At 61.6% G+C, this 56,268-nt stretch carries 50 protein-coding genes and 1 tRNA gene (2 of these 51 running past the window's edge); 29 read left to right on the forward strand and 22 right to left on the reverse strand.

What is annotated here, in order from left to right; translation table 11 throughout:
- Positions 1–101: the 5' end (the start) of a 5'-methylthioadenosine/S-adenosylhomocysteine nucleosidase gene (locus tag E4P32_RS04570; RefSeq protein WP_116433059.1), read on the reverse strand. 943 nt of this gene lie to the left of the window's left edge; 101 of the gene's 1,044 nt are visible here — the first part of the coding sequence; its start codon is at positions 99–101; the stop codon falls past the left edge of the window.
- Between the two features lie 207 nt (positions 102–308).
- On the opposite strand from E4P32_RS04570, the gene E4P32_RS04575 reads away from it, so the two are divergent.
- Complete coding sequence (locus E4P32_RS04575; protein ID WP_116433058.1) at positions 309–512, forward strand: hypothetical protein; 204 nt, start codon at positions 309–311, stop codon at positions 510–512.
- Positions 513–567: 55 nt separating this feature from the next.
- Here the strand turns inward: E4P32_RS04575 and E4P32_RS04580 are convergent, their stop codons facing one another.
- Genes E4P32_RS04580 through E4P32_RS04600 form a run of 5 tightly spaced genes read right to left on the reverse strand, consistent with a single transcriptional unit; the run spans position 568 to position 8,947 of the window.
- On the reverse strand, positions 568–3,309 hold the full coding sequence (locus E4P32_RS04580; protein ID WP_116433057.1) for a nitrate reductase: 2,742 nt from the start codon (positions 3,307–3,309) through the stop codon (positions 568–570).
- Between the two features lie 13 nt (positions 3,310–3,322).
- Positions 3,323–4,609: an FAD-dependent oxidoreductase gene (locus E4P32_RS04585; RefSeq protein ID WP_116433056.1), complete on the reverse strand. Its 1,287-nt coding sequence runs from the start codon at positions 4,607–4,609 to the stop codon at positions 3,323–3,325.
- On the reverse strand, positions 4,606–4,983 hold the full coding sequence (gene nirD / locus E4P32_RS04590; protein ID WP_116433898.1) for a nitrite reductase small subunit NirD: 378 nt from the start codon (positions 4,981–4,983) through the stop codon (positions 4,606–4,608). Before nirD ends, E4P32_RS04585 begins: the two co-directional genes overlap by 4 nt.
- A gap of 21 nt (positions 4,984–5,004) precedes the next feature.
- The gene (gene nirB, locus E4P32_RS04595; protein WP_116433055.1) at positions 5,005–7,578 is read right to left on the reverse strand and encodes a nitrite reductase large subunit NirB; all 2,574 of its coding nucleotides are present in this window, start codon (positions 7,576–7,578) and stop codon (positions 5,005–5,007) included.
- A 13-nt stretch (positions 7,579–7,591) separates the two neighbouring features.
- Positions 7,592–8,947 carry an MFS transporter gene (locus E4P32_RS04600; RefSeq protein ID WP_116433054.1) on the reverse strand — a complete coding sequence of 452 codons (1,356 nt, stop codon included), beginning with the start codon at positions 8,945–8,947 and terminating at the stop codon, positions 7,592–7,594.
- Between the two features lie 498 nt (positions 8,948–9,445).
- On the opposite strand from E4P32_RS04600, the gene E4P32_RS04605 reads away from it, so the two are divergent.
- Positions 9,446–10,894, forward strand: coding sequence for an aldehyde dehydrogenase family protein (locus tag E4P32_RS04605; RefSeq protein ID WP_116433053.1), 1,449 nt, complete (start codon positions 9,446–9,448; stop codon positions 10,892–10,894).
- The gene (locus E4P32_RS04610; protein ID WP_116433052.1) at positions 10,875–11,819 is read left to right on the forward strand and encodes an AraC family transcriptional regulator; all 945 of its coding nucleotides are present in this window, start codon (positions 10,875–10,877) and stop codon (positions 11,817–11,819) included. Before E4P32_RS04605 ends, E4P32_RS04610 begins: the two co-directional genes overlap by 20 nt.
- On the opposite strand, the gene E4P32_RS04615 is transcribed toward E4P32_RS04610, so the two are convergent.
- Positions 11,816–13,006, reverse strand: coding sequence for a crosslink repair DNA glycosylase YcaQ family protein (locus E4P32_RS04615; RefSeq protein WP_116433051.1), 1,191 nt, complete (start codon positions 13,004–13,006; stop codon positions 11,816–11,818). The genes E4P32_RS04610 and E4P32_RS04615 overlap by 4 nt on opposite strands.
- A 177-nt stretch (positions 13,007–13,183) precedes the next feature.
- Here E4P32_RS04615 and E4P32_RS04620 point away from each other — a divergent pair, with 177 nt between their 5' ends.
- Both E4P32_RS04620 and E4P32_RS04625 read left to right on the forward strand, forming a co-directional pair.
- Positions 13,184–13,690, forward strand: coding sequence for a DoxX family protein (locus E4P32_RS04620; protein WP_116433050.1), 507 nt, complete (start codon positions 13,184–13,186; stop codon positions 13,688–13,690).
- A 35-nt stretch (positions 13,691–13,725) separates the two neighbouring features.
- Complete coding sequence (locus tag E4P32_RS04625) at positions 13,726–14,016, forward strand: YciI family protein (protein ID WP_116433049.1); 291 nt, start codon at positions 13,726–13,728, stop codon at positions 14,014–14,016.
- Between the two features lie 84 nt (positions 14,017–14,100).
- Here the strand turns inward: E4P32_RS04625 and E4P32_RS04630 are convergent, their stop codons facing one another.
- On the reverse strand, positions 14,101–14,670 hold the full coding sequence (locus E4P32_RS04630; protein WP_116433048.1) for a TetR/AcrR family transcriptional regulator: 570 nt from the start codon (positions 14,668–14,670) through the stop codon (positions 14,101–14,103).
- Positions 14,671–14,844: 174 nt separating this feature from the next.
- On the opposite strand from E4P32_RS04630, the gene E4P32_RS04635 reads away from it, so the two are divergent.
- Positions 14,845–15,531, forward strand: a complete 687-nt coding sequence (locus E4P32_RS04635; RefSeq protein ID WP_116433047.1) for a glutathione S-transferase — start codon at positions 14,845–14,847, stop codon at positions 15,529–15,531.
- A gap of 137 nt (positions 15,532–15,668) precedes the next feature.
- On the opposite strand, the gene E4P32_RS04640 is transcribed toward E4P32_RS04635, so the two are convergent.
- Entirely contained in the window at positions 15,669–16,412 is a 744-nt protein-coding gene (locus tag E4P32_RS04640) for an SDR family oxidoreductase (RefSeq protein WP_116433046.1), read from the reverse strand.
- Positions 16,413–16,904: 492 nt separating this feature from the next.
- Here E4P32_RS04640 and E4P32_RS04645 point away from each other — a divergent pair, with 492 nt between their 5' ends.
- Together E4P32_RS04645 and E4P32_RS04650 are read left to right on the forward strand one after the other, a co-directional pair.
- A complete protein-coding gene (locus tag E4P32_RS04645; RefSeq protein ID WP_116433045.1) occupies positions 16,905–17,660 on the forward strand; it encodes an SDR family NAD(P)-dependent oxidoreductase in 756 nt (251 codons plus the stop codon).
- A 43-nt stretch (positions 17,661–17,703) separates the two neighbouring features.
- A complete protein-coding gene (locus tag E4P32_RS04650; RefSeq protein WP_116433044.1) occupies positions 17,704–18,096 on the forward strand; it encodes a VOC family protein in 393 nt (130 codons plus the stop codon).
- A gap of 65 nt (positions 18,097–18,161) precedes the next feature.
- On the opposite strand, the gene E4P32_RS04655 is transcribed toward E4P32_RS04650, so the two are convergent.
- Positions 18,162–18,251 (reverse strand) — tRNA-Ser (locus E4P32_RS04655).
- A gap of 54 nt (positions 18,252–18,305) precedes the next feature.
- The gene (locus E4P32_RS04660) at positions 18,306–19,109 is read right to left on the reverse strand and encodes an SDR family oxidoreductase (RefSeq protein WP_116433043.1); all 804 of its coding nucleotides are present in this window, start codon (positions 19,107–19,109) and stop codon (positions 18,306–18,308) included.
- Between the two features lie 369 nt (positions 19,110–19,478).
- Here E4P32_RS04660 and E4P32_RS04665 point away from each other — a divergent pair, with 369 nt between their 5' ends.
- Positions 19,479–20,243: a sulfite exporter TauE/SafE family protein gene (locus E4P32_RS04665; RefSeq protein WP_116433042.1), complete on the forward strand. Its 765-nt coding sequence runs from the start codon at positions 19,479–19,481 to the stop codon at positions 20,241–20,243.
- Between the two features lie 17 nt (positions 20,244–20,260).
- Here E4P32_RS04665 and E4P32_RS04670 read toward each other — a convergent pair whose 3' ends face one another.
- The 4 genes from E4P32_RS04670 to E4P32_RS04685 form a co-directional block, all read right to left on the reverse strand.
- Positions 20,261–21,187, reverse strand: coding sequence for a LysR family transcriptional regulator (locus E4P32_RS04670; RefSeq protein ID WP_116433041.1), 927 nt, complete (start codon positions 21,185–21,187; stop codon positions 20,261–20,263).
- A gap of 99 nt (positions 21,188–21,286) precedes the next feature.
- Complete coding sequence (locus E4P32_RS04675; RefSeq protein ID WP_116433040.1) at positions 21,287–22,762, reverse strand: diguanylate cyclase; 1,476 nt, start codon at positions 22,760–22,762, stop codon at positions 21,287–21,289.
- 140 nt (positions 22,763–22,902) lie between these two features.
- Positions 22,903–23,259, reverse strand: coding sequence for a VOC family protein (locus E4P32_RS04680; RefSeq protein ID WP_116433039.1), 357 nt, complete (start codon positions 23,257–23,259; stop codon positions 22,903–22,905).
- A gap of 90 nt (positions 23,260–23,349) precedes the next feature.
- Positions 23,350–24,588, reverse strand: a complete 1,239-nt coding sequence (locus E4P32_RS04685) for a glutamate carboxypeptidase (protein ID WP_116433038.1) — start codon at positions 24,586–24,588, stop codon at positions 23,350–23,352.
- Between the two features lie 312 nt (positions 24,589–24,900).
- On the opposite strand from E4P32_RS04685, the gene E4P32_RS04690 reads away from it, so the two are divergent.
- From E4P32_RS04690 to E4P32_RS04755, 14 genes are all read left to right on the forward strand, one after another.
- Positions 24,901–25,761 carry a MaoC family dehydratase N-terminal domain-containing protein gene (locus tag E4P32_RS04690; RefSeq protein WP_116433037.1) on the forward strand — a complete coding sequence of 287 codons (861 nt, stop codon included), beginning with the start codon at positions 24,901–24,903 and terminating at the stop codon, positions 25,759–25,761.
- 45 nt (positions 25,762–25,806) lie between these two features.
- On the forward strand, positions 25,807–26,976 hold the full coding sequence (locus tag E4P32_RS04695) for an acyl-CoA dehydrogenase family protein (protein WP_116433036.1): 1,170 nt from the start codon (positions 25,807–25,809) through the stop codon (positions 26,974–26,976).
- Between the two features lie 10 nt (positions 26,977–26,986).
- A complete protein-coding gene (locus tag E4P32_RS04700; protein ID WP_116433035.1) occupies positions 26,987–28,369 on the forward strand; it encodes an MmgE/PrpD family protein in 1,383 nt (460 codons plus the stop codon).
- A 3-nt stretch (positions 28,370–28,372) separates the two neighbouring features.
- A complete protein-coding gene (locus E4P32_RS04705; RefSeq protein ID WP_116433034.1) occupies positions 28,373–29,563 on the forward strand; it encodes a CaiB/BaiF CoA-transferase family protein in 1,191 nt (396 codons plus the stop codon).
- Entirely contained in the window at positions 29,563–30,426 is an 864-nt protein-coding gene (locus E4P32_RS04710) for a CoA ester lyase (RefSeq protein WP_116433033.1), read from the forward strand. The genes E4P32_RS04705 and E4P32_RS04710 overlap by 1 nt, the downstream gene beginning before the upstream one ends.
- A 289-nt stretch (positions 30,427–30,715) precedes the next feature.
- Positions 30,716–31,990, forward strand: a complete 1,275-nt coding sequence (locus E4P32_RS04715; RefSeq protein WP_233526613.1) for an ABC transporter substrate-binding protein — start codon at positions 30,716–30,718, stop codon at positions 31,988–31,990.
- 28 nt (positions 31,991–32,018) lie between these two features.
- Complete coding sequence (locus E4P32_RS04720) at positions 32,019–32,924, forward strand: branched-chain amino acid ABC transporter permease (protein ID WP_116433031.1); 906 nt, start codon at positions 32,019–32,021, stop codon at positions 32,922–32,924.
- A complete protein-coding gene (locus E4P32_RS04725) occupies positions 32,924–33,883 on the forward strand; it encodes a branched-chain amino acid ABC transporter permease (protein ID WP_348533502.1) in 960 nt (319 codons plus the stop codon). Before E4P32_RS04720 ends, E4P32_RS04725 begins: the two co-directional genes overlap by 1 nt.
- A gap of 11 nt (positions 33,884–33,894) precedes the next feature.
- The gene (locus tag E4P32_RS04730; RefSeq protein WP_116433030.1) at positions 33,895–34,638 is read left to right on the forward strand and encodes an ABC transporter ATP-binding protein; all 744 of its coding nucleotides are present in this window, start codon (positions 33,895–33,897) and stop codon (positions 34,636–34,638) included.
- Position 34,639: 1 nt separating this feature from the next.
- On the forward strand, positions 34,640–35,308 hold the full coding sequence (locus E4P32_RS04735) for an ATP-binding cassette domain-containing protein (RefSeq protein ID WP_116433029.1): 669 nt from the start codon (positions 34,640–34,642) through the stop codon (positions 35,306–35,308).
- Between the two features lie 55 nt (positions 35,309–35,363).
- Entirely contained in the window at positions 35,364–36,797 is a 1,434-nt protein-coding gene (locus E4P32_RS04740; RefSeq protein ID WP_116433028.1) for an aldehyde dehydrogenase family protein, read from the forward strand.
- 8 nt (positions 36,798–36,805) lie between these two features.
- A complete protein-coding gene (locus tag E4P32_RS04745; RefSeq protein WP_116433027.1) occupies positions 36,806–37,576 on the forward strand; it encodes a glucose 1-dehydrogenase in 771 nt (256 codons plus the stop codon).
- A 27-nt stretch (positions 37,577–37,603) separates the two neighbouring features.
- The gene (locus E4P32_RS04750) at positions 37,604–38,728 is read left to right on the forward strand and encodes a zinc-dependent alcohol dehydrogenase family protein (protein ID WP_116433026.1); all 1,125 of its coding nucleotides are present in this window, start codon (positions 37,604–37,606) and stop codon (positions 38,726–38,728) included.
- Between the two features lie 43 nt (positions 38,729–38,771).
- Positions 38,772–39,788 (forward strand): TRAP transporter substrate-binding protein, encoded by a 1,017-nt coding sequence (locus tag E4P32_RS04755; protein WP_116433025.1) that lies wholly within the window; start codon positions 38,772–38,774, stop codon positions 39,786–39,788.
- A 71-nt stretch (positions 39,789–39,859) separates the two neighbouring features.
- On the opposite strand, the gene E4P32_RS04760 is transcribed toward E4P32_RS04755, so the two are convergent.
- A complete protein-coding gene (locus tag E4P32_RS04760; protein WP_116433024.1) occupies positions 39,860–40,909 on the reverse strand; it encodes an NADP(H)-dependent aldo-keto reductase in 1,050 nt (349 codons plus the stop codon).
- Between the two features lie 148 nt (positions 40,910–41,057).
- On the opposite strand from E4P32_RS04760, the gene E4P32_RS04765 reads away from it, so the two are divergent.
- On the forward strand, positions 41,058–42,293 hold the full coding sequence (locus E4P32_RS04765; RefSeq protein WP_116433023.1) for an MFS transporter: 1,236 nt from the start codon (positions 41,058–41,060) through the stop codon (positions 42,291–42,293).
- A gap of 82 nt (positions 42,294–42,375) precedes the next feature.
- Here the strand turns inward: E4P32_RS04765 and E4P32_RS04770 are convergent, their stop codons facing one another.
- On the reverse strand, positions 42,376–42,921 hold the full coding sequence (locus E4P32_RS04770; protein WP_199525574.1) for a hypothetical protein: 546 nt from the start codon (positions 42,919–42,921) through the stop codon (positions 42,376–42,378).
- Between E4P32_RS04770 and E4P32_RS04775 the strand changes: the two genes are divergently transcribed.
- Positions 42,910–43,116, forward strand: a complete 207-nt coding sequence (locus E4P32_RS04775) for a hypothetical protein (protein WP_135008705.1) — start codon at positions 42,910–42,912, stop codon at positions 43,114–43,116. The genes E4P32_RS04770 and E4P32_RS04775 overlap by 12 nt on opposite strands.
- Here the strand turns inward: E4P32_RS04775 and E4P32_RS04780 are convergent.
- Together E4P32_RS04780 and E4P32_RS04785 are read right to left on the reverse strand one after the other, a co-directional pair.
- Positions 43,085–44,674, reverse strand: coding sequence for an ABC transporter substrate-binding protein (locus E4P32_RS04780; protein ID WP_116433022.1), 1,590 nt, complete (start codon positions 44,672–44,674; stop codon positions 43,085–43,087). The genes E4P32_RS04775 and E4P32_RS04780 overlap by 32 nt on opposite strands.
- 170 nt (positions 44,675–44,844) lie before the next feature.
- Positions 44,845–48,000, reverse strand: a complete 3,156-nt coding sequence (locus tag E4P32_RS04785; RefSeq protein WP_116433021.1) for an EAL domain-containing protein — start codon at positions 47,998–48,000, stop codon at positions 44,845–44,847.
- Between the two features lie 451 nt (positions 48,001–48,451).
- Between E4P32_RS04785 and E4P32_RS04790 the strand changes: the two genes are divergently transcribed.
- Together E4P32_RS04790 and fghA are read left to right on the forward strand one after the other, a co-directional pair.
- Positions 48,452–49,558, forward strand: a complete 1,107-nt coding sequence (locus E4P32_RS04790) for an S-(hydroxymethyl)glutathione dehydrogenase/class III alcohol dehydrogenase (protein WP_116433896.1) — start codon at positions 48,452–48,454, stop codon at positions 49,556–49,558.
- On the forward strand, positions 49,527–50,408 hold the full coding sequence (gene fghA / locus E4P32_RS04795; protein WP_280649365.1) for an S-formylglutathione hydrolase: 882 nt from the start codon (positions 49,527–49,529) through the stop codon (positions 50,406–50,408). The genes E4P32_RS04790 and fghA overlap by 32 nt, the downstream gene beginning before the upstream one ends.
- A gap of 81 nt (positions 50,409–50,489) precedes the next feature.
- Here fghA and E4P32_RS04800 read toward each other — a convergent pair whose 3' ends face one another.
- The 3 genes from E4P32_RS04800 to E4P32_RS04810 all read right to left on the reverse strand — a co-directional run bounded on the left by E4P32_RS04800 (position 50,490) and on the right by E4P32_RS04810 (position 54,909).
- A complete protein-coding gene (locus tag E4P32_RS04800) occupies positions 50,490–52,055 on the reverse strand; it encodes a DHA2 family efflux MFS transporter permease subunit (protein WP_116433019.1) in 1,566 nt (521 codons plus the stop codon).
- 15 nt (positions 52,056–52,070) lie between these two features.
- Complete coding sequence (locus E4P32_RS04805) at positions 52,071–53,315, reverse strand: HlyD family efflux transporter periplasmic adaptor subunit (RefSeq protein WP_116433018.1); 1,245 nt, start codon at positions 53,313–53,315, stop codon at positions 52,071–52,073.
- Between the two features lie 85 nt (positions 53,316–53,400).
- Complete coding sequence (locus tag E4P32_RS04810; RefSeq protein ID WP_116433017.1) at positions 53,401–54,909, reverse strand: efflux transporter outer membrane subunit; 1,509 nt, start codon at positions 54,907–54,909, stop codon at positions 53,401–53,403.
- A 246-nt stretch (positions 54,910–55,155) separates the two neighbouring features.
- On the opposite strand from E4P32_RS04810, the gene E4P32_RS04815 reads away from it, so the two are divergent.
- Both E4P32_RS04815 and E4P32_RS04820 read left to right on the forward strand, forming a co-directional pair.
- Positions 55,156–55,773, forward strand: a complete 618-nt coding sequence (locus tag E4P32_RS04815; protein ID WP_116433016.1) for a TetR/AcrR family transcriptional regulator — start codon at positions 55,156–55,158, stop codon at positions 55,771–55,773.
- Between the two features lie 154 nt (positions 55,774–55,927).
- Positions 55,928–56,268 carry the 5' portion of a methylamine utilization protein gene (locus E4P32_RS04820; RefSeq protein WP_116433015.1) on the forward strand. Its footprint extends 268 nt past the window's final position, so the window shows 341 of its 609 coding nt (coding positions 1–341); its start codon is at positions 55,928–55,930; the stop codon falls past the right edge of the window.

Below are 56,268 nucleotides of genomic sequence, written 5' to 3' on the forward strand. Positions count from 1 at the left end.
CAGCGTTTCTGTTCTGCGTGGGCGGCGCTTGCTGTGGACAAGGCTGCAAGTGCCAGCAAGGCGCAGGAAAATTTGTTGAACAGGGAGGAGATGACGGGCAAGGAGATTCCTTTTGTGGAGGGCGAAGTCTGCAAGAACTGCAGGCAGCCCAGAGCATGCCGAAGAATCCGGAAATTAGCCATAGTTGTCGGAACGTCAATGCCAAAGCGGCTTGCAGAGGCAATTTCTCATTGGAAAAATTGCCCAAAGGATATATTGCGTATATGATTGCCAAAAAGAAATAAGACAATTCCCCCTCGGAGACATTCATGCGGCAGTTCCTGCTTTTGATCCTGTGCACTCTTGCCATTACCGGCTGCAGCCGTTCGCCCGCTGAGCAACTGGCTTACCTCCATGCCGAGGAGCAGTACCAGATCAACATGGAGCGCTCCGCACGCTACCGCCAATCGCTGGAGCAGGCTGACGGCGAAAGCCCGGCGCCGATCATCATCACTTCGCGGCCGGCGAACTGAGCAACCGGCTTTCTTCGATTCGGATCGACGCCTCAGCACGTCATTTCCATAAAATTCAGGCCGTCTCCGCCGCCCGCGTCTCCACCAGCAATTTCTTGATCTCCGGCACACACGAGCCGCAGTTGCCGCCGGCCTTGAGGCAAGCCGTGACTTCCGCCACCGTCTTCAATCCCTGTTCTCTGACTGCATTGCAAATCGTGTTGCGGCCCACGCCGAAGCACGAACATACCGTCGGTCCGGTGTCGGCGCCTTTTTCGATCGGCTGGCCGATCAGCAGGCCGACGCGGTCGGCTTCTTCCAGTTGCTCCTTGTCGAACAGGCTCGCCAGCCACGCGCGCGAGGGCAGGTCGGGGCGCTTGGACAGGAAGATGCACATGTCGATGCGGTCGTTGTCGACGTGCACTGCGCGATAGACGCCGGCGGTGCGGTCTTCGTATTCAAGCCAGTCGGCGTCGATGTCATGCACGCCGAGCAGCGTGCGCGCCCACGCGCTGTGGTCGCCGATGGTGTTGCGCCCGGCCAGTTCGTAGCGCGCGAAATCGCGGCCCTGGATGCGTGTCCAATGCGTGATTTCATCCAGCGCCAAAGCTTTGCGGCTGAGGATGAAGCCATGCCACGACACGCCGAATTCTTCGATGTTGACAGGCGTGTGCTTGAACTCCGGTTCGCCCGATACCGGATCGACCACCGGATTGACCAGCGCACCGACGCGGGCGTCGGAGGCAGTCTGGTTGCTCCAGTGAATCGGCACGAACACGCTGCCGCGCGCGATGCCGCCGCTGTGCTGCACGCGCGCCACCATTGCGCCCCAGCGCGAGCTGATGCGCGCCAGTCCGCCTTCGCGTACGCCGTAGCGCAGCGCGTCCTGCGGATGCATGTCGACGAAGGATTCCGGCACGTGATCCGCCAGGCGCGCTGATTTCCCGGTGCGCGTCATGGTGTGCCATTGATCGCGCACGCGGCCGGTGTTGAGCGTCAGCGGGAATTCCTCATCGGGCAGATGCGCCGGGCCACGCGGTGGCGTCGCCACGAAGCGCGCCTTGCCGTCGGCATGTGAATAGCGCTGGTTGCCGAACAGGCGCGCAGTACCGACCACGTCGCCGTTATGTTTGTCGCGCGTCACCGGCCACTGGATCGGCTGCAACTGGTCGAACTGTTGTTTGCTCATGCCGATCAGGCCGTCCAGGTTGAACACGCGCATGCTGTTGCCGGCGATTTGCGGCGGGCCGTTGCGATAGCTGCTCAGGCGCGCGTGTTCGTCGAAGATCGCATGCGCGCCGGCGAAGTCGAAGCCGCGATACCCCATGCGGATGGCGACGTCGCAAATAATCTTCCAGTCCGGACGCGCTTCCCCTGGGGGCGTCAGGAAGGCGCGCTGGCGCGAGATGCGGCGCTCGGAATTGGTGACGGTGCCGTCCTTCTCGCCCCAGCCGAGCGCGGGCAGCAGCACGTGCGCGAAGGCATTGGTGTCGGTGCCTTCGATGATGTCGGAGGCCACCACCAGTTCGCACTTCGACAGGGCGCGTTGGACCACGTTGGCGTCGGGCATGCTGACCATGGGATTGGTCGCCATGATCCAGACCGCCTTGATGCGGCCGGCTTCAATCGCGTTGAACAGGTCGACTGCTTTCAGGCCCGGCTTGTCGGCCATCTGCGGCGAACCCCAGAAGGTCTGCACCGTGTCGCGATGCAGCGCATTGTCGAGATCCATATGCGCCGCCAGCATGTTGGCCAGGCCGCCGACTTCGCGGCCGCCCATGGCGTTGGGCTGGCCGGTGATCGAGAACGGTCCCATGCCGGGCTTGCCGATGCGGCCGCTGATCAGATGGGCGTTGATGATGCTGTTGACCTTGTCGGTGCCGGCGCTCGATTGATTCACGCCCATCGAGAAGGCTGTGATGACCTTCTCGGTATCGGCAAACATCTGGTAGAACGCCAGCAGGTCGTTGACGTCGACCTTGCAGATGCGCGCCACTTCGTTCGGATCGGCGCAGTCGGCGTCGGCGATCGCCAGCGCTTCGCCGAGGCCGCTGGTATGGGCGTCGACGAAGGCATTGTCGCGCGCGCCACGATGCGCGAGGAAGCTCATCAGTCCGTTGAACAGCCAGACATCGGTGCCGACCTTGACCGGCAAATGCATGTCGGCCAGTTCGCAGGTGGCGGTGCGGCGCGGATCGATGACGATCAGCTTCATCTCCGGCCGGTTCTCCTTGGCCTTGGCGATGCGCTGGAACAGGATGGGATGGCACCACGCGGTGTTGGAACCGACCAGCACCACCATGTCGGCCAACTCCAGATCTTCGTAGCAGATCGGCACCAGGTCTTCGCCGAACGCACGCTTGTGGCCGGCCACGGCCGACGACATGCACAGGCGCGAATTGGTGTCGATGTTGGCGCTGCCGACGTAACCCTTCATGAGTTTGTTGGCGATGTAATAGTCTTCGGTCAGCAACTGGCCGGAGACGTACAGCGCCACCGAGTCCGCACCGTGGCGGTCGATGATGCCGCGCAGGCCGCCGGCGACCTTGTCGAGTGCGGCGTCCCAGCTCACGCGTTGCAACGCGCCGTCGGCGTCGCGCACCTTCGGATACAGCAGGCGGCCGTCGAGGTCGACCGTCTCGCCCAGCGCCGAACCCTTGACGCACAGGCGGCCCTTGTTGGCCGGATGCAGTTCGTCGCCGGCGATCGCGATCGTGCCGTCGGTTTGCATCGACGCGCGCACGCCGCAGCCGACGCCGCAATACGGGCAGGTGGTCTTGGTGCCGACAGTCGAGAGCGGAGCTTGGGAGAGATTCACGATAGTTTCCTGGTCAGGCTGCCTGGGTGCTTTGGGTTTCGCTTTGCGCTTGGCTGGATACGGCTTGACCGAACAACAGTTGATGACGGATGGCGGAAATGTCGCCGCCTTTCTGGATCAGGTCGAAGTACCACGGACCGTCCTTGACGTCGCCGTACAGAACCGCACCGATCAAGCGGCTGCCTTGCAGCACCAGCCGTTTGTAAATGCCGCGACGCGGATCACGCAGCACCAGGTCTTCGGTGTCTTCTGCGCCGATGAAGTCGCCGGCCGAATACAGGTCGACGCCGGTGACCTTGAGCTTGGTGGCGGTGGCTTGCTGCACATAGCGGCGATGACCGGCGCCGGCCAGATGGGCGCCGCAGACGCGCGCCTGATCCCAGATCGGCGCGACCAGGCCGAAGGTGGCCTTGCGGTGCTGCACGCATTCGCCGACGGCGTAGATGCGCGGATCGTAAGTCTGCAGCGTGTCGTCGACCACGATGGCGCGGTCGCAATGCAGGCCGGCGTTTTTCGCCAGTTCAATGTTGGGGCGTACGCCTGCGGTCATGACGACGAGGTCGGCCGGGATTTCAGCGCCGTCCTTGAAGCGCACCGCCGTGACGCGATCAGGACCGACGATTGCATCAGTCTGTGCATTGAGCAGGAAGCGCAGGCCCTTCATCTCCAGCGCCTTCTTCAGCAGCGCGGCGGCAGGCTTGTCGAGTTGCTGATTCATCAGGCTGTCGGTGACATGCACTACGGTCACGTCCATGCCTTGACGCAGCAGGCCGTTGGCCGCTTCCAGGCCGAGCAGGCCGCCGCCGATCACCACCGCATGGCGATGGTTGCGCGCAGCGTCGAGCATGGTGTGGACGTCCTGGATGTCGCGGAAGGCGATCACGCCCGGCAGTTCATGGCCCGGCACCGGGATGATGAACGGCTTGGAGCCGGTCGCCAGCAGCAGGCGGTCGTATTCGATCTCGACACCGGCTTGCGAGCGCACGGTGCGGCGACGGCGGTCGATTTTCTCCACCGGATCGCCGGCGTGCAGCGTGATGTTGTTCTGCACATACCAGTCGCGCGTGTTGAGCATGATGTCGTCCATGCTCTTGTCGCCCGCCAGCACCGGCGACAGCAGGATGCGGTTGTAATTGCCGTGCGGCTCGGCGCCGAATACGGTGATGTCGTACAAATCCGGCGCCAGCTTCAGCAATTCTTCAACCGTACGCATGCCGGCCATGCCGTTGCCGATCACGACCAGCGACGGTTTCTTTGCGGAAGCGATTGAAGACTCAGCAGGTGCCGGAACGATAGTCATGCGCCCACCCACACCTTGCCGTGTTCGATGCGCGCAGGGTAGGCGCTGACCGAATGTTCGGGCGCTTCAATGCATTCGCCGGTCTGCAGGTCAAAGTGTTGCTTGTAGATCGGCGAGGCCACCACGATGCGTTCGCCGATGCTGCCGACCAGGCCGCGCGACAGCACCGAGGCGTCCGCATTCGGGTCGTAGTTGCCGATGGCGAATACCCGTGCTTCTTTTTGTGCATCGCTATCGCCGCCTTCGATGACGTGGAACACCGCCACCTGTTCGCCGCCGATCAGCGCGCAGACGCCGGTGTTGGGCACGATGTCGGCGATGTCGCAGACTTCAGTCCAGTGTTCGCAATTGTTGAGTTGTCGGTCGCTGTGCATGTTCATTTCCTCTCTCAGGAATCAGATCGCTTCTGCGACCACAGGAATATCGATCAGCTTGCGCTCGGCAACCGTAGCCGGGCGGATCTGGCCGCGCTCGTCGACGAACTTGACGTTGTTGTCGGCTTCCTTGCTGTTGACGAAATGGCGGAAGCGCTTGCGTGTCTCCGGATCGGTGACGGCCTTCTTCCATTCGCATTCATAGGTGTCGACCACGTGCTGCATGTCGGCTTCCAGTTCGGCGGAGATGCCGAGCTTGTCGTCGATCACCACGCTCTTCAGATAGTCGAGGCCGCCTTCGAGGTTGTCGCGCCAGGTGCTGGTGCGTTGCAGACGATCGGCGGTGCGTACGTAGAACATCAGGAAGCGGTCGATGTAGCGGATCATGGTCGCCTTATCGAGATCCGAAGCGATCAGTTCGGCATGGCGCGGCTTCATGCCGCCGTTGCCGCAGACGTACAGGTTCCAGCCTTTTTCGGTGGCGATGATGCCGACGTCCTTGCCTTGCGCTTCCGCACATTCGCGGGTGCAGCCGGACACGCCGAACTTGATCTTGTGCGGCGAGCGCAGCCCCTTGTAGCGGTTCTCCAGTTCGATCGCCAGGCCGACGCTGTCGTCGACGCCGTAGCGGCACCAGGTCGAGCCGACGCAGGACTTCACCGTGCGCAACGACTTGCCGTAGGCGTGGCCGGTTTCAAAGCCGGCGGCGATCAGTTCTTCCCAGATGTCCGGCAATTGCTCGACGCGGGCGCCGAACAGGTCGACGCGCTGTCCGCCGGTGATCTTGGTGTAGAGGCCGTATTTCTTGGCGACCTGGCCGACCGCGATCAGGCCGTCCGGCGTGACTTCACCGCCGGCCATGCGCGGCACGACGGAGTAAGTGCCGTCCTTCTGGATGTTGCCGAGGAAGTAGTCGTTCGAATCCTGCAGGCTGGCGTGCTCTTTCTTGAGCACGAAGTCATTCCAGCAGGAGGCCAGGATATTGGCCGCGACCGGCTTGCAGACGTCGCAGCCAAGGCCTTTTCCGTGTTGCGCCAGCAGGTCGCCGAAGCTCTTGATCTTGTTCACGCGCACCAGGTGATGCAACTCCTGGCGCGAATAGGGGAAGTGTTCGCAGACGTGGTTGTTGACGGCCAGGCCTTGCTTCTTCATCTCGGCCTTCATCACTTGCGTCACGAGCGGCACGCAGCCGCCGCACGCGGTGCCGGCCTTGGTGCAACTCTTGAGATCGCCGATGTTGGTCACACCGGACGCCACTGCCGCACACAATTGGCCCTTCGACACGTTATTGCAGGAGCAGATTTGCGCGGAGTCCGGCAGGGCGTCGACGCCGAGGCCGACCTTGGCCTTGCCGTCGGCTTGCGGCAGGATCAGGAACTCCGGCGACTCCGGCAGTTCGATGCGGTTGAGCATCATCTGCAGCAGCGTGCCGTATTCTGCGGCGTCGCCGACCATCACTGCGCCGAGCAAATGCTTGCCCGATTCGGAGACCACGATCTTCTTGTAGATCTGCTTGCGCTCATCGGTGAACTGGTACGAACGGCTGCCGATTTCCTTGCCGTGCGGGTCACCGATGCTGGCGACGTCCACGCCCATGAGCTTCAACTTGGTGCTCATGTCGGCGCCGTTGAATTGCTGCACTTCGGCGGCGTCGTTCAGGTGCGCCAGCATGTGTTTGGCGGCGGTGCGCGCCATGTCGTAGCCGGGCGCCACCAGGCCGAAGATCTTGCCGTTCCACAATGCGCATTCGCCGATCGCGTAGACGTGAGGATCGGAAGTGATGCAACTGTTGTCGATCACGATGCCGCCGCGGTCGCCGACCTTGATACCCGACTCGCGCGCCAGTTCGTCGCGCGGACGGATGCCGGCCGAGAACACGATCATGTCGGTGTCGAGGTGGGTGCCGTCCTCGAAGTTCATGCGGTGGGTGCCGGTCTTGCCGTCGACGATTTCCAGCGTGTTCTTTTGCGTGTGGGCGGTGACGCCGAGGTCCTGGATCTTTTGGCGCAGGATGCGGCCGCCGCTCTCGTCGATCTGTACCGCCATGAGGCGCGGGGCGAATTCGACCACGTGGGTGTCCAAGTTCATGTCGCGCAGCGCCTTGGCGCATTCCAGGCCGAGCAGACCGCCGCCGATGACCACGCCGGTCTTGGAACGCTTGCCGCACTCGAGCATGGCTTCGAGGTCTTCGATGGTGCGATAGACGAAACAATCCTTGCGCTGGTTACCCGCGACGGTCGGAACAAAAGGGTAGGAACCCGTGGCCATGACCAGCTTGTCGTAGGCCAGCGTTTCGACGGCGCCGTTGATGTTGACGGTGACGGTCTTGCCGACGATGTCGATGTGCTGCGCCTTGGCGTTGAGCTTGAGGTCGAAGTCCACTGAACTCTTGCCGGCGTCGAAGAAACCGGGCGCAACCAGGGACAGGTCGTCGGCGGATTTGCCGGCGAAGAATTCGGACAGGTGCACGCGGTCGTAGGCCGGACGCGGCTCTTCGCACAGCACGGTGACCTTGATGTTGGCGGCGCCGCTTTCAGCCAGCGACTCCAGGAATTTGTGACCGACCATGCCGTGGCCAATGACGATGATGTTCATGATCAGGTTCTCCTCAGGCGGGAATGTTGTTTGCTGCGACGGCCAGTGTCGGCTCGTCGTTCTTGTCGCTGGTGGTGAAGCGCACGGCAACTGCACACAGCGCCGAGACCGTCACGAGCACGCCGAGCATGCTCAGTGTTTGCTGGGTGTCGCCCAGGCCCTTCATCAGGAAGCCCGCCAGTACCGCGCCGACATTGCCGCCAGCGCCGATGATGCCGGCCACGCCGCCCAGCGCCTTGCGGTCGATGAACGGCACCAGCGCGTAGGTCGCGCCGCAGGCCATGTGGGTGAACAGGCCGAAGCACAGCATCGCGATGACTGCCATCGTGACGCTGCCGGCGTGGGCAAACCACAGCAAGCCGAGGCCTTCGCCGAGCATCATGATGAACAGCAAGGTGGCGCGGCGATTCAGGCCGCCCCGCAGCGCCACCTTGTCGGAGATGATGCCGCCCAGTGCGCGAGCAAACAGCGCCAGCAGACCGAAGCTGGCGGCGGCGATGCCGGCGCTCTTCAACGACAGGCCGAAGTGATCGACATAATAGATGGCGGCGATGTTGTGGATGAAGATTTCCACGCCGAAGCAGGCGCCGTAGGTGATGAACAGCATCCACACGCGGTAGTTGGCGCTGGCGGCGCGGAAGCTGGCCCAGCCACCTTTTTTGCCGCTTTCGATGGCGATGCCGGCAGCGCGCAGTTCGTCGAAGTTGCCTTGCGGGCAATCCTGCGTGAAGTGCCAGTAGACGGCTGCCATCGCCAGCATCATCAGGCCCGGCACCAGCAGCGCCACGCGCCAGCCGAGGTTGTCGCCCACGCCCAGCATCAGCATCGCGGCCAGCAGCAGCGGCATCAGGCCTTGCGCTACGCCGCCGCCGGCATTGCCCCAGCCGGCGGTCGCCGCGTTGGCGGTGCCGACCACATTGGGGGCGAACATCACCGAGGTGTGGTACTGGGTGATCACGAAGCTGGCGCCGACGGCGCCGATGCACAGGCGGAAGAACAGGAAAGTCTCATAGGTCTGCGCGAAGCCGACGCCGATCACCGGGATGGCGCCGATCAGCAGCAGGCCGGTGTAAGCCTTGCGCGGACCGTAGCGATCGCACATTGGGCCGATCACCAGGCGCACCAGGATGGTCACGGCGACGGCGGCGATGTTGATGTTGGCGATTTGCTCGATGGTCAGGCCGAGCTGGCCCTTGATGACCGGCATCAGCGGCGCGCAGGCAAACCAGGCGAAGAAGCAGACGAAGAAGGCCATCCAGGTCAGGTGGAAGGTGCGCATCTGCGGCGTGCCCATGGAGAAGAGCTGGATCTTGCTCGCCTTGCTGGTGCTATTGCGGGTGATGTCTTTGCTGTCAGGAGTTGCGGCCATTTTTATCCCGTTAAAAACAAAAAGGCGCCCGCTCAACAAGGCATGAATGCCAAGCTAAGCGGACGCCGTTGTCCTGCAGATCCGTCTTTAGATCGGCATTAAAAATAGTGAAAGCTGCTGGATCGTCGTTGATCCATGCACGGACATATGCAAAGCCTGTGCCAGAAAGCTGGATTCCCTGATGGCACGTGGCTTGCAGGCCGGTTTCGTGGTGCGGTAGGCTGGCCGGTTGCGGGATGGTTTGCAACGATATATGTCATGTTGTGATGTGTCTCGGTGCAGCCTGCTCGCAAATGGTGCGGTGCGTCGGGCGTTTTCGGCCCGCGCCCGAAATCAGGGAAACTCAGTGAAAACAGGGAGAAAAACTTGCCGTCGCGCAAGCTGCGAAGACTAAAAATCCGGCACTTTGCAGGATCAGGCAATCGTCCAGCAGCATTGGTCTACCGCCGCGGAGGGCGCGGCTCTTACCATGGCTTCACGTCATTCACAGGAGCCGACATGCAACATATCAACGAGATCTACATCAACGGCCGCTTCGTCCAGCCGCACGGGACCGAAGTCATGGAACTGATCAATCCGTCCGACAGGACCGTCATCGGCGCCGTACGCCTGGCCGACGAGGAGGATGCGCGCCAGGCCATCGCCGCCGCCAAGGCCGCCTATAAAAGCTGGTCGCGCAGCAGCAAACAGGAGCGCGCCGGTTACCTGCAAGCGATGCATGACGCCATCCAGCGCCGCGCGCCGGAACTGGTCGAGGTCATGATCCGCGAGTACGGCGGCTCGCGCCGCTCCTGCAGCGCCACGGTGGCGCGTTCGGCCAACAGCTTCCTGCAGGCGATCGGATTGCTGGAGAGTTTCGACTTCGTGCGTCAGGCCGGCACCGCGCGCGTCATCATGGAGCCGCTCGGCGTGGTAGGCCTGATCACACCGTGGAACGCCAACTACGGCTTCATCTGCAGCAAGCTGTCGACCGCGCTGGTGGCAGGCAGCACCGCCGTCATCAAGCCCAGCGAACTGAGCGCCATGCAGACCCACCTGCTGACGCAATGCCTGCACGAAGCCGGCCTGCCGCCGGGCGTGTTCAACATTGTCACCGGTCGCGGCGACACAGTCGGCGCCGAGATCACGCGCCATCCGGACATCGCCAAAATCTCCTTCACCGGTTCCACCGCCGTCGGCAAGCAGATCGCCCGCGGCGCGGTCGACACCATGAAGCGCGTCACGCTGGAGCTGGGCGGCAAGTCGCCCAATATCCTGCTCGACGATGCCGACCTGGCGACGGCGATTCCTCAGGCGGTGACCGCGGCCTACTTCAACAACGGGCAGGCCTGCCTGGCGGCGACGCGCCTGATCGTGCCGGAACAACGGCTGGAAGAAGTAAAGGTGTTGGTCAGGCAAGCCGTGGCGGCGATGAAGGTCGGCCATCCCGGCGACGAAGATACGATGCTCGGCCCGCTGGTCACGCAAAAGCAATACGAACGCGTGCAGAGCTACATCCGCCTCGGCATCGAAGAGGGCGCTGAACTGCTGACCGGCGGCGAAGGCCATCCCGAAGGACTGGAGCAGGGCTATTTCGTCAGGCCGACGGTGTTCGTCAACGTCACCAACGACATGCGCATCGCCCGTGAAGAAATCTTCGGCCCGGTCTTGTCCATCCTGACCTACCGCACTGAGGAAGAAGCGATCGACATCGCCAACGACACCGTCTATGGCCTCCACGGCTATGTCAGCGGCGCTGATATGGAGCGCGCCAATCGCGTGGCCTCGCAGATCGTCGCCGGGCGCGTCTTCATCAACGGCCTGTACGACGAACCGCGTGCACCATTCGGCGGCTTCAAGCAATCCGGCATCGGCCGTGAATTCGGTCCTTACGGCCTGGAAGCCTATGTTGAACCGAAGGCCGTGATTGGTTACGATAGTGCGATCCATGAAAACACCCGCCGCTGATTCCATTCACACTTCTCCAGCCGCACCGCTTGCGCGGTTGCGGGCGCAGGTCGCCGCGCATTTCGACGGCGTGCCTGCGGCGCAGCGCGACGTGCACACCGCGATTCACTGGCTGTCCTTCATCCGCCTGAGCCAGCCGACCGCGCTCAGCCGCGGCATGCTGGAGCCGTCGATGTGCCTGGTGGTGCAGGGCGGCAAGAAAGTATTGATCGGTAAAGAGGTCAATGAATACGGCGCCGGCAGCTACGTGCTGTCGGCGATTGACCTGCCGGTGTCGGGCCAGGTGGTAGAGGCCACGGCGGCGCAACCGTATTACGGCGTGCGCCTCGATCTCGATCCCAAGGAAATCGCCGCGCTGATTATTGAGCTCAACCTGCCTGCACCGCCGCGGCGCGGCACGCGCGTCGGCGCCTACGTCGATGAATCGGATGCCGGCTTGCAGGACGCTTTCCTGCGGTTGGTGATGCTACTGGAGCAGCCGAAAGACATTCCGGCGCTGTCGCGCATCCTCAAGCAGGAGATCATGTATCGCCTCATCGCCGCGCGCAACGGCGACGTGCTGTACCACACCGTGCTGTCGCATTATCAGGAAAAGGGCGTCAACGAAGCCATCCAGTGGATCAAGGCCAACTACGCCGAACCGATGGTGATCGACGACCTGGCCCGGCGTGTACGCATGAGCGTGTCGACGCTGCATCATCGCTTCAAGGCTGCCACCGTCATGAGCCCGCTGCAATACCAGAAGCAGACGCGGCTGTTGGAAGCGCGCCGCATGCTCATGACCGGCAGCATGGAAGCCGCCACCGTCGCCTATGAGGTTGGCTATGAAAGTCCTTCGCAATTCAGCCGCGAATATCGCCGGTTGTTTGGCGCCTCGCCGTTGCAGGATGTCGAGTTCCTAAAGCAGAACGCCGTCGAAACTTAGCGCTCCGTCGGCGGCAGGATGATGCGCATCGACTGCTTCTGGAATTGCTCGAAGCGGTGCAATTCCTGTTCAATCGCGCTCTTGAGTGCCTTCGATTTCTTCTCTATCCATGTCCATTGCTGCACCAGCAGCTTGCCGCTCTTGCGATCCATCTTGAGATCTAGCGCGGCGACGATGCGGTCGCCCATCAGCACCGGCAAGGCGAAGTAGCCGAGCACGCGCTTGTCCGCCGGCACATAAGCTTCGAAGCGATGTTCGTAGCCGAAGAACAATTCCAGCCGCTTGCGCTGGATCACCAGCGGATCGAAGGGCGAGAGGATGTGCACGCGTTCGCTCGATGCCGGATCGACGAGGCCGTCGGACAAGGCGTCGAGCAGCGCCGGCTCGGCCCAGTGCTGCTGCCTGGGTGCACCTTCAATATGCACCGCCACCAACTGCTTGCGCTTGACGGCGGCGGCGATCAGTTCCTTCACCAGCGGCTTGGCCTGCACGCTGCCATAACAAATCGAATCGAGACTGACCACGCCCTGCGCCTTGAGTGCACGGCGCAGCAGGTATTGCGCGAACTGTTTTTCCTTCACGGGTGCGGGACGGCGCGGCCAGTCGAAATGACGGGCAGCAAGATCATAGGTCTTGAGCATGCCGGTGCGCTTGCTGATCACCAGGTCGCCGATGAAGAAGCCCCAGCGCAGCGCGCGCTTCGACGGCTTGCGGCTACCCCAGGGATGGGTCTTTTCTTCCAGCACGTCATCGTCGATGTCGCGGATCGAGAGGCCGCCTTCTTTGCGGATACGCTTGAGCAGCGCGGCGTAGTCGGCATCGTCGACGCCGGCGAAAGAGGCGTGCGGATTGAGGCGGCGCCGTTCCATCTCCGGCAGGAAATGGCGGAATTCGGCGGTCGGCACATAGGCCAGCGCATGCGTCCAGTATTCGAACACCGACTTGTCCACCGACTGGGCCTGCTCCAGATCCGCCAGCCGGTACTCGGGAATGCGCGTGTACAGGATGTGATGGTGGCTGCGTTCAATCACGTTGATGGTGTCGATCTGGACATAGCCGAGATGCTCGGCCGCCAGCTGAACTGCGCTCGCGCCGCTGCCGAAGGGCGCGGTCGTGTCGAGACGCTGGGCGCGCAGCCAGATGGCGCGCGCCTGCGCCGCAGAAAGGGGAATTGAAGTCGTGCTCATGAACCTGTGTACAGTCATCGGAGATTGAGGGTGATTGTAGAGAATTTGCCATCTGCGCGTGCGGCGCCGGCACTATTGGCGCGTGCCGAATAGTCAATTCGCCTGCAGGCCATTTATCTCCCACACCGTAACCGCGATGATGGCGTCTTGCTGCCATCAACCGGATACAGGTGCTTCGTGCAAAAAACTTCTCCGATCACGATCACAATCACGACTGCGCCGGCTGCCAGCCGCTTCGTCTTTCCCACGCTGGTGCGCTGGTATGCGCGCGGAGAGGGCGCCGCTTATGCGCTGTTGCGCTTCGGCTACGGCGCCATCATTTTTACCCACGGCCTGCCCAAGGCGCTGGGGGTGTCGCACGGCTCGATGGCCGACCCGATGGGCGGCTCGATACGCCTGATCGGCGACGTCATGGGCTTGCCGTTCGCGCCGCAACTGGCTTTCCTGGTGATGCTGCTAGAGACGGTGAGTGCTGCCATGCTGGCGCTGGGCCTGTTGACGCGGCCGTTGGCCTTGCTCATGTTTGTTGAAATGATCGCCATCAGTTATGCGATGGGGCCGACCTGGCCGTGGATCGATCGCGGCATCGAATATCCGGTCTTGCTGGGGCTGGCGGCGCTGTACATGGTGCTGCGCGGTGGCGGTGCGTATTCGCTGGACAGCCGAATGAAGCGGGAAATATGAAACCTGAACCAACTCACTTGTCAGAAAGAAACGCCATGAAATTCATCAACTATCTCGCCTACACAGACAACCAGCAACTGCTGGCCGAACATGCGCCGGCCCACAAACGCTACGTCAAGAGCCTGCTCGACGCCGGCAAGCTGGCGTTCGGCGGGCCGTTCCCGGACGGCAGCGGCGGTTTGCTGGTGTATGAAGTCGCCTCAAGGGAAGAAGCCGAATCCCTGCGCGACCAGGATCCGTTTGCGCTGTCCGGCGTGTTCGTGCAGTCGGAAATCAAGCCGTGGCTGTTGCTGGCGATCAATCCGGAGTTGTCGATCCAACAGTAAAGACGCATCCGCATCCACATCCATCAATCAATCAATCAGGCTTTCACCGGGCCATTTTTTGTACCGATTTCCCGTCAGTGAAAATCAGGGAATGAAACCCGCGTTGCGATAGCTGTCGACGATTTCATCGTAGACGGTAATGTCGCCATGGCCGCGCGCCATCAGCTGCGCACCGCCGATCGCTGCGAAGATGCTCATCGCCTGGCGCCGCACGGCTTTCTTTGATTTGGATTCCGTTGCATCTTGCGTGAGTACTTCGGTCAGCCAGTCGACGTTGGCGTCGTTGAAGCGATTGACCTCGGCGCGTACTTCCGGCGGCAAGTCGTTGTGCTCCGCCGACATGATGCCGCACAGGCACATGCGGTTGTCATCGGCCAATGCCGCCCGGAAGATCTCCGCATATTTCTTCACACGGGTGCGCGCGTCTTTATGCGCCTCCATCAGATTGCCCAGATAGGTGATGCCGTCTTCGGTATAGCGGCGGGCGAGGGCCGCGCCGAGGTCGCCCTTGGTCGGGAAGTGATAGTGCACGCTCGCGCTCTTGATCCCGACTTCTGCCGCCAGGTCGCGAAAACTCAGCGCGGTATAGCCATGCGCCTGCACCGTCTTGCGAGCGGCGGCCATGATTTTCTCGCGGGTATCGATTGCACTCATGATGAAACAAACCTCTCTATCGGTAGATAGTTGTTGACAGGGTTATTGTACTACTCTATTGTCTATCTACCGATAGATAGATGAATTAATTGGTAAGCAACATCCGAAATATCCAATCAGCAACTTGAATGCAGATCGATTCAACAACAACCAGTCAGAAAAGGAAAAGTAACAATGAAGATTTATGACCGCCCCGGCTTCCCCAATCCAGCCCGCATCCGTATCGTACTGGCGCAGAAGAACCTCGACTCTCAGGTGACGTTTGAATCGGTCGACCTGATCGGCGCCGAGCACAAGCAGGCCGCGTTCCTCTCGAAGAATCCCTCGGGCGTGCTGCCGCTGCTGGAGCTCGACGACGGCACCTTGATCTCGGAAAGCACCGCGATCACCGAGTACCTCGACAACCTCGACGGCAATCCGGTGCTGACCGGCCGCACGCCGAAGGAAAAGGCGATCATCCACATGATGCAGCGCCGCGCCGAAAGCGGTCTGATTGACGCCGTCGGCATCTATTTCCATCACGCGACGCCAGGATTGGGCGGCGATCTGCAAAAATACAAGAGCCCGGAATGGGCGCACCGCAAGGAATGGGGCGAACGTGAACGCGCCAAGGCGCTGCAGGGCATGGCGTATTTTGACGGCATCCTGCGCGACAACAGCTACGTCGCGGGAGAGCAATTCTCGATGGCTGACATTACGGTGTTTGCCGGCCTGGCGTTTGCTGAAGTTGCGGGAATTCCGATCGCTGCCGAGTTGAGCGCCTTGCAGGCATGGCGTGCGAAGGTGGCGGAGCTGCCTGCAGTGAAGAATCGCAGCGGCCAGGCTTTTGTTGAAGAGGATTTGCGTCGGTTGGGATTTTAAGTCAACGACCGCAGTTCGGTCGTTTGCTGCAAGATGAGAGCGCCGCCTTTCGCGAGAAGGGCGGCGTTTTTTTGCGTCGGATATTCGATTGCGATTGTCTCGTTGATTCTTTCTACCGCCAAATCGACGGAAAAAATCTAGGTCAGATTCAGACCACCATCGGCCATCAATATTTCCCCGGTCACGTATTGATTGGCGGCCAGCATGATGGCCAGTTGGGCGATATCCGCCGGCACGGCGGCGCGGCGCATGGGAGAGCGGGTCTGCCAAAGCGTGTGCGCATCGGCCCAGTCGGCGGTCAGCGGGGTGTCGACCAGGCCGGGCGCGATGGCGTTGACCCTGATATCGGGAGCCAGGGACAGGGCGAGTAATTTTGTCATGTGATTCAGCGCCGCCTTGGTCGCCGCATAGGGGATCGACGCGCCCTTGGGGCGAACACCGGCGTGCGAGCTGATGTTGATGACGCATCCCGGCGTACCGGACTTCGCGGAATTTTTCAGCGCTTCTTCCGCCAACGCAATGAGGCGGAATGGCGCAACCACGTTGACTTCGTAGAGCTCATGCCAGATATCCGGCGATGCGGCGGACAGATCGTCGTGAGGAATTACGCGACTGATCCCGGCGTTGTTGACGAGGACATCCAGTCGCCCGTAGTGCGCAATGGTTTGTGCAATCAGACCGGTGCGGTCTGCTTCAACGGCGAGATCGGCCTGGATGTAAAACGCCGCAGGCAAAGCGGCCGCCAGTTTTTCACCTGTCTCAACAGATGACCTGGAGTGGACGACGACGGCGTAGCCTGCCTCCGCGAAAGCGTGTGCAAGCGCCAGGCCGATTCCCGACGTGGATCCCGTGACCAATGCGACTGGAAGTTCTGAATTCATAGGCTGTCAAATTTGCATGGAGAGGTAAAAAAGATACTGCGGCAATTCCCGTGATTCATTTTTCCCGGTGGAAGAGCGCAGGGCATCGCTGCATCGTACGGGATCAATGGCGCTGCGGCAACGCAACTGCTTTTTTTCTGTATTGACCGCCGTTTAGATTTTCGGCTAAACTCGGCTCCGCAGTCGATTCACCGATTGCCGTAGGCGTTACCGTCATCCAACGCGTCCCATTCGAGAGGAGCCCAGCAGGGCAGTTCCCGATGATTCAGGACGCCGTTACGATGACCGCATATTCTGCCCTCCTGGGCATACGCCTATCTGAAATGTTCAGATTACAGATTTGCCAGTTTTCGATATCCGCCGCTTGCGCCAGGACATCGGCTGGACCGTGTTCGCCTTGTTGATTCTTCACAAGGCGATCCGGAGGGAGAGGCAGAACCTTGCGGCTCTGGTTGGCGGCTTTACCGCAACCGAACCACAAAGGTATTTTTCATGAAACTCACCAACAACACCATTCTCTTGACGGGCGGCACCAGCGGCATCGGCCGCGCGCTGGCCGAGGCGCTGCATGATCGCGGCAATCGTGTCATCGTCACGGGGCGCCGCCAGGCGCTGCTTGACGAAATGACCAACGCTCGTCCCGGCCTGGTCGGGCTGCAACTTGATGTGGATGACGCTGCCTCATTGGCGCAGCTGTCCATTCACATGCGTGAACGCTTTCCGCAACTCAACGTGCTGATTGCGAATGCGGGAATATCGCACACCGAGGATATGGCGTCTGATGACTGGACTGCGAACGATGCAGAAGCCATCGTCCGGACCAACATCCTGGGCGTGCTGCGCGTCGCGGCGGCCATCCTGCCGCTGCTCAAGGGCAAGCCCAACGCTGCGTTCCTGGCGACCAGTTCCGCGCTGGCCTTCGTGCCGCGTGCGGATTTCCCGACCTATTGCGCCAGCAAGGCATTCCTGCATTCCTGGCTGCAGTCGCTGCGGCACCAGATGCGCGGTTTTCCGATCGAGGTGCTGGAGCTTTCGCCGCCTTACGTGCAGACCGCGTTGACCGGCGCCCATCAGATCAATGATCCGCGTGCTATGCCGCTGCAAGACTATCTGGCGGAGGTTCTGCGCATGCTGGAAAACGGCGACACGCCGCGCGGCGAAGTGCTGCTCGAGCGCGATCTTCCACGACGCTGGGCGGAGCGCGACTCGGGCTACGACGCCATGTTTGCGCTCATGAATCCGGCTTGATCAACAAGCATCCTTATTCCTGAATTTACGAAAGCATTTTCATATGACGACTCAATGCACCGGGCCGCTGAATCATCTCAGCCTGCCCACAAAAAATCCCATCGCCACCGCTGCCTTTTTTGAACAGCATTTCGGCTGCCAGATTGTCGCCGTCGGCGAACATATCCTCCTGAAACGAGATGGCTTCGACATCGTGCTCGATCACACCGACGATGAAGTCAGCTGGCCCGCGAATTTCCATTTCGGTTTCGAGATGGCTACCCTGGCGGAGGTGAAGCACCTTTATCGGACCTTCAAGGAACAAGGCGTGCTGATGGAGACTGAGGTGTTCAACAATTCACGCGGCTCGCGGTTCTTTTGCCGCATGCCGGAGGGGATCATGATTGAGGTGAATACGCGGGAGGACAGGGCGGAGAGCTGGAAGAAGTTGTTCTGATTCGTTTGCAGACGTTTCTCGTTCACAAAACAAAAAACGCCCGTAAAGGGCGTTTTTTTAATAAGTGGCGGAAGGTGTGAGATTCGAACTCACGAAGGGCTCACACCCTCGCCAGTTTTCAAGACTGGTGCATTCAACCGCTCTGCCAACCTTCCTGCGCAAGCCGGGCATTATACATGACTCGCCCGGCCTTCGTTCTTTTCAGATTTTTAGAAAATTCCCGGATAGGCGCCGCCGTCCATCAGCACGTTCTGGCCGTTGATGTAGCCGGCATGCTTGCTGCACAGGAATGCGCAGGTGGCGCCGAACTCGTCCGGGTCGCCGAAGCGGCCGGCAGGGGTTTCAGCCATGCGTTGTACGCGGACTTCTTCAGGTGTTTCTCCGGTCAGTTTGGCAGAGCCGACGAAGCTGCTGCGCAAGCGGTCGGTTTCGAAGCTGCCGGGAAGCAAGTTGTTGATCGTCACGCCGCTCTTGGCGATGTGGCGCGAGACGCCGGCGACGAAGCCGGTCAGGCCCGAGCGGGCGCCGTTGGACAGGCCGAGGTCGTAGCGCGGGGCCTTGACCGAGCTGCTGGTGATGTTGATGACGCGGCCCCAGCCGCGCTTGATCATCTGGTCGACGGTGGCCTTGATCAGCTCGACCGGCGTCAGCATGTTGGCGTCAATGGCCTTGAGCCAGATCTCGCGATCCCAGTCGCGGAAGTCGCCCAGCGGCGGGCCGCCGGCGTTGTTGACGAGGATGTCGGGACCGTGGCCCGGCTCGCCGGCGATTTCGTCGACGGCGGCCAGCGCCTTGGCGCGGCCTTCGGGGGTGGCGATGTCGGTGGCGACCGCGATCACCTTGATGTTGCCGAGTGCGCGCAGTTTTTCAGCGGCCTGGTCGAGCGTGTCCTGGCTGCGTGCGACGATGACGACGTGGGCGCCTTCGCGCGCCAGGTGTTCGGCGCAGGCGTAGCCGAGGCCTTTGCTGGCGCCGCAGACGAGGGCGATTTTTCCTTGAAGTCCTAGATCCATGATTGCTGATTCCTTAATGTTGGGGTGTCACATTCTTGCGTGGTCGATACATTGCTGCGCCGGATTAAAAAATTTCATCGGGCGTTTCTGAGCAGATCGCGCGCTTCGCTTGTGACGGCGAAGGCTGGCTGATAAACTGGCGGACAGCTTGAGGAGGGCATGGCTGCGGTGTTGCGGACGATTCGATCATTTCTTTCGGATCAGGTAGATCGCCAGCGCAATGATGATCACCACGCCCGCTTCAAGTACTACTACCAGAACGCCGCTACTTCCGTTACTCACGCCTATCTCCTTTTTGGGTCGCCGGTTCGGCAAGTCCTCTGTGTCTTTGCAACGGGACTTGTCCGGCCAAGTGCGTACTTTACACCTATGATGCATTCTTTGTATTTCACCGTCGTGGTCAACTTCTTCCTCGGCGGCGTGCTCGGCGCCATCGGTGGTCTGTTCGGCATCGGCGGCGGCCTGATCGCGATTCCGGTGCTCGGATTCCTCTATGGTATGGACCAGCAACTGGCGCAGGGAACCGCGCTGGTGATGATCGTGCCGAATGTGGTGATCGGCTTCTGGCGCTACAAGCAGCGCAACAAGATCGAACTGAGCGCGGCGCTGCAGATGGCGGTGCCGGCGGTGTTCACGACTTACTTCGCGGCGCGCTTTGCGACCTCGATCGAAGCGCGCTCGCTGCATCTGGCCTTTGCCTTATTCATGGTGGTGCTGGCTTTGTACTACCTGTGGACCTTGCTACGCAAACAAAAGGAAATGATCCCACGCGCACGTTTGCCAAAGAAATACATCTTCCTCATGGGACTCGCAGCAGGCGCATCGGCGGGGTTCTTCAGCGTCGGCGGCGCCATCGTGGCGGTGCCGGGGCTGGTCGGTTTGTTCGGCATGACGCAGACTGCGGCGCAAGGCCTGGGTCTGGCGATGGTCACGCCGGGAACGCTGGTGGCGCTATGGACTTACGCCAGCGCCGGCCATGTCGACTGGAGTGTCGGCATTCCGTTGGCGCTGGGCGGCGTGCTCAGTATTTCCTGGGGCGTGGCGCTGGCGCATCATTTGCCGGAACGGCGCTTGCGCATGCTGTTCTGCGGCGCGCTGATTGCGATAGCCGCCTGGATGATGACGCACGGCTGAGCAGCCTTCCAACAAGGTCAGGCAGCTTCCTTCTCCACCGGCACCGGCGGCACTTGCGCCGTTTGCTGGCGAATAAATTCCACCAGATCGCGTGCGTACAGGGGCAGGGCATCGAGGCTCTGCACCACCATGCTGCGCTCGCGCACGCTCCACGGATCGGTCAGTTCGGTCAGGCTCAATTGCATGGTCTGCTTGTGACGCAGCGCCGCCGAGTGCGGCACGATGCCGATGCCGACGTTGGTCTCCACCATGCGGCACATCGCTTCAAAGCTGCGCACCTGGATTCGCAACTTCAGACGCTGGCCGCTTTCCGACACGATGCGGTTGAGGAAGTGATGCAGCGTGCTGCCTTCATGCAGGCCGACGTGTTCATATTCCAGTGTCTCGGCGAAGGAGACCTTGTCGATGCCGGCCAGCGGATGTTCCAGCGCCGTGGCGAGGACCAGCCGGTCGGTTGAAAAATTCAGTATCTCCAGTCCTTCTCCCTGCACCGGTCCGGCGACGATGCCGATGTCGGCCGTGCCTTCCTGGATGCCGCGCATGATGTCGTGGTTCAGCCGTTCTTCCAGCGCGACGTTGACCTGCGGATGCAATGTGAGGAATTTGCCGAGGATTTCCGGCATGAACTCCGTCACCGCCGTGGTGTTGGCGAAGATGCGGATATAACCCTTGATGCCGTTGTTGTACTGCTGCATGTCGCCCTTGAGGCGCTCGACCTGCTGCATGAATTGTTGCGCATGCGAGAGGAAGGTTTGGCCCGCCGGCGTCAGTTGCACGCCCTTGCTTTCGCGGTAGAGCAGGCGCATGCCGAAGCGCGTTTCGAGTTCCTTGATACGGTTGCTGGTCGCCGCCAGCGAGAGGTTCATGCGCTCGGCGCTGCGCGTGAGGCTGTTGAGTTCGGCGATCAGGATGAACAGCCGCAGGTCGGTGAGGTCGAATAGCATGATGTCTCTCTGAAGTGAGTGCCGGCATGCGGGAGCCGGTCTGTTTTATTCCGACTTATATTACGCCTAAAACCTGCATGCTTGTGGCAAGCGTTCCGATCACCTGGCCGGCACCACCTGGTTGCGTCCTTGTTGCTTGGCCTGGTACAGCGCCGCATCCGCCATCTGCAGCAGGCTTTGCGGGGTATCGCTCTGGCCCGGAACAACGACGGCAACGCCGATGCTCGCGGTGACCACATGGAAGGGCGAGGCAGTGTGCGGCAAGTCCAGTTGTTCCAATGAACGCCGGATGGCTTCGGCGATGTTGAGCGCGCTGTCGCGATCCGTCATCGGCGCGATAAAGACGAATTCTTCGCCGCCGTAGCGTGCCGCGAGATCGCCGGCGCGGCGCACATTGTTGCCGAGCAAGTCGGCAATGGCGCGCAGGCAATCATCGCCGCACTGGTGTCCGTAGGTGTCGTTGTAGGCCTTGAAATAATCCACGTCGAGCATGGCCAGCGCCAGCGGCTGGCCGCTGCGTCCGGCTCGGCTCCACTCGGCGGCGAGCACTTCGTCGAAGCGGCGCCGATTGGCGATGCCGGTCAGGCCGTCGGTCTGGCTCAGCGTGGCCAGCTTGCTATTGGAATCTTCCAGCTCGTGGGTGCGTTGCCGCACGCGTGCTTCCAGTCCACGCTCGCGCACGCGCAACTCATCCATCAGGATCGAGAAGCCGATGCCGACGATGCACAGCGTCAGGATGAACTCCTGTGCATGGACGATTTCCAGATGCACCGACACATCGCCGAAAGGCTTGTTGCCATTGGTCAGCATCATCGATACCGCGAGTGAAACCAGCGCCACCGTCAACGTCGTCCAGCGCGTGCCGAAGCGCACCGCGATGTACAGCACCATCGGCAGCAGCAGCGTCGGCGTCATCGAAATGCCGTCGACGGCGCCGCCGTAAGTCGAGAAAATCACCGCCGCCAGCGCGAGGATCACCAGCAGCGCCAGGGCATCCGACTTGCGCAATACGATGCGCTCATGATCGGCCGTTTTGGCCTGCGTCAGGGCCAACAGCAGCGGCGTGTAGATCATCATGCCAAGCGCATCGCCGAACCACCACAGGCGCGTCAGCGTCAGATACGGCGCGTCGGTCGCTATCTGCGTCTTGAGCACGGCAGCGGCCATCAGGCTCGCCAGCAGGGTGCCGACCAGCGGGCCGGCGATGGTGAACTTGCGCAGGTCTTCCACACGTTTCAGGTCGGACGATGCGCCCGCTCGTCGCATGAGCAAGTAGGTGACGACGACTTCGATCAGGTTGATGGCGCTCAGCTGCGTGGCCACGGGCAGCGTGAACACGGCCAGATTGGCGATGGTGTCGGAGCTGAAGGTCAGCATCGCCATGAGCCAGCCGCGTTGCCCGCGAAAACGCATCAGCGCCGCCAGCAAGACGGCATTGGGCAACCAGACGACGACCTCATTCTCAGGAGTGACGGCGCAGAAAAAAGTGAGCTTGACGCTGGCGAAATGCACCAGCGGCAACAGGACGAAAAACCACCAGCGTGGGCGCTCCCATGCCCGATTTGTATTGTTCATTGCTTCGTTGTAATCGTTCGTACCGGAACAGTACGTCGCAATTGTAACGTCAGAAAACACAACGGACCATGACGGCCCGTTGTGTTTGTGTTGCTATTTTTAGGAAGTTTCCACGGGGTATTTTTCTTCTGCGTCGGGGATTACTGCTTGATATGCGCCAGCACATTGACCAGTTTGCCGAACGGATCGCGGACATAAAAACGGCGCACGCCCCAAGGTTCGTCGGCGGGGCCGTATTCAAGCGGGAGGTTCATCTTTTGCACACGCAGCAGTGCAGTGTCGATATCGTCGACTTCAATCGACAGGTCCGGCACCGGCGTACCCGAGCCGCCTTCCGAGGCAAAACTGATCTGCACGTGCATCTGCTCATCCGAGCCATAGGTGGCGATCCAGCCGTGATCCATCAGGATGTCGAGCCCGAAGACGCCGCGATAAAAAGCTTCGGCCTGATCGACGGCTTCGGTACTGATGTTGGCGACAATGCGTTTTACCTTCATGACGTTCTCCTGCAGGAAAATCGGAAGCAATCGGAAGCAATGAAAACGGGCCGCGAGGGCCCGTTTTGACGTGCATGGTCAGGGAGGGGATTACTTTCCCTTGCCCATCGCTTCCATCATGCGCACCGTCAGGTACAGGCGCGGCACCACGCTGTCGAGGTCGGCCCATTCGTCGGACGAGTGGATGCGGTCGCCGACGATGCCCATGCCGTCCAGCACGATCGGCTTGCCGGTCTTGGGGTTGTAGGCGAAGCCGGCGTCGGTGCCGTAGCGCATGGATACCGGCGTGATCGACTTGCCCAGTTCCTTGTAGATGCTGTCGGCAGTGGCGGCCAGGTGGTCGCTGTCGGCGTTCTTGCTGAACGGCGGACGACGGTTTTCCACCTTGACTTTGACTTCGGTCTCGGGGATCAGCTTCTTCTGAATGATCTTGTCGGCATCGGCTTGCACGCGCTGGATTTCACCGACGTCGGACATGCGCATGTCGGCGGTGGCGCTGGCTTTTTCAGGAATGATGTTGACGCGGTCACCGGCCTGGATCACGGTCCAGTTGACGGTGGTGCCCTTGGCCTGGCTGCCGAGGTCCTTCAGCTGGATGATCTGGTTGGACAATTCCACGGCGGCATTGCGGCCGGCTTCCGGCGCCGAGCCGGCGTGCGAGGCGCGGCCCTTGACGTCGAGGTGGACGTAGGCGATGCCGTTGGTGGCGACGGTCACGACGTCGGCTTCAGGCGGTTCGAACACCAGCACGTAGTCCTGGTCGGCCGACAGCTTGGTGATCATGTCGCGCGAACCGAGCGAGCTTTTTTCTTCATCGGGATTGAACAGCACGGTCAGCGTCTTGTAATCCTTGAAGCCGCGTTCGCGTGCGATGTCGAGCGCGTACACGATCAGCAGTGCGCCGCCCTTGGCGTCGGCCACACCCGGACCGAAGGCCTTGTTGCCGGTGATCTTGAATGGCCGCTTGGTCGCTTCGCCGATGCCGAACACGGTGTCGTAGTGAATCATCAGCATGATGTTCTTGCTGCCGCTGCCTTGCAGCTTGCCTATCACCATCTTGCCGGCGGCCGGCGGCGCGGCGACGATCTCGACGCTGGCGCCGACTTCCTTCAGGCGCTGCGCCAGGATCGCTTCAACCTGTGCCAGGCCCTTGGCGTCGTCGGTGCCGGAGTCGATGTTGACCAGCGTGCCGAGGTCCTTGATCAGCACGTCCTTGCGTTTTTGCGCGGCTTGCAGAAGTGCGTTGTCGGCGTTGGTCTGCGCGAAGGACGCTGCCGAAGTAGTACAGGCGAGGGCGGCGATGAGCGACATCAGGTGGGTTTTCTTCATGGATCTCTCGTGGAATGTTGATTGAAGAACAAATTTTTGCCGCATGGATGGCGGCGTGTTGCCACTATAGCAGCGGAATGACGCCACGCAAATGTTGCGCAGTGACGCCGGCGGCAGCAAGGCGTCAGAGAAAATTCAATGAAAGGAATGATGCGGTCGCACATAAGTGACTTCACGTCAGACGATGCCCCCCTTCAGAAAATACAGATTGTTTTGACAACTTGCGGCGCTCAGACTCTGCTCCATTCGTGAACCGGCGCTCACTTGCTTTCGATCTGCCGCTCACCTCATTGAGACTTCACAGAGCATTCCATGAGCCAGCATGACATCGACCTGACGCTGTTGCGTCAATGGGTCGGCAAGACTGAAAGCCACAGCGACACCATCAACCCAGGCTTCGCCGCCGCACTGGCCGCCACGCTTGACCATCCGCAAACGCCGGTCGCGGGCGATGCTTTGCCGCCGTTGTGGCACTGGATCTATTTCTGGACCGCCTGCCGCCAGTCGGAAGTCGGCGACGACGGTCATCCGCGTCGCGGCGGTTTCCTGCCGCCGGTGCCGCTGCCGCGCCGCATGTGGGCCGGCGGTCGTTTGCGCTTTGCGGCGCCGCTGCCGATCGGCGCCACCGCGACCAAGACATCGCGCATCGCCAGCGTCGACGTCAAGAAGGGCAAGACCGGCGAGCTGGCCTTCGTCACCGTGGCGCACGAGATTGCGCACAACGGCAAGGTCGCGGTTCATGAAGAACACGACATCGTTTATCGCGGCATGCCGCTGCCCGGCGCAGCTCCTGTTGCACCGAAGCAGGCGCCGGCGGAAGCCGACTGGCGCCGCCGCATCGAGCCCGATCCGGTGCTGCTGTTCCGCTACTCGGCGCTGACCTTCAACGGCCATCGCATCCACTACGACCGCAGCTACGTCACCGGCGTCGAAGGCTACCCCGGCCTGATCGTGCATGGTCCGCTGATCGCCACGCTGCTGGTCGATCTGCTGGGTCGCAGCCTGCCGCTGGCGCGCCTGGTGGAATTCAACTTCCGCGCCGTCGGCAGCCTGTTCGACATCGAAGCCTTCGAGGTCTGCGGCAAGTTGTCGGCCGACGGCAAGCGCGCCGAATTGTGGGCGCAGAACCTGCGCGGCGAACTGGCGATGCAGGCCGAGGCCGTGCTGGCCTGACCAAAAAATTTCAGTCATTTCACTTAATCAGCAGGAGAACCATCGATGTCCCTTCAGTCCTCTCCGTCGGACGCCTATCAGGACTTGCGCGACGCCGTGCGCGATCTTTGCAGCACCTTCCCGCCGGAGTACTGGCGCAAGGTCGATGAAGCGCGTGGTTATCCGGAAGAATTCGTCGATGCGCTGACCAAGGCCGGCTGGCTGGCGGCGCTGATTCCGGCAGAGTATGGCGGCTCGGGACTCGGCCTGACCGAAGCCTCGGTGATCATGGAAGAAATCAATCGCACCGGCGGCAACTCCGGCGCCTGCCACGGCCAGATGTACAACATGGGCACCTTGCTGCGTCATGGTTCCGCCGAACAAAAGCAACTGTATCTGCCCAAGATCGCCAGCGGCGAATTGCGCCTGCAGTCGATGGGCGTGACCGAGCCGACCACCGGCACCGACACCACCAAGATCAAGACCACCGCCGTCAGGAAAGGCGACAAGTACGTCGTCAACGGTCAGAAGGTGTGGATCTCGCGTATCCAGCATTCGGACCTGATGATTCTGCTGGCGCGCACCACGCCGCTGGACCAGGTCAAGAAGAAGTCGGAAGGCATGTCGATCTTCCTGGTCGACCTCAAGCACGCCATCGCCAACGGCATGTCGGTGAGGCCGATCCTCAACATGGTCAACCACGAGACCAATGAACTGTTCTTCGACAACCTCGAAATCCCCGTCGAGAACCTGATTGGCGAAGAAGGCAAGGGCTTCAAGTACATCCTCGACGGCCTCAACGCCGAGCGCACGCTGATTGCCGCCGAATGCATCGGCGACGGTTACTGGTTCATCGAGAAGGCGGCGCAATACGCCAAGGAGCGCGTGGTGTTCGACCGGCCGATCGGCATGAACCAGGGTGTGCAATTTCCGATCGCCGACAGCTACATCGAACTGGAAGCGGCCAACCTGATGCGCTTCAAGGCCTGTGAATTGTTCGACGCCCACCAGCCCTGCGGCGCGCAAGCCAATATGGCCAAGTTCCTCGCCGCCAAGGCCTCATGGGAAGCCGCCAACGTCTGTCTGCAAACGCACGGCGGCTTCGGCTTCGCCTGCGAATACGACGTCGAGCGCAAATTCCGCGAGACGCGTCTGTACCAGGTCGCACCGATTTCCACCAACCTGATTTATTCCTACGTGGCCGAGCACATCCTCGGTCTGCCGCGGTCTTTCTGAGGAACCGGACATGAGCTCGAATTCATCCCATCCTTCACGCGTCCTGAGCGAGTTCCTCGCCGGCCTGCGCTACGAGGACATCCCCGCATCCGTGATCGCACGCACCGAAGACCTCTACCTCGACTGGTTCGCCTCGGCGCTGGCGGGCAAGGGCGCACGCCAGATCGACATCATGGAACGCTACGTCGACAAGATGGGACCGTCCAATGGACCCAGCACCATCCTCGTCAATCGCAAGAACAGCTCACCGTATTTCGCTGCTCTGGTCAACGGCGCTTCATCGCATCTGGTGGAGCAGGACGATGTCCATAATGGTTCCGTGTTCCATCCGGCAGCCGTGGTGTTCCCGGCGGCGCTGGCGGCGGCGCAGGATCTCGGCAAGTCGGGCGCCGAGCTGCTGGTCGCGGCAGTGGCCGGCTACGAAGCGGGTATCCGTATCGGCGAATTCCTCGGCCGTTCGCACTACCGCATCTTCCACACCACCGGCACGGCCGGTACCCTGGCCGCAGCGGTGGCGGTCGGCAAGCTGATGGGTTTCAATGCCGATCAGTTCCTGCACGCGCTCGGTTCGGCCGGCACGCAGGCAGCCGGTTTGTGGGAGTTCTTGCGCGACGCCGCCGACTCCAAACAACTGCATACCGGCAAAGCTGCCGCTGACGGTCTGCTGGCGGCCTATATCACACGCGATGGTTTCACCGGTGCGCAACGCATCCTTGAGGGCGCGCAGGGCATGGCCGCCGGCATGTCGACCGACGCCGATCCGGCCAAGCTGACCGATCGCCTCGGCGTGCGTTGGGCCACCGCCGAGACCTCGTTCAAATTCCACGCCTCCTGCCGCCATACGCATCCGGCTGCCGACGCGCTGCAGTTGCTGATGCAACGCGAAGGTTTGCAGCACGACCAGATCGCCGCCGTGAATACGCGCGTGCATCAGGGCGCCATCGACGTGCTCGGCCCGGTGGTCAATCCGCAGACCGTGCATCAGGCCAAGTTCTCGATGGGCACCGTGCTGGGACTGATTGCCGTGCATCAGAGTGCGGGGCTGGGCGAGTTTGAACAGCATGCGCTGCAGGACGGCAAGGTCAGCACATTCCGCGACAAGGTCCGGATGACGCTGGACGACGAGGTCAACACCGCCTATCCGGCGCGCTGGCTGGGACGGGTCGAGGTCGATACCGTTGACGGCCGTCATCTGAGCGCCGCCGTCGATGTGCCCAAGGGCGACCCGGACAACACCTTGTCGCGTCTCGAACTGGAAGACAAGGCGCAGCGCCTGATCCGTTTCTCCAACGCCGCCACGCCGCAGGAAACCGATCGCATCATCGCCCACGCCTGGCAGCTGCATGCCGCTCCCGCCGTGAACGATGCATTGAACAACTTATTCGCGAGATAAATCATGATGCCGTCCACCCGTCCTCTCGAAGGCATTACCGTCGTCAGCCTGGAACACGCCATCGCCGCGCCGTTCTGCACGCGCCAGCTGGCCGACATGGGCGCCCGCGTGATCAAGGTCGAACGTCCCGGCGTCGGCGACTTCGCACGCGGCTACGACGAGCGCGTCAACGGGCTGTCTTCGCATTTCGTCTGGACCAACCGTTCCAAGGAAAGCCTCACGCTCAACCTCAAGGATGCGGACGGCAAGGCCATCATCGACAAGCTGCTGGACGAAGCCGACGTGTTGGTGCAGAACCTCGCGCCCGGCGCCGCGGCCGGACTCGGCCTGTCGGCGGCCGTGCTGCACAAGAAGAATCCGCGCCTGATCGTCTGCGACATTTCCGGTTATGGCGAGAACGGCCCTTACCGCGACAAGAAAGCCTATGATCTGCTGATCCAGAGTGAAGCCGGTTTCCTGTCGGTGACCGGCACCGCCGACGAGCAAGCCAAGGCCGGCTGCTCGATCGCCGACATCGCCGCCGGCATGTACGCCTATTCCCACATCCTGGCGGCGCTGATCAAGCGTGGTCGCGACGGCACAGGCAGCCACATCGACCTGTCGATGCTGGAGTCGCTGACCGAATGGATGAGTTTCCCGATGTATTACGCCTATCAGGGCGCATCGGCGCCGGTGCGTTCGGGCGCCGAGCACGCGACGATTTATCCCTATGGCCCGTTCACCGCCGGCGACGGCAAGGTGGTCATGCTGGGCCTGCAGAACGAGCGCGAATGGAAAGTGTTCTGCGAATCGGTCTTGCAGGATCCGGCGCTGGCGCAGGATGCGCGCTTCTCGACCAATTCACGCCGTCACGAAAACCGCGCCGAATTGCGCAAGCTGATCCTCGACATGTTCACACCGCTGACGGCGCAAGAAGTGGTGGCGCGGCTCGACCAGGCGCAGATCGCCAACGCCAGCGTCAACACCATGCGAGACCTGTGGGAGCATCCGCAACTGGCGGCGCGCGAGCGCTGGACCGAAGTCGGCTCGCCTGCCGGCAACTTGCCCGCCTTGTTGCCGCCGGGTGTGAACAATACCTTCGACTTCCGCATGGACGCCATCCCGGCGCTGGGCCAGCACACCGACGCCATTCTCGCCAAGCTCGGTTATGCACAGGCCGACATCGACGCTTTACGCGCACGCGGAGCAGTGTGATGACAGCCTCGCCGCTCGCGCGGTCCTACCTGTTCGTCCCCGCCAACCGGCCCGACCGCTACGGCAAGGCGCTGGCCAGCGGCGCGGATGCGGTCATCGTGGATCTGGAGGATGCGGTGGCGCCGGCGGCCAAGACGCAGGCGCGCGACACGCTGGCCGATTGGCTGGCGCAGCAAGCCAATCAGCAGGCCAATCAGCAAGACAAGCTGTGGGTGCGCATCAATGCCGCCGACACCGAGTGGTATGCCGACGACGTGCGTTGCTTCGCCAATGCCCCGATCGCCGGCATCGTGCTGCCCAAGGCGGATGACTGCGACGCCATCCGCAATATCGCCCAGCATTTCGTCGGTCCGCGCAGCCGTTCGCGTCTGTTGCCGCTGATCGAAACCGCAGTCGGCATTGCGCAGATGCGTGATATCGCCCGCGCGCAGCATGTCGAGCGACTGGTGTTCGGTTCGATCGACCTGCAAGTCGATCTCGGCATCCAGTGCGAACCGCAGGAAAGCGAGCTGACCCATCTGCGTGTGGAGATGGTCATCGCCTCGCGGCTGGCGAACATTGCACAACCGGTCGACGGCGTGACGACTACGTTCGACGACTTGCCTTTTCTGGAACATGCAGTCAGCCGTGCGCGTCGCATCGGATTCGGTGCCAAGTTGTGCATCCATCCGCGTCAGGTCGGCATCGTCAACCAGGGATTCCTGCCCAGCGCCGACGAAATTACCTGGGCCCGCGCCGTCATGGCGGCGGTGGCGCAGAGCGACGGCGGCGCGATCTCGCTGAACGGAAAAATGATCGACAAGCCGGTCATCATGCAGGCGGAAAAATTCCTGCGGCTGATCGGAGAGGCGCAATTAATTTGATTCTGCAATTTGATTCTGGAGTTTGATTCAGCAGTGATAGCAGTAAAGAGGTAGTAAAAAAATACAAAAGCAAAAAGCAGGAAACGCAAAGCCGCAAGGAGACAACCCCAGCGGTTCTGCAAGCCAGACGCACGGTACGGTACGAAACAACACAACAACAAGCAAGCGTGGGGATGCATGACGGAGATCGTTCATGCACTGACGCACACCATCGCATTACGTATCCATTCTTGGAGGAGATATGTTTACAACAAAAATCACCCGGCTGATGCTGGCCGCAGGCTTTGCCATGACCGCACTGGCTCTGCCGCTCGCACAGGCACAAACCGCCAAACCGGCCGAACTCAAGATCGGCATCACCACCTTCACGTCCGGTCCGGCCTCGGTATTCGGCGTGCCGGCCAAGCAGGCCGCGGAAATCTACCTGGAAGACCTCAACGCCGCCGGCGGCATCAACGGCGTCAAGGTTGTGCCGACCTTTGTCGATGAAGGCGTGGGTGGCGACAAGCTGCTGTCCGAATATCGCCGCGTGGTGCAGGAGCAGGGCGTCAAGGTGATGCTCGGCTCGATCTCCAGCGGCAGCTGCAACATCGTCGCGCCGGTGGCGGAAGACCTCAAGGTGCTCAACATCCTGTGGGATTGCGGTACCGAAAAAGTGCTGGAAGAGCGCCGCTATCGCTACGTCGTGCGCACCCAGGCCAACGCCACCACCGAAATGGTCGCCAGCGTGCTGTACCTGCTGCGCCAGAAACCGAACTTCAAGACCATCGCCGTGGTGAACCAGGATTACGCCTGGGGCCGCGATTCGTGGGAGCTGTTCTCGCACACGCTGAAGATGCTGAAGCCTGACGTCAAGGTGGTGGCCGAGCTGTTCCCGAAATTCGGCGCCAGCGATTTCTCGACCGAAATCAGCCGCCTGCAGGCGCTGCGGCCGGACGTCATCCTGTCGACCTCATGGGGCGGCGATCTCGACACCTTCGTGCGGCAGTCGGCGCAACGCGGCCTGATCAAGAACTCGCTGTTCGTGTTGCCGCTGGCGGAGAGCTCGCTGGAACGCCTGGGCACGACCCTGCCTGACGGCGTCATCGTCGGCGCGCGCGGCGACCATTACTTCCTGCATCCGGAGCTCAAGGACGATCCGAAGCTGAAGAACTTCGTGCAGAAGTTCAAGGCCAAGACCGGCGCCTATCCGATCTACTCGGTCTATCACATGATCCAGGCGCTGGACGGCATGGTGGCCGGCTACGACAAGGCGATCAAGGCCAACAAGGGCCAGTGGCCGAGCACCGAGCAGGTGGCTGACGCCATGCACGGCCTGAACTTCCGCGGCCTGACGCGTGAAGTGAAGATCCGCGCCGACGGCCAGGGCCTGGAAGACCAGTTGCTGGGCACCACCAAGAAGACTGCCGCCTATCCATTCCCGGTGCTCGACAAGATCGAGATCTATCCGGCTGAAATGGCGATCGCGCCGGTCGGACAAAAGTCGGTGGACTGGGTCAAGACCATCAAGCCGGAGCTCTTGCGCGATCCTCGCATCAAGACCTTCCCGCCCATCGCCAACTGAACCCCGACCGGACTGACTGAGCAACAACATGAACCAGGAATTATTCTTGCTGGCCATGCTGGACGGGTTGTCATACGCGGCGCTGCTGTTTCTGGTGGCGCTGGGTATGACGCTGGTGTTCGGCGTGATGCGGATCCTCAACATGGCGCACGGCAGCATGTACGCCTTCGGCGGCTATTTCGCCGCGACCCTCGGGATGTGGGCGGTCGCTGCGAAATTTTCGCCGGCGTGGTCCTTCGTCTGGCTGCTGGTGGCCGCGCTGGTGGTCGGCGCCGTCATGGGAGCCGTCATGGAAATCTTCCTGCTGCGCCGTATCTATCACAAGGAACAGATACTGCAGTTGCTGGTGACCTTCGCCGCCTTCATGATCTTTGAAGATCTGCAACGGCTGATCTGGGGCTCCCAGCCTTATTTCGTTTCCGACATCGTCAACTATCTCGGCGTGGCCGAGGTGCTTGGCATTACGTACACGCGCTATCAGCTGATGGTGTTGCCGGGCGTGGCGCTGGTGGTGTTCTTCGGCTTGCGGCATTTCCTCAAGTCGAGCAGCACCGGGCGCCAGATTGTCGCCGTGGCGCACAACCGCGAGGTGGCGATGGCGATGGGCATCGACGCCCGTCGCATCTGCCTGCTGACTTTCGTGGTCGGTTCGATGCTGGGCGCCCTCGGCGGCGCGCTGGCGTCGCCCACGACCTCGCTGGTGCCGGGCATCGGCGCCGACATGATCGTGCTGTCGTTCGCGGTGGTCGCCACCGCGGGTCTCGGGCAGATCGAAGGCACGCTGATCACGGCGATCCTGATCGGCCTGACGCGTTCGTTCGCGGTCTATCTGCAGCCTGAAAGCGAAGTGCTGGTGCCGTACCTGATCATGGTGCTGGTGTTGCTGTTCCGTCCACAGGGATTGTTCTCCGTGGCTCAGGCGAGGAGGGTGTGATGACAAAAACAACAACGTCAAAAATGACATCGCCGAAAATAAAAATAGCCGGCGTCCTGCTGGTGCTGTTCGCGCTGGGCTTGCCGATGATCTGGCCCTGGCTCAAAACGCCGATGGTGGTGGCAACCAGTTTCGGCATCGCTGCGCTGGGCGTCTCCATCCTGATCCGTTCCGGACAACTGTCGTTCGGCCATGCGATGTTTTCCTGCGCGGCCGGTTATGCGGTGGCCTTCACGGCGCGCGCCATGCCGGAGCTCGACAGCGCCGTGCTGATCCTGCTCGGCACGGTGTTCGGCGCGGTCATGGGCATGGTGATCGGCTTGTTCGTGGTGCGCTACCGGGCGATCTTCTTCGGCATGCTGAACCTGGCATTGTCGATGGTGCTGTTCTCCATCCTCGGCAAGTTCTACAGCCTGACCGGCGGCACCGACGGCATTCGTCTGGCGCGTCCGACTTTCTTCGGCGTGCGCATGGAGCGGGACGGTTTTGAAACCACCTTGCTGGTCGTGGCCGTGGTGTTGGCGGTGGCGCTGGCCTGGGGCGTTCAACGCTACATGATGTCCATCGCCGGGCAGGCGCTGACTGCGGTCAAGACCAACGAGACGCGGCTGGAATACGTCGGTCTCTCGGCTAACCGGGCGCTGTGGATCGGCTACGTCATCTCGGCTGCGCTATGCGGTTTGTCGGGTGCGATGTTTGCGCTGATGCAGGGGCTGGTGACGCCGGAGATGGGCTACTGGGTGCGTTCGGGCGAGATCGTGTTCATCTCCATCCTCGGCGGCGTCGGCCATCCGGTCGGTGCGTTCCTGGGTGCGCTGGTGTTCGAGTTCGTCAAGCTGTACTCGGCGGCGCTGTTCACCGGCGCCTGGCAGATGGTGTTGGGCTTTGTATTGATCGGGCTGGTGTTCTTCGTGCCGACCGGCTTGTCCGGCCTGCTGTTCCGGAAGGAGCCAAAGTGAGCCAAAAATCCATGACCCAGCCTCTGTTGCAAACAAGCGGACTGCAACTGGCCTTCGGCGGTCTTGTCGTGGCCGACAACATCAACTTCGAGCTGCATCCCGGAGAACGCCTGGCGGTGATCGGCCAGAACGGCGCCGGCAAGACCACCTTCATCAACATCTGCACCGGCTTCATCCGGCCCAGCGGCGGCACGGTCAGCTTCGACGGCCGTGACATCACACGTCTGTCGCCGCGCGCCATCGTCCAGCGCGGCATCGGCCGGTCGTTCCAGTTGCCGCAGCTGTTCCTTGAGCACACCGTGCGCGAATGCATACAGCTGGCGGCAGCCGGACGGACCGGGCGCCTGCGTATCTGGACTCCGCTCGATCGCGCGATCCCGGCGACGGAAGTCGACCACATTCTGGAGCTGGTTGGTCTTCGCTCCCGGGCCGACGAACTGTGCTCGCTGCTGCCGGAAGGCCAGCGCAAGCTGCTCGACATCGCCATGGCGCTGGTGTTGCAGCCCAAGCTGCTGATCATGGACGAACCGACCAGCGGCGTGTCCACGGATGAAAAGCACGGACTGATGGCGATCATCATGCGTGTACTCGACGAGCAGAAGATCACTTCGATCTTCGTCGAGCATGACGTCGACATCGTGACGCAGTACGCGACGCGCGTGGCGGCCTGGATTTCGGGCCGCATCGCCGCCGACGGACCGCCGCAGGAAGTCCTCGCCAATCCTGAAATCCGCCGCAACGTGATCGGAGAATGACATGCTGAAAATCAAGAACGTCAGCGCGCGCATCGCCGGCATCACCGTGCTGCGCCAGATCGAGACGGAGTTCCGCGCCGGCGGCCTGCTGGCCGTGGTGGGGCGCAACGGCGCCGGCAAGACCACCTTGCTGCGCGCCGTCATGGGCCTGATTCCGCTGCAGGAGGGGGTGATCGAGTTCGACGGCCGCGACCTGGCTGCGGTGCCGGCGCATGGCCGCGTCGCGCTCGGCATCGGCTATGCACCGGAAGACCGGGTGATGTTCCCGACCTTCACCGTGGAAGAAAACCTGCGCCTGCCGTGCGACGTGCTGGGCCTGTCCACTGCAGAAGTCGACCGTCGCCTGGAGAAAGCCCTGACGGTGGTGCCGCAGCTCAAGGAAATGCTGCCGCGCTCGGGCGCTGCGCTGTCCGGCGGCCAGGGCAAGATCGCCGCACTCGGCCGCGCGCTGATGGCCGGTACGCGCCTGGTGCTGCTGGACGAGCCGTTCCAGGGACTGGCGCCGGTGCTGGCGACACAGTACGGCGAATCGCTGCGCCGCCTGCGCGAGATCGACAGCGAAGTCTGCGTGGTGGTCACCGAATCCAACCGCAGCCTGCTGCGCGACCTGCCCGACGACACCCTCACATTGGAGCGCGGAGAGCTAACGCATGCCGCGCCCGTGCACTGAACCGACAAGCTGAATCGAAAAGCTGAATCAAAAATTTAACCTACCGGAGACACACATGAAAACCATACTGATAGACGGCCGCTGGCAAGCGGCTCAGGACGAACGCACCATCGACGTCATCGATCCCAGCAACGCCAAGGTGTTCAGCAGCATTTCGCGCGGCGGCGAAGCCGACGTCAAGCTGGCGGTGGACGCGGCACGCCGTGCGCTGAGCGGGCCATGGGGCAGGATGACCGCGACCGAGCGCGGTCGCCTGCTGCAGAAACTGGGCGAACTGATCCTCGTCAACGCCGAAGAAATCGCCCAGCTGGAAGCGCGCGACACCGGTAAGCCGATCACCGTGGCGCGCAACGACGTCAAGGTAGTGGCGCGTTATTTCGAGTTCTACGGCACCGCCGCCGACAAGATTCACGGTGAAACCATTCCTTACCTGGAAGGCTACAACGTCAGCCTGGTGCGCGTGCCGCACGGCGTGACCGCGCACATCATCCCGTGGAATTATCCGGCGCAGATGTTCGGCCGTTCGCTGGCGCCAGCGCTGGCGATGGGCAACGCCACCGTGCTCAAGCCGTCGGAAGACGCTTGCCTGAGCGGCATCAAGATCGCCGAGCTGGCCATCGAAGCCGGCTTCCCGCCGGGCGCGCTGAACCTGGTCACCGGCTACGGCCATGAAGCTGGTGCCGCGCTCACCGCGCATCCCGGCATCGACTTCGCCACCTTCACCGGTTCGCCTGAAGTCGGTGTGATGGTGCAGGAAGCGACCGCGCGCAACCATGTTGCCTGCGTGCTGGAACTGGGCGGAAAGTCGCCGCAGATCGTGTTTGAAGATGTCGACTTCGACAAGGCGCTGCCGGTGATCGTCAAGGCCATCACGCAGAACGCCGGCCAAACCTGTTCGGCCGGCAGCCGCCTGCTGGTGCAGGAAAGCATCTACGACAAGTTCGTCGCGGCGGTGGCCGAGCGCTTCAAGGCGGTGACGGTCGGCACGCCCGAGATGGATCTCGATTGCGGCCCCATCGTCAACAAGAAGCAATACGATCGCGTGCGCAAGTTCATCAGCGAAGCGGTCGAATCGGGCGTGCCGCTGCTGGCCGAAGGCGCCTTCGGCAAGGATTTGCCGGCCGACGGTTATTTCGTCAAGCCGGCCTTCTTCGGCCGCGTGCCGCGCGATCACCGGCTGGCCTGCAAGGAAGTGTTCGGACCAGTGCTGTCGGCGATCCCGTTCAAGGACGAGGAAGACGCCATCGAGCTGGCCAACGCCACCGAGTTCGGTCTCGCCGCCGGCATCTGGACCGAGAACGGTGGACGCCAGGCGCGCGTCTCGCAGCGTGTGCTGAGTGGCCAGGTCTTCATCAACTGCTACGGCGCCGGCGGCGGCGTCGAATTGCCGTTCGGCGGCGTCAAGAAGAGTGGCCACGGCCGCGAGAAGGGCTTGCTGGCGCTGGAAGAAATGAGCACCACCAAGACCGTCGTTCACTACTACAAATAAGGCGCGCCATGACTCAGTTACTCGACAAGGTCGCCATCGTCACCGGCGCGGCGTCCGGCTTCGGCGCTGAAATCGCACGCGCCTATGTACGCGAAGGCGCCAAGGTGGTGCTGGCGGACATCAATTACGACGGCGCGCAGTTGCTGGCGCATGAACTCGGCAGCGCGGCCAGCGCCGTGATCTGCGACGTCACCAGCGCGACCGACGTCAATGCCGCCGTCAAGCATTGCGTCGACCGTTTCGGCGTGCCCGACATCATCGTCAACAACGCCGGCACCACGCATCGCAACCAGCCCATGCAGGATGTCGACGAGGCGACCTTCGACCGCATGTACGCGATCAACGTCAAGTCGATCTACCACATGACGCGCGCGGTGTTGCCGCTGATGCGTGAACGCAATGCGCAGCAGAAGGATCGCGGCGGTGTGATGCTCAATGTCGGCTCAGTGGCGGGCATCCGTCCGCGCCCCGGGCTGACCTGGTACAACAGCTCCAAGGGCGCGGTCAACATGCTGTCGAAATCGATGGCGGTCGAACTGGCGCCGGATCGCATCCGCGTGCATGCGATCTGCCCGGTGATGGGTGCGACCGGCTTGCTTGAGCAGTTCATGGGCGTGCCCGACACGCCGGAGAACCGCGCGCGCTTCATCGCCACGATCCCGCTGGGACGCATGTGCGAAGGCGCCGACGTCGCCAATGTGGCCGTGTTCCTCGCCACTGACGCCTCGCATTTTTTGACCGGAATGGAAGTGCCGGTCGATGGTGGTCGTATCATCTGAGGATTCATTCGAACCGGAGAAGACATCATGAAGATTCAGGCAGCAGTATTGAGAGAAACAACCACCGTCGAACCTTTTGCCAGCAGCCGTCCCTTGCGCATTGAGGAGCTCGATCTCGACGCGCCCGGACCCGGCGAAGTACTGGTCAAGATGCGTGCCGCCGGCCTGTGCCACTCCGACTTGTCGGTGATCACCGGGGTACGTCCGCGGCCGGTGCCGATGGCGCTGGGCCATGAAGCTTCGGGCGAAGTACTCGAGGTCGGCGCCGGCGTCACCGACCTGCGACGCGGCGACCTCGTGGTGCTGGTGTTCGTGCCGAGCTGCGGTCATTGCCTGCCGTGCATGGAAGGCCGTCCCGCGCTATGCGAGCCGGGCGCCGAAACCAACACCAAGGGCCAACTGCTGTCGGGCGCATTGCGCCTGCGTGCGCAGAACAAGCCGGTCAATCATCACATGGGCGTGTCGGCCTTCGCCGACCATGCCGTGGTGTCGCGCCGCTCCTGCGTCAAGGTCGAGGCCGACATCGATCCGATTGAAGCCGCCTTGTTCGGCTGCGCGGTGCTGACCGGCGTCGGCGCTGCCGTCAATACGGCCGAGGTCAAGGCCGGCACCACCGCCGCCGTGCTCGGACTGGGCGGCGTCGGCTTGTGCGCCATGCTGGGCGCGCTGGCCTCGGGCGCACGCGAAGTGATCGCGGTCGATCTGCACGACAGCAAGCTGGCGCTGGCCAAATCGCTAGGCGCTACGGCCACCGTCAATGCACGCGACCCGGACGCAGTGGAAAAGGTCAGGGCGCTGACCAAGGGCGGCGTCGACTATGCCTTCGAAATGGCGGGCTCGGTGCAGGCCATGGAAGCCGCCTATCGCATGACGCGCCGCGGCGGCATGACGGTCACCGCGGGCTTGCCCGCGCCCGACCAGAAATGGGCCTTGCAGCAAGTCAGCCTGGTTGCGGAAGAGCGCACGGTCAAGGGCAGCTACATCGGCTCCTGCGTGCCGCTGCGCGACATCCCGCGTTACATCGGCCTGTATAAAAGCGGCCGCTTGCCGATCGACAAACTGATGGGGCAGCGGCTGGCATTGTCGGATATCAACAGCGGCTTCGACCGTCTGGCTTCAGGGGAAGGATTGCGCGATCTGATCGTTTTCTGATTGCTTTTTTGTTTTTGCAATGGCGTCACAAAGGAGACAAAGCATGACCAAAAAACTATTCGCTGCGGCTACGACCGCAGCATTGCTGGCATTCGCACTGCAGGCAACACCGGCGCTGGCGCAGCAGACCATCGTCATCAAGTTCAGTCACGTGGTGGCCAACAACACGCCCAAGGGCAAGGGCGCGGAGCGGTTCAAGCAACTGGCCGAAGAACGCACCAAAGGGCGCGTGAAGGTCGAGGTCTATCCGAACAGCCAGCTCTACAAGGACAAGGAAGAACTGGAAGCCTTGCAGCTCGGCGCGGTGCAGATGCTGGCGCCGTCGCTGGCCAAGTTCGGTCCGCTGGGCGTGAAGGAATATGAAGTCTTCGATCTGCCGTACATCTTCCCCAATCGCGCGGTGCTGGCGCGCATCACCGAAGGACCGATCGGCCAGAACCTGTTCAAGAAACTGGAAACCAAGGGCATCAAGGGCCTGGCCTACTGGGACAACGGCATGAAGGTGATGACCGCCAACAAGCCGCTGCACAAGGTCGACGATTTCCGAGGGATGAAGATGCGCATCCAGTCGTCCAAGGTGCTGGACGAGCAGTTCCGTGCGCTCAAGGCCAATCCGCAGGTACTGGCGTTCTCCGAGGTCTACCAGGCGATGCAGACCGGCGTGGTCGACGGCAGCGAAAATACACCCTCCAATATCTACTCGCAGAAAGTGCATGAAGTGCAATCGCAGCTGACCGTGTCAGATCACGGCTACATCGGCTACGCGGTGATTGTGAACAAGAAATTCTGGGACAGCCTGCCGCCGGATGTGCGCGGCCAGCTCGAGTCGGCCATGAAGGATGCCACCCGCTACGCCAACGCCATCGCCCAGCAAGAGAATGAAGACGCCTTGGCGGCGATCAAGGCTTCCGGCAAGACCAAGGTGTACTACCTGACCGACGCCGAAAAGGCCGAATGGCGCAAGGCCTTGCTGCCGGTGCACAAGACGATGGAGTCGCGCGTCGGCAAGGACCTGATCCAGGAAATCTACAAGGAGACCGCCAATCTCGGCGCAAAGTAATTCGCTGCAATATTAAAAAAGCCCGTCGGCGCAAACCGGCGGGCTTTTTGTTTGGGACGCTGAATCGGAACTCAGGGCGCCGGATTCGGCTGCATCTTGTGGATCGCGTCGATCTGCTCGACGATTTCCGGCGACAGTTGCACCGACAGGCTGTCGATGTTGCTGCGCAGCTGTTCCAGCGTGGTGGCGCCGATGATGTTCGACGTCACGAACGGGCGGCTGTTGACATAGGCCAGCGCCAGTTGCGCCGGATCGATGCCGTGCTTGCGGGCGAGTGCAACATAGGCCTTGGCGGCCGATTCGGCTTGCGGGTTGGTGTAGCGGGCGAAGCGTTCGAATAAAGTCAGACGACCGCCGGCAGGGCGAGCACCGTTCTCATATTTTCCGGACAGCACGCCGAAGGCCAGCGGCGAATAGGCCAGCAGGCCGACTTGCTCGCGGTGGGCGAATTCAGCGAGGTTGATTTCGAAATTGCGATTCAGCAAATTGTAAGGATTCTGGATCGTCACGATGCGTTCGAGATCGAACTTCTCGGCCGCGCGCAGGAACTGCGCCACGCCCCACGAGGTTTCATTCGACAAGCCGATGTGACGGATTTTGCCGGCCTTGACGAACTCGGACAGGATGCTCAGCGTCTCGTCGATAGGGACGGTATCTTCATCGGCGACGTGTGCGTAATTGAGCTGCCCGAAGCTGTTGACGCTGCGATCCGGCCAGTGCAATTGATACAGGTCGACGTGATCGAGCTGCAGGCGTTCGAGGCTGCCGTTAAGCGCCTCGGTCAGTCCCTTGCGGTCGAAGTTGTTGATGCCGCCGCGCACGTGGCGCGGGTTGTGCGGCTTGCGGGCAGGGCCGGTGGCCTTGGTGGCGATCAGCAACTGGTCGCGTTTGCCGGACTTCTTGAGCCAGGTGCCGAGGTAGCGTTCGCTCAGGCCTTGCGTTTCCGCCTTGGGCGGCACCGGATACATTTCGGCGACGTCGATCAGGTTGATGCCGCGTTCGGTGGCGTAGTCGAGCTGTGCGTGCGCTTCAGCTTCGGTGTTCTGTTCACCCCAGGTCATGGTGCCGAGTGTGATCAGGCTGACGTTGATGTTGGTGCGGCCAAGTGGGCGGTATTGCATGTATGAATCCTTTGGGAAAGCGCAGGAGCGCGAAAGACCAGGCAAACGCGAAAGACGGCGTGCGGGAAATGAAGTAGTATATCCGCGCGCTGCAATCCTCGCAGCACCCGCTTTCACGCACCATCCCGCACAAGAAAAATCCTCGCCAATGACTTCCGCCATCGCGCCAGAACAGCTGTTACATCACCGCTCTTTCCGACTGTTCTGGCTCGCCAGCGTAGCCTCGACGATTGCACTGCAAATGCAGATCGTCGCCGTCGGCTGGCAGGTCTATCAACTCACGCATAGTCCGTTCGATCTCGGCATCGTCGGGCTGGTGCAATTCATTCCGTCGCTGTTTCTGGTGTTCGTGGTCGGCCATGTGGCGGACCGCCATGACCGTCGTCAAGTCGCGCGTTTCAGCATCCTGGTGGAGGCGATCGCCGCCGGTTTGCTGGCGGCGGGCAGCCTCGGCGGCTGGCTGACCAAGGAAGCGATCTTCGCCATCGTGTTCGTGATCGGCGCCGGCCGCGCCTTCAGCAAGCCGACCATGTCGGCCATGCTGCCGACGCTGATACAACCTTCATTGCTGCCGCGTGCGGTGGCAGGATCGGCATCGGCGACGCAGGTGGCGATCATCATCGGACCTGCCATCGGCGGTTTCCTGTATGTGGCCGGACCGTCGACGGTGTACATCACCAGCTGCGTCCTGTTCGTGCTGTGCAGCGTGCTGGTGTCGATGATCAAGGTGGAAACGCCACCGAGCAAACGCGAGAACGCCACGCTCAAATCCGTGTTTGCCGGGATTGCCTACATTCGTAGCAAGCCGGCGATCTTCGGCGCCATTTCGCTCGATCTGTTTGCGGTGCTGCTGGGCGGCGCGACGGCGCTGCTGCCGGTGTATGCGCACGACATCCTGCACACCAATTCGGTCGGACTCGGACTGCTGCGTTCGGCGCCGGCGGTGGGCGCCTTGTCGGTGGCGATCTTCCTGGCGCGGAATCCGCTCAAGGGCCGCATCGGTCGCACCATGTTCATCGCGGTGGGGATTTTCGGCCTGGCGACAATCGCGTTCGGATTGTCGCAGTCCTTCGTGGTGTCGTTGCTGGCGCTGGTGGTGCTGGGCGCCTCGGACATGATCAGCGTGGTGGTGCGCTCGACCTTTGTGCAGCTGGAGACGCCCGACGAAATGCGCGGCCGCGTGAGCGCGGTGAATTCCGTCTTCATCGGCACCTCGAACCAGCTTGGCGAATTCGAGTCCGGACTGACCGCCGCGTGGTTCGGCGCGGTGCCGGCGGTGTTGATCGGCGGCATCGGTACGCTGGTGGTGGTGGCGCTGTGGATCAGGCTGTTCCCGCAACTGTTCCATGTCGATCGTCTGGTGGACAACACCAGCAAGAAATAGTCACGGAACAATCACGGAACAATCACGGAATAATCACGGAATAATCACGGAATAATCACAGAAACATCACGCCATCGAGACCCTAGTTGGCGAGACGGATCTTCACATGCGGCAGCGGCCCGTCCGCTTCCGAAAACACCACCGGGCAATTGACCACCAGATTGGTCTTTTCAATGCTCACCTGGCCGGCTTCTTCAGCGGCCAGCACTTCTTCTTCCGACTTCAATATGCGCGGCTGCTTTCCGGTCAGCCACGTGACCTTGTGCACCTGCCACAGCGGTGAGTAGTTGAGATTGGCGTTGGACGCGCCGATGGGCGAGGGCAGTGACGGCAGCACGCCGCCTTGCTTGAAATTCGCGAATGCATAGATGCGCTCGACCGCACTTGGCTGGCCGGGCTGACGCGCTTGATTGATGGCGTTGGCCAGGCGCGGCACGTAGTTGGCGCCCATCTCGACGGCTGCCTTTTTGTCGGAGACGTCGGTGGTGACGTAGCGCACCACCTTGCCGTCGTACCAGCCGGAGACCAGCGGCAGTTCGACGATGTCGCCGGTGGCTTGCGCGTGTGCCTGTGAAAGTACGAAGGCAGCAGCGACGAAGGAAAACGAACGCAGGAAATGTATGGTCATGTTTTATCGATCATGGAAGAAGGCGGGACGCCGTACGTGAGTCGCGACGGACTGGCGAAATATTACAACGACATCAACGATATTGACGATATCGACGACATGCGTCCGAAAAAGAAAAAAGGCCTGCGGGATAACCGGCAGGCCTTTTTTCATCGTGACGTGCTTACTGCGGATGGAACTGATGCGCGAAGGTGAATTCGTCGATGCGCGGGGTGTACTTCAGGCCCTTGCGCACCGCCCACGTCGCATACTGGTGATGCAGCGGGATCACGGCGTAGTCGTTCAGCGCCACGGTGGCGGCTTGCTTGGCGAACTCCTGACGTTGCTTTTCATCGACCGAGCCGAGCGAGGATTGCACCAGCTTGTCCACTTGCGGATTGCTGTACTTGCCCCAGTTCCACGAACCCCAGCCGGTGGTCGCGTCGGTGGTGCCGACCAGTGTGCGCAAGCCGAAGTCGCCGGCCAGCGTGCCCCAGCCCAGCAGCGCGACGCTGAAGTCGCCGTTGCGCGCCTTGCCGAAGTAGACCGACAGCGGGAAGGTCTCGACCTTGGTCTGGATGCCGACGCGGCTCAGGAACTGCGCCACGGTCTGCACCACGCGCTCATCGTTGATGTAGCGGTTGTTCGGACCATGCAGCGTCAGCGCGAAACCGTTCGGATAACCGGCGGCGGCCAGCAGCTTCTTGGCGCCTTCAGGATCGTATTTCTCGACCTTCAGGTTGTCGGCATAGCCGAGGATGCCCGGCGCAACGATATTGGAAGCCGGCGTGCCGAGGCCTTCCAGCGTGCGTTCGGTCAGGGCCTGGCGGTTGATGGCCTTGGAGATCGCCTGGCGGACACGGATGTCTTTCAGCGGATTCTTGTCCAATGGCTTGCCGGACTTGTCGGTGATGTCAGGCGTCTTGTCGCGCGACTGATCCAGCGTCCAGAAAATCGTGCGCCACGAGGTGCGTTGCACCAGGCTGAATTTCGGATTGGTCTTCAGCTTCGGTACGTCGGCCGGCGGTACGCTGTCGATGGCGTCGACTTCACCGGCCAGCAAGGCGGCCAGGCGTGCGCCGTCAGACGTCAGGATACGGAAGGTGACCTTGTCCCAGTCGGCCTTGCCGCCCCAGTAGCTGTCGTTGCGGATCAGCTCTATGCTGTCGCCGCGCTTGAAGTTGCCGAACTTGAACGGACCGGTGCCGATCAGCGCCTTGCCGCTGTTGAAGTCTTCGGTGGTGGCGTTTTGCGCCGCCTTCTTGGAGACGATGAAGATGGTGCTCACATCCAGCGCCAGCGGGCCATATGGTGCGGCGGTCTTCAGGCGCACGGTGTAGGGATCGACGATTTCCTTGCCGATGATCTGCTTGGTGTAGCTGGTGAACGGGCCGGGGCTGTTGGTCAGCGTGGCAGGGCGGTCGAGCGAGAACACCACGTCTTCGGCGGTGAAGTCGGAGCCGTCATGGAACTTGACGCCGCGGCGCAGCTTGAATTCCCAGGTGGTCGGATCGACGGCTTTCCACGATACCGCGAGGCCCGGGATCAGCTTGCCGGTCGCGTCGACGTTGACCAACGCGTCAAACAGGTGCGACGACAAGGAAATGTTCGGCGCGATGTTGTTGAAATGCGGGTCCAGTGTGGACACGTCGGCAAACAGGCCGAGCTTGAGTTCGGCGGCGAGCGACGAGTGTGCGGTCAACGGCAGCACGGCGGCGGCGGCCAGGCCGGTGAACGCCAGGCTGAGCAATTTTTTCTTGAAGGACAATGCCATCACGACTCCCATGAATGAATGATTTTTGAAGCAGGCTTATTCTATTAGGACTTGTTGGTGCGAGTGCAACAATGTTCCTATTTGCTTATGCGGAGACCGCATGGAAAACGTCAATGTACATGCATTAAGGATTTTTTGCCGTACTGACAGACAGCAGCGCCGACGATCGTTCAGGTCGGCACGTACCGCTGCAGCAGTTCCACGAATTGCTCATGCGGGATGGGGCGGCTGAAGAAGTAGCCCTGGTATTCGTCGGAGCCGAATACTTGCAAGGCTTGCAACTGCACTTCGGTTTCCACGCCTTCGGTGACGACCTTGAGGTTGAGCGCGTGCGCCATCGCGATGATGGCCTGGACGATGGCGCTGCCGTTGGCGTCGTGCGGAATGTCGGTGATGAAGGAGCGGTCGATCTTGACGTTGTCGACCGGGAAACGCTTGAGATAGGCCAGCGACGAGTAGCCGGTGCCGAAGTCGTCGATCGAGATCGTGAAGCCGAGCGCGCGGATGCCGTCCATGATGGCGATGGCCTGTTCGCGGTTGTGCATCACCATGCTTTCGGTGATTTCGAATTCCAGGCTGGCCGAGGACACGCCGCGCGCCTGCACCACGCGCTGGATGTCGGCCAGCAGGTTGTCGTCGTTGAACTGGCTGCCGGCAAGGTTGATGGCGATGCGGCCGAACGGCAGCCCGAGCTGGTTGAGCTTGACGATGTCGGCACAGGCGCTGTCGAGCACCAGCAGGCCGATCTGGTCGATCAGGCCGGCTTCTTCGGCCAGGCCGATGAATTCACCTGGCGGCAGCAGGCCGCGCACCGGATGCTGCCAGCGCACCAGCGCTTCGGCGCCGACGATGCGTGCGCTGGCGAGCTCCACCTTGGGCTGGTAGTGCACCACGAATTCGCGACGTTCGATGGCGCGGCGCAGCTCGGTTTCAAGGGCGATGCGTTCGACGGTGTGGGTGTTGACCTCGTCCGAGTAGAAGCGGTAGTCGTCCTTGCCGTTGTGCTTGGCGCGGTACATGGCGATGTCGGCATTCTTGATCAGCGTCTGCGCATTGGGGCCGTCAGTCGGATAGGTGGCGATGCCGATACTGGCGCTGAGCTGGCATTCGTGACCACTGATGTCGAACGGCTTGCGTGCCACCGACAGGAGTTTCTGGGCGATCTCGCCGAGTTGCAGCGGATCGTCGTAATCGTCGACCAGGACGATGAATTCATCGCCGCCGACGCGCGCCAGGATATCCAGTTCGCGCAGGCAGTGGCGGAAGCGCAATGCGATTTCGCTGAGCAGCGCTTCACCGGTTTCATGACCGAAGGTGTCGTTGATGTTCTTGAAGCGGTCCAGGTCCATCAGGAACACGGCGACCTGGCCGCCGCGGTGTTCCGCGTGGGCGATGGCGTTGCTGATGTGCTGCGTGCACAGGAAGCGGTTCGGCAGGCCGGTCAGTTCGTCGTAATGGGCGAGATGGCGGATGCGCTCTTCGGCCTTGCGGCTTTCGATGGCGACGCTGGCCAGATCGGCCGCGACGCCGGTCAGGTGCAGGTATTCGCTGCTGGGGATGCCGTGCTCCTTGAGCAGGGCCGAGAACACGCCGAGCACCTGGCCTTCCTTGCCCATGATCGGCCAGGAACCGCACGAGGGAAACTCTTCCAGGTGGATGTATTGGCGCGCGTTGCGCATCACCGGATCGCTCTGGATGTCGCCGACCACGTAGGGCATGCGTGTGATCACGGCTTCGCTGCTGGCGCCGTTCCCGTGTGCGATCGGCATGGTCAGGTAGCCATGCCGTGCGCGGTCGGACAGGCGCGCGGAGATGATCGCCGAAAAATGCGTGTTGTCGTCGTTGAGCAGCAGGATGGAGCAGATGCTTTGCGGAATCTGGGAATCGGCGAACAGCGCGATTTCCTTGAGGATGTCTTCCAGGTCGGCGTCCGTCATGACCAGGTGCAGGATACGATTCTGCGTTCCCTGCAGCAGCTCGGCGCGCTTGCGGGCGCTGATGTCGCGCAGGATCGCAAAAATCGCGAAGCCTTTGTCCAGCTCGGTGCGGTTGATGGTGACGTCGGTATAGATGATCTTGTGGCGGCGAATGGTGACCCATTCGAACTGCTGCGGCTCGCCGGCGATGGCCTTTTCGATCAGCTCGGCGATGTCGGGCTGTTGCAATTGCAAGGCGCTCTGACGCGAGAACAGGCCGACCTTCTTGCCGATGATGCGCTGCTTGTCGGCGACGCCGAAGAACTTCACGGCGGCCGCATTGCAGTCGATGTACAGCATGTCCGGGCTGAGCAGGACGATGGGGTCGTTGCCTTCTTCGTACAGCTTGCGATAGCGGTGTTCGCTTTCGGTCAGCACGTCGTCGCGCTTCTGCTTGTAGTTGTAATAGATCAGGAAGGCGATCAGCGCCAGCACGATGAAGCCGCTGATGCCGATCGACAGCAGGATGCGGTTGAGGGTGCGGCTCTTCCATGGCGACAGCACGTCATCCATGCGGCGCGCATAGACGGCGACCATGCCCGCCCCGGGGATTTTCTTGTAGGTAAACAACAGGTACTCGCCGGTCAGCGCCGAAGCCTCCTCGAAGGCGCCTTCAGCCGGGCCGTTGCGGATGTTGACCATGCTCCTGGCGTCGCGCAGGCTCTTGTTCAGCCAGGCTTCCTCGAACGGCGAGCGAATCATCAGCGAGCCGTCGTCCTTGCGTAGCGAAACGATGGCCTGGTAGTTGGTGATGCGTTTGTAGAAGTCGAAGAAATAGGAGACGCGCAGCTCGGCCACGATCATGCCGACATGTTGTCCGCGCATGTAGAGATTGCGGGCGACGGGCAGCACCAGCTCCTGGTTGTAGCGGCTCTTGGCGAGCATGCCGACGAAGTAGTGCGGTAGGGCAGGATTGGCGTCGACCTCGCGCAATTGCAGGTCGTTGAGTTCGATCTCGGTGGCGCCGACGCGCATGGAGCTGGCGCGGCTGACGCCGGTCAGGTCGACGAAACGCAGCGACTGCACCGGCGCCAGCGACTGCTTTTCATCGGCCAGCAACTGATAGAGGCCGACATCGTCGTCGAGGATGTGCTGGTCGGCAGTCTGGATGGCCACCGCCGTCGACGCCAGCATGTGGTCGATATCGGCCAGGATCCGCTCGGCGTGTTCTTCGACGCTGCGCACGGCCACCATGGAGCTGCCTTTTTCGGAGGCGATCGTCAGCTGTCGATCCTGCTCGACTTCCCACCAGGTCTGAGCGCTGATGACGGCGATGACGAACACCACAAAAAAAAGCAAGGTCCGTAACGTACTGGTTGCCCTTCCTAGCGACTTTATCCCTTTTCCCATTTGCCCAGTATTGAGTGATGTTGCTGTAATCAAAACAAAACCGGTGTCCCCCGGTAATTGTTCTTGTCCGCAAGGAATGTTGCTCGGCAAGATCGATCCTTATTTTGTTTCTTCTGTGAATCGTCTCTTTATGGATTAACCATACCGCAAGCAGAATGCTTTGTCATCCGTCGATCAGGTGTGATCTGGTGCAGACAGATGGTTTACGGTCAAAGTTCTGCTTCCTTGAGCGAAGGACAATTATTTCCTTGTAAACCAATTCCTTCAGGCAATGCGATAATACGGACCTTCGGCGGAGGGCATCGCGGTTGCCTGTTTTTTGTGCACGGCCTGGTCCGGAAATGCGATCCGTTCGCAATGCGCCGGGCAGGCGTCTCCGCTGCGCCAAGTGCACGCCGACAAATTCTATAAGTACGCCGACATTTTCCATCAACAGATCAAAGGGACATTCATGAAGACCAAAGCAGCAGTCGCCTGGCAAGCCGGCAAACCGTTGACCATTGAGGAAGTCGAACTGGGCGGCCCCAAGGCCGGTGAAGTGCTGGTCGAGATCAAGGCCACCGGCATTTGCCATACTGATTACTACACGCTGTCGGGCGCCGACCCGGAAGGCATTTTTCCGGCCATCCTCGGCCACGAAGGCGCGGGCGTGGTGGTCGACGTCGGTCCCGGCGTCAAGAGCCTGAAGAAGGATGACCACGTCATTCCGCTGTACACGCCGGAATGCCGCGAGTGCAAATTCTGCCTCTCGCAAAAAACCAATCTGTGCCAGGCGATCCGCTCGACCCAGGGCCGCGGCCTGATGCCGGATGCGACCAGCCGCTTCTCGCTGGACGGCAAGCCGCTGTTCCACTACATGGGCACGTCGACGTTTTCCAACTACATTGTTGTTCCTGAAATCGCCCTGGCCAAGATTCGTGAAGATGCGCCGTTCGACAAGGTTTGCTATATCGGCTGTGGCGTCACGACCGGCGTCGGCGCAGTATTGTTCACCGCCAAGGTGGAGGCGGGCGCCAACGTGGTTGTGTTCGGTCTCGGCGGCATCGGCCTGAACGTGATTCAGGCAGCCAAGATGGTGGGTGCCAACAAGATCATCGGCGTCGACCTGAACCCCGGCCGTGAAGCCATGGCGCGCAAATTCGGCATGACCGATTTCATCAATCCCAAGGACGTCTCCAACGTGGTCGACGCCATCATCGGCCTGACCGACGGCGGCGCCGATTACAGTTTCGAGTGCATCGGCAACACCACCACCATGCGCCAGTCGCTGGAATGCTGTCACAAGGGCTGGGGCCAGTCGATCATCATCGGCGTGGCCGCAGCCGGCCAGGAAATCAGCACGCGTCCGTTCCAGCTGGTCACCGGCCGGGTCTGGAAGGGCTCCGCTTTCGGCGGTGCACGCGGCCGCACCGATGTGCCGAAGATCGTCGACTGGTACATGGAAGGCAAGCTCAACATCGACGACCTGATCACGCACAAGCTGCCGCTGGAACGCATCAACGAAGGCTTCGACCTGATGAAGAGCGGTGAATCCATCCGCTCCGTCGTCGAGTTCTGACGTGGCGCTGGAACTGTTGAGCGAGCACGCCTGCTTCGGCGGCGTGCAGGGCTTCTACAAGCACGACTCGCAAGAGATCGGCCTGCCGATGCGTTTCTCGGTGTTCACGCCGCCGCAGGCGAAACAGGGGCCGGTGCCGGTGCTGTTTTACCTGGCCGGCCTGACCTGCACCGAAGAGACTTTCATGATCAAGGGCGGCGCCCAGCGCGTCGCCGCTGAACTTGGCGTCATGCTGGTGGCGCCGGACACCAGTCCGCGCGGGGCGAATATTCCGGGTGAAAGCGAGTCCTGGGATTTCGGCGTCGGCGCCGGCTTTTATCTTGACGCCACGCAGGCGCCGTGGAGCAAGCACTACCGCATGGAGTCTTATGTGGTGCAGGAGCTGCGTGCGTTGATCGTGAACGAGTTTGCGGCGGATGCTGCGCGCGTCGGCGTGTTCGGCCACTCAATGGGTGGTCATGGCGCACTGACGCTGGCCTTGCGCCATCCCGACGTCTATCGCTCAGTGTCGGCGTTTGCGCCGATCGCTGCACCGTCGCAATGTCCGTGGGGTGAGAAGGCGTTCGGCAATTATCTCGGCGGCGATCGCGCGACCTGGCTGGAGCATGACGCCAGCGCGCTCATGCGCAAGGCCGCGACGCCGTTCCCGCAAGGCATCCTGATCGACCAGGGACTGGCCGACAAATTCCTCGCGGAGCAGTTGTTGCCGCAGGAATTCGAAGCTGCCTGCGCGCAGGCCAAGCAGCCGTTGACCTTGCGCCGGCATGACGGCTACGACCACGGCTATTACTTCATCTCGACCTTCATGGAAGATCATCTGCGGTTCCATCATCGCATCCTGTCGGCCTGAACGTTTTCAGCGATCATGAAAAAAGCGCTCGTCCCGTGAGGGAACGAGCGCTTTTTCTTTGCGCGAAAAGATAATTGCGTATCAGTGCGCCGCAGCTGCCGCTTCCGCTCCTGCGTTGCCCTTGGCCGGCTTGATGATCCAGATCACCGGAATGATCACGAGGAAAATCACGCCCGACAGCCAGAAGATGTCGTTGATGCCGATCATCGCCGCCTGCGCGTTCAGGTTGCGCTCGATCAGGCCGGTGGCCTGCTCAGTGCTCATGCCGAAACTGCCGGTGAGATTGCTGAACATCTGCTGCAAGGCCGTGCTGTAGGGAGTGGCATGCTCGGTCAGCTGGGCATGGTGCACGATGGTGCGGTTGTTCCACGCCGTGGTCGCCACCGAGGTGCCGATCGCGCCGCAGAACACACGTACGAAGCTCGACAGGCCGGCGGCGGCGGGGATGCGTTCCGGCGGCAGGCCGGACAGCAGCAGCACCGTCAGCGGCACAAAGAACATCGCCGTTGGAATACCTTGCAACAGCGTCGGCAAGATGACCGTCCACTGGTCGACTTCAAGGTTGTAGTGCGAACGCATGAAGAACACGCAGGCAAAGCCCACGAAGGACGCCGTCGCCACCTTGCGCGCGTCCATGCGCGGCAGGAACTTGCCGATCAGCGGCATCAGGATCACCGCGAAAATCCCGATCGGCGCAGTCGACAGACCGGAGTCGATGGAACGGTAGCCGAGATACTGCTGCAGCCATTGCGGCAGTAACACCAGGTTGCCGAAGAACACGCCGTAGCCGATCGAGATCGCCACCGTGCCACCGAAGAAATTGCGCCTGCCGAACAGGCGCAAGTCCACCACCGGATGGTCGTTGTTCAACTCCCAGATCACGAAGTAGGCAAAGGCCACCGCCGCAATGATGCCCAACGTCACGATGGTCGGGGAGGCAAACCAGTCCAGGTCCTTGCCCTTGTCGAGCATGATCTGGAACGCCGCCACCCAGGTGATCAGCAACAGCAGGCCGATGGTGTCGATGGGGAGTTTATGCGTGGGACTTTCGCGGTCCTTGTAGATCGCCATCGTCATGCCGGCGGCCAGCAGGCCCACCGGGATGTTGATGTAGAAGATCCACGGCCATTTGTAGGCATCGGTAATCCAGCCGCCCAGCGCCGGTCCCGCCACCGGCGCAACCACGGCGGTCATGCCCCATAGCGCCAGCGCAAACGAGGCTTTGGATTTGGGGTAGGCCCCCAGCAGCAGCGACTGCGACAGCGGCACCATCGGGCCGGCCACCAGGCCTTGCAGGACGCGCGCGCCCAGCAGGATCGGCAGCGTCGGCGCCAGGCCGCACAGCCACGACGCCAGCACGAACAGCAGCACCGACGACACGAACAGGCGCACGGCGCCGATGCGTTGCGTCAGCCAGCCGGTCAGCGGAATCGAGATCGCATTGGCCGCTGCAAAAGAAGTGATGACCCAGGTGCCTTCATCGATGGAGACGCCGAGGTTGCCCGAGATGGTCGGGATCGCCACGTTCGCAATCGACGAATCGAGCACGTTCATGAACACCGCCAGCGACACGCACAAGGTGCCCAGCACCAGCTTGCCGCCGGTCAGCGGCGGCGGTGGTGTATAGGTTTGAGGACTGCTCGCCATGGAGGATGCGTCCGATCAGGTGTGAGGAATGACGATGGCGGCCTTCTTCTTCGACGCTGTCTGACTCTGAGCCTGCAAGCCACTGGCGTTGTCGCTGATGATGCGGTCGACGATCTCGTCGGCTTGCTTGCCGAGGTCGCTGTAGACATTGGTCTGGAAGTTGGTCGGGACGGCTTCCAGCGTCTTGCCGTCGCCGTGGATGTCCACGGTGGCGGTGGTCGACAGGCCGACGCGCAGCGGATGCGCCTGAACTTCCTGCGGGTTGAGCGCGATGCGTACCGGCACACGCTGGACCACCTTGATCCAGTTGCCGGTGGCGTTCTGCGCTGGCAGCAGCGAGAAGGCGCCGCCGGTGCCTGCCGAGAAGCCGACCACGGTGCCCTTGTACTTGACGTCGGAACCGTAGACGTCGGCAATCACTTCAACCGGTTGGCCGATGCGGATGTGCTTCAACTGGCCTTCCTTGAAATTGGCGTCGATCCAGATCTGCTCCAGCGGCACGATGGCCATCAGCGGATTGCCCGGGGCGATGCGCTGGCCCAGTTGCACCGAACGCTTGGACACGAAGCCCGATACCGGCGCCACGATATTGACGCGGGCGTAGTTCAGGTAGGCGTTGCGCACCTGCGTCGATGCCTGCAGCACGTTCGGATGTTCTGTCACGCTGGTGTGGTCGGTCAGGGCGCGGTTGGCGGCCAGACCGGCACGGGCTTGTTCCAGCGAGGCGTTGGCGTTCTTGACGGCGTCCTGTGCATGGGCCAGATCTTCTTGCGAGACGGCGCCCGAAGCGATGCCGGCCTGACGGCGCTGCAGATCGTCGCGGGTGCGGGCAAGATTTGTTTCAGCGGCAGTGACGTTGGCCGCCAGCGTGTCGTTGTTCAGGAAAGTCTGGCGCGTCTGGCGCACGGCCTGGGCCAATGCGGCTTCGGCTTGCGCCAGCGCCAGCTTGGTGTCGGCGGCGTCGAGCGACACCAGTTGCTGGCCGGCCTTGACGACTTGCGTGTCGTCGGCCTTGATCGCGGTGACGGTGCCGCCGACCTGGGCCGAAATCTGCACGACGTTGCCGCCGACGTAAGCGTCGTCGGTTTCTTCGAAGAAGCGGGCGTGCAGGAACCAGTACAGGAACAGGCCGATGGCGACGATGATCAGGACGAACGTCAACACCAGCAATTGGCGCTTGCGTTTGCCATTGCCATTGGGAGTGTTGGTGGCGTTGGCGGTATTGCCGGCGTTGCCGTTTTGTGGAAGGGCTTCACTCATGAATTACTCCGTGTATTTCTTTGTTTTTTCTGGGAGGCGCAGCCGCTCATGGGCGGTCGCGTCACGCTTGTATCTATGATAAAAATTATTGGGCTTTGGTCGCCGTCGGGCTGGAGGGGGCTGCAGTTGTGGCAATAGCCAGTCCTGCCTGCTGTGCGTCGAAGCCGCCGCCGAGCGCCTTGAACAGACCGATCTGCTGGTTGCGCTTGCTGGCTTCCAGGTTGATCAGCGCCTGTTGCTGGGCGAGCAGGGCGGTTTCTGCATTGAGCACCACCAGTTGCGAGGTCAGGCCGATGCGATAGCGTTCGCGCGCCAGATCGTAGGCGCGCTGGGTCGATGCCAGCGCTTCGCGGCGTATCGGCAACTGGCGATCGATCGAGCGGATGCCGGTGATCTGCCTGGCGACGTCGCCGTAGGCTTCATTGAGCGTCTGGTTATACGACGCCACCGCCATGTCATACGACGCATACGAACCCTTCAGGTTGGCGCGCAAGGCGCCGCCTTCGAAGATCGGCAGGCTGATCGCCGGACCGAACGCGATGCTCTTGCTGGAGGCCGTGAACGGATTCGAATTGAGCAGCGAGTCGAAGCCGATCATGGCCGACAGGTTGATGTCGGGATAGAAGCGCGCCTTGGCGACGTCGATGTCCTTGGTGGCGGCTTCCACTTGCCAGCGCGCCGCGACGATATCCGGACGACGGCCCAGCAGGTTCAGCGGCAACTGCGCCGGCAATTCCGGCGTGGTCAGCATGGCCATGCGCGGTGCGGCGATTTGCAGGCCGCGGTCCGGGCCTTTGCCGATCAGCACGCCGAGCTGCTGGCGCGTCAGCGTGATCTGGCCTTCGCTTTGCACCAGCTGGGCACGTGCTTCCGCGCTGCTGCCTTGCGACTGGTTGCGTTCGATCTGCGTGTCGAGACCGGTCTTGACGCGGTCGGCGGTGATCCTTTGCAACGACTCGCGCTGGTTGACCGTGCGCTGGGCAATATCGTGCAGCGCGTATTCCGTGGCCAACTGGTTGTAGGTCGAGGCGATCGAGCTGGCCAGCACCAGGCGGGTTTCCTGTTCGCCGGCTTCTGCTGCCTTCTGCTGTGACACGGCTTGCGCCAGCGCGGCGTGGTTCTTGCCCCAGAGGTCCAGTTCGTAGCCCAGATTCAGGAAGGCCTTTTTCTCGTTGTACCAGCTGCCGCCGTAGGGAGGCGGATAAATGGTGGTTTCCGGGAACAGGTTGCGCGTGAAGGATGCATCGGCGGTCACGGTCGGCAACAGCGGCGCGCCCTTGCTTTCGGCCAGCGCGCTGGCGGAAGCGATGCGCGCCTGCGCTTGTTGCAGGCTCGGGCTGTTGGCCATGGCTTCGGCGATCAGCGCGCTCAGTTGCGCATCACCGAACTGGTCGACCCAATTGGCAGCGGGCCACTGGCCCTGATTCTGGCCGGCGAGGCTGCGCTCGGCGGCGTAATCGCCGGGTTGCGCCAGGTGTTTGTCGCTGTCGATGCCGCTGAAGCTGGCACAGCCGGACAGGCCGAGCATGCCGATGGTGAGCGCGCAAAGGGCGATCACCCGCAGACGCAGTGCGGGCGATGAGGCGGATTTCATGACATTCTCCAAAGTGGATTCTTATTGCTGTATCTGGAAGTGAATCGAAAAGACGATCTGGAACTGCTATTTGAAATTTGAAACTGAATTTTTTGATGAGGTTGCTGCCACCGTTTTGAATATCCTGACTTCCTGGCCGGTGGCGACTTGCTGAGGCCGTTTGCACGCTAGCGAGTAAAAACTCATCTTTTTGTATTATACTCGTATATACGAACATTAGCTCATGTTAGAAAACTGGATTGAAAAATGAAACTGCAGCCTCGCAAAGAACCTCGCCAAGCACGCTCGAAAGCCATGGTCGACACCATTCTCGACGCCATGGCGAGAGTGCTGGTGGAACGCGGTTACGCCAAGACCAACACCAATCTCGTGGCGGAAGCGGCGGGCATCAGCGTGGGTTCGCTATATCAGTATTTCCCCAACAAGGACGCGCTGATTTTTGCGCTGCGCGAGCGCCATGTCGCGCGCATGCTGCAGTTGTTTGAAGAAGTCGTGGCGAAGATGGATGCGTCCGGCAGTCTTGTACGCGACTTCGAGGCGTTGATCGAAGCGCTGGTGGCGGCGCATCTGGTCGAGCCGGAACTGAACCGCATTCTGGAAGAAGAATTTCCCTCGTTCCATCTACCGGTGTCGAACCATGTCCGCCAGCGCTTCTTTGAAGCCATCCGCGGGGTCCTGACCAAACATCGCAAGAGCATCAGTGCGCCGGACGTGGATGTGGCGGCCTTTGTGGTCCAGCGCATGCTCAAGGCGCTGGTCAATGCCGTGGTGTTGATCGCGCCGCCGGGATTGAATGCAGCCAGCGTGCGCTCCGAAATTGTTCCTGCCGTTGTTGGTTATTTAACAGCGCAAAGATCGAATTAATTGCATAATGGGCCTCGCTCGCCAAAAACGCCGTATATAACAATTCCGAGGTGAGCAGGCTGGCAGGTTGTCCTGCCGATTTTTCGATCCGTTTTTCAAATTCAAATTCGTAGCGATCATGCGTCTATCGTTTGTTCACCGGTATGCCCGTCGCATGCTGGCAGGGAGTCTTGCGTTGCTGGCGGCCGGTGCGGCCTTGAGCGCTGCAGCCGCGAGCGTCACGGTACAGGTTCTCGATGTCACCGGCGCACCCGTGCCCAATGCTGTGGTGTATGCCGAGCCGACCAGTGGCCAGGTGGCGCCGAAATCGCTGAAGCAGGCCGAAGTCGAGCAAAAGGACGTCAAATTCTTTCCGCTGGTAAGCGTGGTGCAAGTCGGCACGCCTATTCTCTTCCCCAATCACGACAAGGTGCGGCATCACGTCTATTCGTTTTCGCCGGCCAAGACCTTCGAGTTGAAGCTGTATTCCGGCGTTCCGACCAGCCCGATCGTGTT

Source organism: Herbaspirillum sp. 3R11 (assembly GCF_004563925.1).
GTDB lineage: Bacteria > Pseudomonadota > Gammaproteobacteria > Burkholderiales > Burkholderiaceae_D > Herbaspirillum.

What these genes read in the sequence shown, in the direction of transcription:
- E4P32_RS04575 (WP_116433058.1), top strand. Translation starts at nt 309, where the DNA reads ATGCGGCAGTTCCTGCTTTTGATCCTGTGCACTCTTGCCATTACCGGC.
- E4P32_RS04585 (WP_116433056.1), bottom strand. Translation starts at nt 4,609, where the DNA reads ATGACTATCGTTCCGGCACCTGCTGAGTCTTCAATCGCTTCCGCAAAG.
- nirD (WP_116433898.1), bottom strand. Translation starts at nt 4,983, where the DNA reads ATGCACAGCGACCGACAACTCAACAATTGCGAACACTGGACTGAAGTC.
- nirB (WP_116433055.1), bottom strand. Translation starts at nt 7,578, where the DNA reads ATGAACATCATCGTCATTGGCCACGGCATGGTCGGTCACAAATTCCTG.
- E4P32_RS04600 (WP_116433054.1), bottom strand. Translation starts at nt 8,947, where the DNA reads ATGGCCGCAACTCCTGACAGCAAAGACATCACCCGCAATAGCACCAGC.
- E4P32_RS04605 (WP_116433053.1), top strand. Translation starts at nt 9,446, where the DNA reads ATGCAACATATCAACGAGATCTACATCAACGGCCGCTTCGTCCAGCCG.
- E4P32_RS04610 (WP_116433052.1), top strand. Translation starts at nt 10,875, where the DNA reads ATGAAAACACCCGCCGCTGATTCCATTCACACTTCTCCAGCCGCACCG.
- E4P32_RS04615 (WP_116433051.1), bottom strand. Translation starts at nt 13,006, where the DNA reads ATGAGCACGACTTCAATTCCCCTTTCTGCGGCGCAGGCGCGCGCCATC.
- E4P32_RS04625 (WP_116433049.1), top strand. Translation starts at nt 13,726, where the DNA reads ATGAAATTCATCAACTATCTCGCCTACACAGACAACCAGCAACTGCTG.
- E4P32_RS04630 (WP_116433048.1), bottom strand. Translation starts at nt 14,670, where the DNA reads ATGAGTGCAATCGATACCCGCGAGAAAATCATGGCCGCCGCTCGCAAG.
- E4P32_RS04635 (WP_116433047.1), top strand. Translation starts at nt 14,845, where the DNA reads ATGAAGATTTATGACCGCCCCGGCTTCCCCAATCCAGCCCGCATCCGT.
- E4P32_RS04640 (WP_116433046.1), bottom strand. Translation starts at nt 16,412, where the DNA reads ATGAATTCAGAACTTCCAGTCGCATTGGTCACGGGATCCACGTCGGGA.
- E4P32_RS04645 (WP_116433045.1), top strand. Translation starts at nt 16,905, where the DNA reads ATGAAACTCACCAACAACACCATTCTCTTGACGGGCGGCACCAGCGGC.
- E4P32_RS04650 (WP_116433044.1), top strand. Translation starts at nt 17,704, where the DNA reads ATGACGACTCAATGCACCGGGCCGCTGAATCATCTCAGCCTGCCCACA.
- E4P32_RS04660 (WP_116433043.1), bottom strand. Translation starts at nt 19,109, where the DNA reads ATGGATCTAGGACTTCAAGGAAAAATCGCCCTCGTCTGCGGCGCCAGC.
- E4P32_RS04665 (WP_116433042.1), top strand. Translation starts at nt 19,479, where the DNA reads ATGATGCATTCTTTGTATTTCACCGTCGTGGTCAACTTCTTCCTCGGC.
- E4P32_RS04670 (WP_116433041.1), bottom strand. Translation starts at nt 21,187, where the DNA reads ATGCTATTCGACCTCACCGACCTGCGGCTGTTCATCCTGATCGCCGAA.
- E4P32_RS04675 (WP_116433040.1), bottom strand. Translation starts at nt 22,762, where the DNA reads ATGAACAATACAAATCGGGCATGGGAGCGCCCACGCTGGTGGTTTTTC.
- E4P32_RS04680 (WP_116433039.1), bottom strand. Translation starts at nt 23,259, where the DNA reads ATGAAGGTAAAACGCATTGTCGCCAACATCAGTACCGAAGCCGTCGAT.
- E4P32_RS04685 (WP_116433038.1), bottom strand. Translation starts at nt 24,588, where the DNA reads ATGAAGAAAACCCACCTGATGTCGCTCATCGCCGCCCTCGCCTGTACT.
- E4P32_RS04690 (WP_116433037.1), top strand. Translation starts at nt 24,901, where the DNA reads ATGAGCCAGCATGACATCGACCTGACGCTGTTGCGTCAATGGGTCGGC.
- E4P32_RS04695 (WP_116433036.1), top strand. Translation starts at nt 25,807, where the DNA reads ATGTCCCTTCAGTCCTCTCCGTCGGACGCCTATCAGGACTTGCGCGAC.
- E4P32_RS04700 (WP_116433035.1), top strand. Translation starts at nt 26,987, where the DNA reads ATGAGCTCGAATTCATCCCATCCTTCACGCGTCCTGAGCGAGTTCCTC.
- E4P32_RS04705 (WP_116433034.1), top strand. Translation starts at nt 28,373, where the DNA reads ATGATGCCGTCCACCCGTCCTCTCGAAGGCATTACCGTCGTCAGCCTG.
- E4P32_RS04710 (WP_116433033.1), top strand. Translation starts at nt 29,563, where the DNA reads ATGACAGCCTCGCCGCTCGCGCGGTCCTACCTGTTCGTCCCCGCCAAC.
- E4P32_RS04715 (WP_233526613.1), top strand. Translation starts at nt 30,716, where the DNA reads ATGACCGCACTGGCTCTGCCGCTCGCACAGGCACAAACCGCCAAACCG.
- E4P32_RS04720 (WP_116433031.1), top strand. Translation starts at nt 32,019, where the DNA reads ATGAACCAGGAATTATTCTTGCTGGCCATGCTGGACGGGTTGTCATAC.
- E4P32_RS04725 (WP_348533502.1), top strand. Translation starts at nt 32,924, where the DNA reads ATGACAAAAACAACAACGTCAAAAATGACATCGCCGAAAATAAAAATA.
- E4P32_RS04730 (WP_116433030.1), top strand. Translation starts at nt 33,895, where the DNA reads ATGACCCAGCCTCTGTTGCAAACAAGCGGACTGCAACTGGCCTTCGGC.
- E4P32_RS04735 (WP_116433029.1), top strand. Translation starts at nt 34,640, where the DNA reads ATGCTGAAAATCAAGAACGTCAGCGCGCGCATCGCCGGCATCACCGTG.
- E4P32_RS04740 (WP_116433028.1), top strand. Translation starts at nt 35,364, where the DNA reads ATGAAAACCATACTGATAGACGGCCGCTGGCAAGCGGCTCAGGACGAA.
- E4P32_RS04745 (WP_116433027.1), top strand. Translation starts at nt 36,806, where the DNA reads ATGACTCAGTTACTCGACAAGGTCGCCATCGTCACCGGCGCGGCGTCC.
- E4P32_RS04750 (WP_116433026.1), top strand. Translation starts at nt 37,604, where the DNA reads ATGAAGATTCAGGCAGCAGTATTGAGAGAAACAACCACCGTCGAACCT.
- E4P32_RS04755 (WP_116433025.1), top strand. Translation starts at nt 38,772, where the DNA reads ATGACCAAAAAACTATTCGCTGCGGCTACGACCGCAGCATTGCTGGCA.
- E4P32_RS04760 (WP_116433024.1), bottom strand. Translation starts at nt 40,909, where the DNA reads ATGCAATACCGCCCACTTGGCCGCACCAACATCAACGTCAGCCTGATC.
- E4P32_RS04765 (WP_116433023.1), top strand. Translation starts at nt 41,058, where the DNA reads ATGACTTCCGCCATCGCGCCAGAACAGCTGTTACATCACCGCTCTTTC.
- E4P32_RS04775 (WP_135008705.1), top strand. Translation starts at nt 42,910, where the DNA reads ATGTATGGTCATGTTTTATCGATCATGGAAGAAGGCGGGACGCCGTAC.
- E4P32_RS04770 (WP_199525574.1), bottom strand. Translation starts at nt 42,921, where the DNA reads ATGACCATACATTTCCTGCGTTCGTTTTCCTTCGTCGCTGCTGCCTTC.
- E4P32_RS04780 (WP_116433022.1), bottom strand. Translation starts at nt 44,674, where the DNA reads ATGGCATTGTCCTTCAAGAAAAAATTGCTCAGCCTGGCGTTCACCGGC.
- E4P32_RS04785 (WP_116433021.1), bottom strand. Translation starts at nt 48,000, where the DNA reads ATGGGAAAAGGGATAAAGTCGCTAGGAAGGGCAACCAGTACGTTACGG.
- E4P32_RS04790 (WP_116433896.1), top strand. Translation starts at nt 48,452, where the DNA reads ATGAAGACCAAAGCAGCAGTCGCCTGGCAAGCCGGCAAACCGTTGACC.
- E4P32_RS04800 (WP_116433019.1), bottom strand. Translation starts at nt 52,055, where the DNA reads ATGGCGAGCAGTCCTCAAACCTATACACCACCGCCGCCGCTGACCGGC.
- E4P32_RS04805 (WP_116433018.1), bottom strand. Translation starts at nt 53,315, where the DNA reads ATGAGTGAAGCCCTTCCACAAAACGGCAACGCCGGCAATACCGCCAAC.
- E4P32_RS04810 (WP_116433017.1), bottom strand. Translation starts at nt 54,909, where the DNA reads ATGAAATCCGCCTCATCGCCCGCACTGCGTCTGCGGGTGATCGCCCTT.
- E4P32_RS04815 (WP_116433016.1), top strand. Translation starts at nt 55,156, where the DNA reads ATGAAACTGCAGCCTCGCAAAGAACCTCGCCAAGCACGCTCGAAAGCC.